Source organism: Vibrio sp. B1-2 (assembly GCF_963888445.1).
Lineage (GTDB): Bacteria > Pseudomonadota > Gammaproteobacteria > Enterobacterales > Vibrionaceae > Vibrio > Vibrio anguillarum.
The window spans coordinates 288,358-346,028 of record NZ_CAWPJH010000022.1 but is presented as its reverse complement, the minus strand read 5'-3'; the positions used below and the strand labels follow the sequence as shown (position 1 = coordinate 346,028).

General features: G+C 45.8%; 42 protein-coding genes and 1 pseudogene (2 of these 43 only partly in view). 32 read left to right on the top strand and 11 right to left on the bottom strand.

The genetic code is table 11. The features are described 5' to 3' along the window. From AACQ75_RS09790 to AACQ75_RS09740, 11 genes are all read left to right on the top strand, one after another. On the top strand, positions 1-761 hold the end of the coding sequence (locus tag AACQ75_RS09790; protein ID WP_064626411.1) for a type I restriction-modification system subunit M. 817 nt of this gene lie to the left of the window's left edge; 761 of the gene's 1,578 nt are visible here — the last part of the coding sequence; its start codon lies beyond the left edge, outside the window; the stop codon is at positions 759-761. Further along, the gene (locus tag AACQ75_RS09785) at positions 758-1,954 is read left to right on the top strand and encodes a restriction endonuclease subunit S (RefSeq protein WP_064626409.1); all 1,197 of its coding nucleotides are present in this window, start codon (positions 758-760) and stop codon (positions 1,952-1,954) included. Before AACQ75_RS09790 ends, AACQ75_RS09785 begins: the two co-directional genes overlap by 4 nt. Before the next feature lie 362 nt (positions 1,955-2,316). Continuing rightward, positions 2,317-5,625: an STY4851/ECs_5259 family protein gene (locus AACQ75_RS09780; protein WP_064626407.1), complete on the top strand. Its 3,309-nt coding sequence runs from the start codon at positions 2,317-2,319 to the stop codon at positions 5,623-5,625. Beyond that, a complete protein-coding gene (locus AACQ75_RS09775; RefSeq protein ID WP_064626405.1) occupies positions 5,626-11,955 on the top strand; it encodes a DEAD/DEAH box helicase in 6,330 nt (2,109 codons plus the stop codon). It begins immediately after the preceding gene. Next, the gene (locus AACQ75_RS09770; RefSeq protein WP_339605553.1) at positions 11,915-13,423 is read left to right on the top strand and encodes an AAA family ATPase; all 1,509 of its coding nucleotides are present in this window, start codon (positions 11,915-11,917) and stop codon (positions 13,421-13,423) included. Before AACQ75_RS09775 ends, AACQ75_RS09770 begins: the two co-directional genes overlap by 41 nt. Before the next feature lie 2 nt (positions 13,424-13,425). Beyond that, positions 13,426-14,319 (top strand): hypothetical protein, encoded by an 894-nt coding sequence (locus AACQ75_RS09765; RefSeq protein WP_064626401.1) that lies wholly within the window; start codon positions 13,426-13,428, stop codon positions 14,317-14,319. A 69-nt stretch (positions 14,320-14,388) separates the two neighbouring features. Next, positions 14,389-15,045: a hypothetical protein gene (locus AACQ75_RS09760; protein ID WP_064626399.1), complete on the top strand. Its 657-nt coding sequence runs from the start codon at positions 14,389-14,391 to the stop codon at positions 15,043-15,045. Positions 15,046-15,209: 164 nt separating this feature from the next. Further along, positions 15,210-16,301 (top strand): ComEC/Rec2 family competence protein, encoded by a 1,092-nt coding sequence (locus AACQ75_RS09755; protein ID WP_064626397.1) that lies wholly within the window; start codon positions 15,210-15,212, stop codon positions 16,299-16,301. Positions 16,302-16,315: 14 nt separating this feature from the next. Next, a complete protein-coding gene (locus AACQ75_RS09750) occupies positions 16,316-16,924 on the top strand; it encodes a hypothetical protein (protein ID WP_232471694.1) in 609 nt (202 codons plus the stop codon). Positions 16,925-16,964: 40 nt separating this feature from the next. Beyond that, the gene (locus AACQ75_RS09745) at positions 16,965-17,159 is read left to right on the top strand and encodes an ATP-binding protein (RefSeq protein ID WP_232471693.1); all 195 of its coding nucleotides are present in this window, start codon (positions 16,965-16,967) and stop codon (positions 17,157-17,159) included. Next, positions 17,156-17,419: a hypothetical protein gene (locus AACQ75_RS09740; protein WP_064626392.1), complete on the top strand. Its 264-nt coding sequence runs from the start codon at positions 17,156-17,158 to the stop codon at positions 17,417-17,419. The genes AACQ75_RS09745 and AACQ75_RS09740 overlap by 4 nt, the downstream gene beginning before the upstream one ends. A 463-nt stretch (positions 17,420-17,882) precedes the next feature. Here AACQ75_RS09740 and AACQ75_RS09735 read toward each other — a convergent pair. After that, positions 17,883-18,922, bottom strand: a pseudogene (locus AACQ75_RS09735) (IS481-like element ISVvu4 family transposase). A gap of 632 nt (positions 18,923-19,554) precedes the next feature. On the opposite strand from AACQ75_RS09735, the gene AACQ75_RS09730 reads away from it, so the two are divergent. Continuing rightward, positions 19,555-20,586: a trypsin-like serine protease gene (locus tag AACQ75_RS09730; RefSeq protein WP_064625778.1), complete on the top strand. Its 1,032-nt coding sequence runs from the start codon at positions 19,555-19,557 to the stop codon at positions 20,584-20,586. Positions 20,587-21,072: 486 nt separating this feature from the next. Beyond that, positions 21,073-23,043, top strand: coding sequence for a hypothetical protein (locus AACQ75_RS09725; RefSeq protein WP_064625779.1), 1,971 nt, complete (start codon positions 21,073-21,075; stop codon positions 23,041-23,043). 628 nt (positions 23,044-23,671) lie between these two features. Here AACQ75_RS09725 and AACQ75_RS09720 read toward each other — a convergent pair. Next, positions 23,672-24,577 (bottom strand): LysR family transcriptional regulator, encoded by a 906-nt coding sequence (locus AACQ75_RS09720; RefSeq protein WP_064625780.1) that lies wholly within the window; start codon positions 24,575-24,577, stop codon positions 23,672-23,674. Between the two features lie 106 nt (positions 24,578-24,683). On the opposite strand from AACQ75_RS09720, the gene AACQ75_RS09715 reads away from it, so the two are divergent. The 8 genes from AACQ75_RS09715 to AACQ75_RS09680 all read left to right on the top strand — a co-directional run bounded on the left by AACQ75_RS09715 (position 24,684) and on the right by AACQ75_RS09680 (position 32,924). After that, positions 24,684-25,847, top strand: a complete 1,164-nt coding sequence (locus AACQ75_RS09715) for an alanine racemase (protein WP_064625781.1) — start codon at positions 24,684-24,686, stop codon at positions 25,845-25,847. Further along, complete coding sequence (locus AACQ75_RS09710; protein ID WP_064625782.1) at positions 25,848-26,768, top strand: ornithine cyclodeaminase family protein; 921 nt, start codon at positions 25,848-25,850, stop codon at positions 26,766-26,768. 264 nt (positions 26,769-27,032) lie between these two features. After that, positions 27,033-28,061 carry an IS630 family transposase gene (locus AACQ75_RS09705; protein ID WP_054645368.1) on the top strand — a complete coding sequence of 343 codons (1,029 nt, stop codon included), beginning with the start codon at positions 27,033-27,035 and terminating at the stop codon, positions 28,059-28,061. 469 nt (positions 28,062-28,530) lie between these two features. After that, positions 28,531-29,349 (top strand): phosphonate ABC transporter ATP-binding protein, encoded by an 819-nt coding sequence (gene phnC / locus AACQ75_RS09700; RefSeq protein WP_052481507.1) that lies wholly within the window; start codon positions 28,531-28,533, stop codon positions 29,347-29,349. Continuing rightward, the gene (gene phnD / locus AACQ75_RS09695) at positions 29,346-30,209 is read left to right on the top strand and encodes a phosphate/phosphite/phosphonate ABC transporter substrate-binding protein (RefSeq protein WP_041154771.1); all 864 of its coding nucleotides are present in this window, start codon (positions 29,346-29,348) and stop codon (positions 30,207-30,209) included. Before phnC ends, phnD begins: the two co-directional genes overlap by 4 nt. 10 nt (positions 30,210-30,219) lie before the next feature. After that, complete coding sequence (phnE, locus tag AACQ75_RS09690; protein WP_170888559.1) at positions 30,220-31,050, top strand: phosphonate ABC transporter, permease protein PhnE; 831 nt, start codon at positions 30,220-30,222, stop codon at positions 31,048-31,050. A gap of 9 nt (positions 31,051-31,059) precedes the next feature. Beyond that, complete coding sequence (locus AACQ75_RS09685) at positions 31,060-32,070, top strand: phosphonate dehydrogenase (protein ID WP_041154770.1); 1,011 nt, start codon at positions 31,060-31,062, stop codon at positions 32,068-32,070. Then, a complete protein-coding gene (locus AACQ75_RS09680) occupies positions 32,064-32,924 on the top strand; it encodes a LysR family transcriptional regulator (protein ID WP_011783503.1) in 861 nt (286 codons plus the stop codon). Before AACQ75_RS09685 ends, AACQ75_RS09680 begins: the two co-directional genes overlap by 7 nt. Here the strand turns inward: AACQ75_RS09680 and ltrA are convergent. The 5 genes from ltrA to AACQ75_RS09655 form a co-directional block, all read right to left on the bottom strand. Then, on the bottom strand, positions 32,839-33,675 hold the full coding sequence (ltrA, locus tag AACQ75_RS09675; protein ID WP_199453126.1) for a group II intron reverse transcriptase/maturase: 837 nt from the start codon (positions 33,673-33,675) through the stop codon (positions 32,839-32,841). The two genes, AACQ75_RS09680 and ltrA, sit on opposite strands and share 86 nt — an antisense overlap. 227 nt (positions 33,676-33,902) lie before the next feature. Continuing rightward, a complete protein-coding gene (locus AACQ75_RS09670; protein WP_041154769.1) occupies positions 33,903-34,493 on the bottom strand; it encodes a DUF6448 family protein in 591 nt (196 codons plus the stop codon). A gap of 204 nt (positions 34,494-34,697) precedes the next feature. After that, positions 34,698-35,849, bottom strand: coding sequence for a helix-turn-helix domain-containing protein (locus AACQ75_RS09665; RefSeq protein ID WP_041154768.1), 1,152 nt, complete (start codon positions 35,847-35,849; stop codon positions 34,698-34,700). Continuing rightward, positions 35,840-37,165: an ATP-binding protein gene (locus AACQ75_RS09660; RefSeq protein WP_064626390.1), complete on the bottom strand. Its 1,326-nt coding sequence runs from the start codon at positions 37,163-37,165 to the stop codon at positions 35,840-35,842. Before AACQ75_RS09660 ends, AACQ75_RS09665 begins: the two co-directional genes overlap by 10 nt. Further along, positions 37,155-37,820: a response regulator gene (locus tag AACQ75_RS09655; protein WP_019677802.1), complete on the bottom strand. Its 666-nt coding sequence runs from the start codon at positions 37,818-37,820 to the stop codon at positions 37,155-37,157. The genes AACQ75_RS09660 and AACQ75_RS09655 overlap by 11 nt, the downstream gene beginning before the upstream one ends. A 179-nt stretch (positions 37,821-37,999) precedes the next feature. Between AACQ75_RS09655 and AACQ75_RS09650 the strand changes: the two genes are divergently transcribed. From AACQ75_RS09650 to AACQ75_RS09600, 10 genes are all read left to right on the top strand, one after another. Beyond that, the gene (locus tag AACQ75_RS09650) at positions 38,000-39,316 is read left to right on the top strand and encodes a ferredoxin reductase family protein (protein ID WP_064626388.1); all 1,317 of its coding nucleotides are present in this window, start codon (positions 38,000-38,002) and stop codon (positions 39,314-39,316) included. 76 nt (positions 39,317-39,392) lie between these two features. Next, the gene (locus AACQ75_RS09645; protein WP_064626386.1) at positions 39,393-39,773 is read left to right on the top strand and encodes a PepSY domain-containing protein; all 381 of its coding nucleotides are present in this window, start codon (positions 39,393-39,395) and stop codon (positions 39,771-39,773) included. Positions 39,774-39,827: 54 nt separating this feature from the next. Further along, positions 39,828-40,301, top strand: a complete 474-nt coding sequence (locus tag AACQ75_RS09640) for a DUF2271 domain-containing protein (protein ID WP_011784788.1) — start codon at positions 39,828-39,830, stop codon at positions 40,299-40,301. A 22-nt stretch (positions 40,302-40,323) separates the two neighbouring features. Then, positions 40,324-42,543 carry a PepSY domain-containing protein gene (locus AACQ75_RS09635; protein ID WP_041154766.1) on the top strand — a complete coding sequence of 740 codons (2,220 nt, stop codon included), beginning with the start codon at positions 40,324-40,326 and terminating at the stop codon, positions 42,541-42,543. Positions 42,544-42,618: 75 nt separating this feature from the next. Then, positions 42,619-43,371 (top strand): VIT1/CCC1 transporter family protein, encoded by a 753-nt coding sequence (locus AACQ75_RS09630; RefSeq protein WP_011784790.1) that lies wholly within the window; start codon positions 42,619-42,621, stop codon positions 43,369-43,371. A 364-nt stretch (positions 43,372-43,735) separates the two neighbouring features. After that, positions 43,736-45,736, top strand: coding sequence for a type I restriction endonuclease subunit R (locus AACQ75_RS09625; RefSeq protein ID WP_198300698.1), 2,001 nt, complete (start codon positions 43,736-43,738; stop codon positions 45,734-45,736). Further along, complete coding sequence (locus AACQ75_RS09620; RefSeq protein WP_041154765.1) at positions 45,736-46,464, top strand: M48 family metallopeptidase; 729 nt, start codon at positions 45,736-45,738, stop codon at positions 46,462-46,464. Before AACQ75_RS09625 ends, AACQ75_RS09620 begins: the two co-directional genes overlap by 1 nt. Before the next feature lie 1,183 nt (positions 46,465-47,647). Continuing rightward, positions 47,648-48,718, top strand: coding sequence for a DUF6765 family protein (locus AACQ75_RS09610; RefSeq protein WP_170888558.1), 1,071 nt, complete (start codon positions 47,648-47,650; stop codon positions 48,716-48,718). Between the two features lie 34 nt (positions 48,719-48,752). Further along, positions 48,753-49,691, top strand: coding sequence for a hypothetical protein (locus tag AACQ75_RS09605; protein ID WP_094124122.1), 939 nt, complete (start codon positions 48,753-48,755; stop codon positions 49,689-49,691). A gap of 3 nt (positions 49,692-49,694) precedes the next feature. After that, positions 49,695-50,027 carry a hypothetical protein gene (locus AACQ75_RS09600; RefSeq protein ID WP_170888557.1) on the top strand — a complete coding sequence of 111 codons (333 nt, stop codon included), beginning with the start codon at positions 49,695-49,697 and terminating at the stop codon, positions 50,025-50,027. Between the two features lie 876 nt (positions 50,028-50,903). Here the strand turns inward: AACQ75_RS09600 and luxN are convergent. The 4 genes from luxN to AACQ75_RS09580 form a co-directional block, all read right to left on the bottom strand. Then, positions 50,904-53,483: a quorum-sensing autoinducer 1 sensor kinase/phosphatase LuxN gene (luxN, locus tag AACQ75_RS09595; RefSeq protein ID WP_170888556.1), complete on the bottom strand. Its 2,580-nt coding sequence runs from the start codon at positions 53,481-53,483 to the stop codon at positions 50,904-50,906. Further along, positions 53,476-54,681, bottom strand: a complete 1,206-nt coding sequence (vanM, locus tag AACQ75_RS09590) for an acyl-homoserine-lactone synthase VanM (RefSeq protein WP_170888555.1) — start codon at positions 54,679-54,681, stop codon at positions 53,476-53,478. The genes luxN and vanM overlap by 8 nt, the downstream gene beginning before the upstream one ends. 262 nt (positions 54,682-54,943) lie before the next feature. Then, positions 54,944-55,792: a universal stress protein gene (locus AACQ75_RS09585; protein ID WP_170888554.1), complete on the bottom strand. Its 849-nt coding sequence runs from the start codon at positions 55,790-55,792 to the stop codon at positions 54,944-54,946. Positions 55,793-55,802: 10 nt separating this feature from the next. Then, entirely contained in the window at positions 55,803-57,293 is a 1,491-nt protein-coding gene (locus AACQ75_RS09580) for a SulP family inorganic anion transporter (RefSeq protein ID WP_013868030.1), read from the bottom strand. Between the two features lie 294 nt (positions 57,294-57,587). Between AACQ75_RS09580 and AACQ75_RS09575 the strand changes: the two genes are divergently transcribed. Next, positions 57,588-57,671 carry the start of a metalloregulator ArsR/SmtB family transcription factor gene (locus AACQ75_RS09575; protein ID WP_017046037.1) on the top strand. It continues 246 nt past the right edge of the window, so 84 of the gene's 330 nt are visible here — the first part of the coding sequence; it begins with the start codon at positions 57,588-57,590; its stop codon lies off the right edge, out of view.

Genomic DNA, 57,671 nt, shown 5'->3' with positions numbered 1-57,671 from the left:
ACGGTGTAAAACAACCTGGGATTCATTACCAAGACACCCTAAGCCAGAGTTTTATTGAACGCTTCCCATCAGAGGCCAAAAACGGCTTTGATATTATCCTCGCCAACCCACCATTTAAAGGCAGCTTGGATGAGGAAGACGTCGATCCTGCTTTGCTTAAAGTAGTCAAAACCAAAAAAACCGAGCTGTTGTTTGTCGCGTTAATTCAGCGCATGCTTAAAGTGGGTGGCCGCAGTGCTACCATCGTGCCTGATGGCGTATTATTTGGCAGCTCCAACGCCCACCAGATGCTGCGTGAACACCTTATCGAAGATAACCAGCTAGAAGCGGTGATCTCACTCCCTAGTGGCGTGTTTAAACCTTACGCAGGTGTTTCAACCGCGATCCTAATTTTCACCAAAGGTGGCAGCACAAACAAGGTTTGGTTCTACGACGTGCAAGCCGATGGCCGTTCGTTAGACGATAAGCGTACCCCAATCAAAGATAACGACTTGCCAGACTTGGTTAAGCAGTACAAAGCGTATCAAGCTGCGGTAATGGCAGGTGAGTCAACCGAACAATGGGCAGACAAAACTCAAAAAGCCTTCTTGGTTGATAAAGAGGATATTAAGTCGAACAAATATGACCTGTCGATCAACCGTTATAAAGAAGTGGTGTACGAGCAAGAAAGCTATGAAGAACCTAAAGTGATTCTGAGCAAACTCAAAGCCCTCGAGAATGACATTCTAGCTGACCTAAATGAGTTGGAGTCGATGCTATGAGTTGGCCCGTCGTAAGCTTTGGAGACGTAGCCCAGTTTATTAATGGTGATAGAGGGAAAAACTACCCATCAAAAGGCTCTTTTGTTGATGAGGGTATCCCATTTATTAATGCTGGTAATCTAAGCCTTGTTCATACTATTTATGCAGATGCGCTCAATTACATAACTGAGGATAAGTTCAATTCATTGAACAGCGGGAAAATCGAAAAAGGGGATATCCTTTTTTGTTTGCGAGGCTCTCTAGGTAAGTTCGCATTGGTTGACTCAGATATGAAAGGGGCAATAGCTTCATCTCTTGTGATCATTCGCGTGAATGAGAAAATAAACATCGATTATTTGAAGCACTACTTAGGTAGCTTTCTTTGCGAAAGAGAGATTCAATTATATGAAAATGGCGCTGCTCAACCGAATCTATCAGCAACTGATTTGAAAACTTTTCAGATCCCACTTCCTCCACTAGAAGAACAAAAACGCATCGCTGCCATTTTGGATAAAGCCGATGCCATTCGCCAGAAACGCAAGCAAGCCATTAACCTTGCCGATGAGTTCTTACGCAGCGTGTTTTTGGATATGTTTGGTGATCCAGTAACGAACCCGAAGGGGTGGGAGGTTAAAAAGCTTAAAGACCTAACATCAAAACTTGGTAGTGGTTCAACCCCACGAGGAGGCAAGGAAGCTTATCTGAGTGAAGGCATCTCACTTATAAGAAGCCTTAATGTGCATGACAATAGCTTTGTTTATAAAGAACTTGCTTTTATTTCAGATGAACAGGCTGAAAAACTAAGAAATGTTGTAGTTAAAGAGCGAGATATTTTACTGAATATTACAGGGGCATCTGTTTGTCGATGTGCAATGGTTCCGAGTAATGTATTGCCCGCCAGAGTAAATCAGCACGTTTGTATAGTTAGAACTGATAGAAAACAGCTTTTACCTGAGTTTGCAACGAGACTTCTCACTTCAACGAGTTTTAAGCAGATGATGATGAGTATCGCGACTTCTGGAGGCGCAACACGCGAGGCTTTGACCAAGCAGCAAGTCGAAAATTTATCTATGATTGTGCCGCCAATGGAGCTGCAAAAGAAATTCTGTGCATTAGACAGAAAACTCGTTGGTTTTGAGACTAAATCTAAGCAGCAAGTTTCCATGCCTATATTTGATGCACTTTCCCAAAAAGCTTTTTCAGGCCAACTATAAATTTCAGAGGTATCTTCGGATGCCTCTTTTTTGCTCAAAGGTTAGGCCCTTTCTATTTTAAACAACGGAAAATAACATCGCTTACCGTTGGAAGATTTAAAGGGTCCACGACTCCACTGGCACCTATCACATCAGTAACTATTCAATAACTTCTCTCTTTTAAACTTAATCGTAAAAATAATTACACCTTGGTAATTTAACTTCCCAATTTAAAGTGTGATTAGCGACTTACTCCCCGATAAATCAACTTGTTACTGACGGGAATGTTTGTTGCAATGCATTTACTTGTATACGGAGGCTGCTAAGTACGAATTATCTAGCGCAACGAAATTTAAGGTTAGGCAACTAAGGTGAGGTCATCAATGGATACTACGTCCCCAAGCGTACTTGAACCTGCAAGTGCGATACTCGGCTCTACTTCAGTTTATGGTTGCCTACGAGCCATTTTAACGAAGCGAGAATTATCTCATCCCACTGGCCAGCCGCTATTTACCTATCAATTAACAGAACCAGAATATCATCACTTACGAACCAGCTTAAAAAACCAAAAATTGCCAACAAGGTTGCACGGAGATAGTAGCTGGTGCGCGGCTTTTTGTCTTTTCAGCGCTGAGTGGTATCGACGTCAGTATCAAGGTGGTTGGAGCTGGAGTGGCATATCAAGCAGCTTAGGATTTGAGTTAGATGCTAACCAACGTAGTAAGGTAATAAAAACAGGTTTTAAGTATTGGCAGCGTACGGTTAGCCAATATAACGATGATAGACATAGCTTTCTTGGGTCAGTGTTTAGAGAGGGGGGGCTACCTTATGGCTTACTAGCGAGCGAAGGTGGCCGATTCCAAGCAATCTTTAAGCGTATTCTTAGGGTTTTTGATGACGCACAGGCATACGGTCAGTCTCCCTTTCAGTTGGTGTCGGAGGGGCTTGAACATTTACCTGAAGCATTTAGACAAGAAACGACGGTTGATCTTATCACTAATATGGCGGAGCTATTGCTGCGTTTAACTGATGAATACAATCTGCAACAACAAGAGCAACCTGCCAATCATTTAGATAACCAATTGCCCAATTGGAGAGATCTATTTCCAATCCCACTTGATACAGACACTGGCAGCGAATTTCTCACTGGCTTGCTTACTTCTGCGTCCGTTCAGCGAAAAAGCAAATCACAACAAACAAAACGAATTATTTGCTGGCAAAGGCTTTCAAACAATGAAGATTTGGGTTTTGTTACTCAAATTAAATTGATGAAGACGATACCTATGCCTTTTAAACGCGAAACATTGATTAACAGTCGAGTTGAGTTATTTATACAAGAAGGCAATCGAGTCATTGCTGAGTTGGGTGTTGGGCATGCAACCTTTGAAGGAGAGGCCACCAAGGTTATTTTACGAACTCCTGCTTGTGAGTTTCGTCGACACGCCATAGAGCAGGATCTGTATTTGGTGGTATTACAAGCGGGCGTTGAGCTTCATCGAGAAGAAATTCCTAACTCTGACCTCGCTATTAATGAAATGCCGATTGTACTTAGGTCAGACGGTGAGCATGATTGGGTCGTAGGGCAAGGAAGCGTGAGTACCAAAGCTGACCAACTCAAAGCTATCTTACTAAAAGATGCGGCTTACACGGCCGAGTTTCCAGAACTGTGCTCGACGGTAACAACTGATCACTATCAGCTTGTTGAGTTCAGTGGAGAAATTAAGGTTGATTATAGTACTGAAGAAGATGAGCACGATACCTATGTAATATCGACACGTCAGTCGGCAGTATTAGCCGATCAAGTCAGTGTTCGAGGGACTAAATTACAGTATTACTCTAGCACTGGACAACCTATCTATTTGGGCTTACCGACTATTACTAGTCAAGAACCAAATACAGAATTGTGGTTAGGTAATAAACGGCTAGGAGACGCCCATCAAGCGGGCTTGTTTGGTATTCAATCGGTACGTTTAAAGGCGAGTGGTAATCGCACAATGCTTCGTAAACGACTCGCTATTCTTCCGCAGTCATTCCACCTTGAGCTGAAGCCGTCTAAGCAGGCTAATAGTGGTTTTGTCGATCTTCATTGTGAAAGGAACTTATTTGTATCCATAGAAGGCGAACAGGTCTCCTATAAACAAACCAATATAGACGGTGGCAAAAGAATCAAGGTGATAGCCGAAGGGTCACCACCAGCGGATATTATTCTCTCTATCAGCGCAAACCTGATGGCTGACCCGATAAAAGTACGGGTACCTTTTCCTGCCTCAGGAGCGTTAACCTTTGACAAACATGGTAACGGTTTAGCTAAGAGAATCACTATCGATGATTTATTAGGTGCGCGTATTCAGTTTTTCCCGCGTGTAGATGTAGCGGCGAGTTATTATATTGAATTGAAAGGGCCGATGAGGTCTCGTGATGCGTCTTATTATTGGGAGTACAAGGTTACCGATAAGGTCCTAGAGGTCAGTCTATATGAGTTTCGTCATCGCATTCGAGAACTACTGGCGGCATCTGGTGAGCTGGATGATGAAGTTCGAATGATCATTGGAGGAGCGGGCTGTAGAGAGCAGCAAACGATCATTGGACGATATGCCACAGAAGCTCAACAGTTCAATGAGACAGTAAGCTTTAATGTAAAACTGGAAAATGACCTAGTTATTAAGCCAGAATTAATTAATTTGGCTGACCCTGCAGAAAAACCGCATGCCCTTCAACAAAGATATTCAAATGGCGTTGCGACAGGTGTATTCGAGCTAAATACAAAGTTATCTCAGCCAGCGTTAATCGTTCCTTCAAACAATACTCAGCTTGCTTTTCGTGCGAAGTTTATTCCGAGTAGTGAACCTATTGAACGTTCTAATGATGTAAAAACCTTAAATAAGGCTGTGGCGCTATTTCATCCAGTAACTAACCCAAACGCGATAGCCGATGTTCTTCCAATGTTAGCTAATGATTTTAACCACAGTAGTTGGCGATTTATTAACGACTTGTTTGCTAATTACTCACACTTGCCAATGGCGACCTTTGAAGTGTGGAAAGCATTAGTGAAACATACTGCTTGCTTATCTGCACTAGCGTTTAAAGCAGATAACCCCGTTCAATTAATGGAACGCTTGAAAGTTGAATTCAATGTTATTTGGGAGCTTATACCGCTGAGTATTTGGCGGTCACATATTGTTAAGTTTCGCCAGATGTTACTAGATATAGGGCTACCTGAAAAAGTGGTAGATAACAAAGTTAAGAGCAAGCTAGAAACTCTTTCTGAGTTTTCGCCACTGTTTGAAAAGCAGTGCTGTTCACTAATTGACGATCAATTTATACAACAAGAAGCGAATTTGCCAGCTGTCTTTCAATATTGTCTGCCTGAATGGAGCCAAGATTTGGTGCGAGTTCATTTGTCTGACCGTGAGTGGCCGACAGCATTTAGTTTTGAGTTAGAAACATGGTGCAAAAAACACTGTGAATCGCTTATTCATTTCGAAGTCATTCGTGGGTTTCACAAGAGCGTCCTTTATTTTCCGGTCTTTGCAGCTGCAGTGGCGTGTGGAAAAGTTCATTTGGAAGAGCTGACACCGACACTTTATCCCTTAGATTATTTCCATTTACGACAGATTGTTGAGTTTGACCGCCATTGGTTTAACCCGGTATTTCAAAGTGCATTATGCGTATTTGCCCAAGAGGAAGCTTAAATGAAGCAATATTTTGCCACCCTAAAACAACAAGCTAATAGCCGAGCAAAAGAGTCGACTTTAAGTATTTTGGGTATTAAGAATCCGGCTCTTAGAAACCATTTAAGTGAGCGAATGGAAACGGATGAAAAGTTTGTTCACGGTCCTGTGTTTGAGCAAATGTTCGCTTGGGAAGCAGACGAGATAACGATAGAAGACCTCTCTACCTCCGCTCATAACAACTTACTCAGCCCTGAGTTACTAAATGCATTAGATGTTTCACCACATAAAGAAGGATGTAAAAAAGACAGTAGCTGCAAGTGTAAATATGTATTGAATAGAGAAATAAAACCCTACAAACATCAATTGAAAGCATGGAAAGGGTTACTTGATCCTCGCCCTCAATCTCAAATTATCACCAGTGGAACTGGATCAGGCAAGACTGAATGTTTCATGGTACCTATACTCGAAGATTTGTACCGAGAGACACAGCAGACAAGCCGTTCGCTAACAGGGGTGAGAGCGTTATTTCTATATCCTTTGAATGCGTTAATAAACTCGCAGAAAGAACGATTGAATGCTTGGACGACGCACTTTAATGGTGATATTCGATTTTGTCTGTATAACGGAAATACACCTAATGACCTTAAAGCCCAAGATAGGCAAAGGCAAAGAAAGCAGCCTCAGGAAGTACTTTCTAGAAAGTTGATGCGAGAAAACCCAGCTCCTATTTTGGTAACCAATGGAACCATGTTGGAGTATATGTTGGTGAGGCAAGCCGACGCACCCATCATCCAAAAGTCACAGGGTAAGTTGCGTTGGATCGTACTAGATGAAGCACATACGTATATTGGTTCGCAAGCCGCTGAACTTGCTTTGCAGCTAAGACGTGTTATGCAAGCTTTTGATGTTAAGCCTGAGGATATTCGATTTATTGCGACATCTGCAACAATTGCGGGTGCTGAAGCTGAAACACAACTTAAAGAATACCTCGCTAGGCTAGCTAATGTAGGCGTAGAGCAGGTAGCTGTCATTGGGGGGAGACGTGTAGTTCCTGGCTTACCCAAAGTAACGCCAGCAGATTTAACTCTTAGTGAAATAGAAGCGATAGAGCCAGAGGGTGAACAACCTAAAGATAAGAAGCGGAGTCAAAATTCGGAAGTATCAGAGCGTCGATACTCTGCTTTAGCGAGTTCTGCACTAGCCGTTAAAATACGAGAGTTGTTAGCTGGCGACAATGTAGGCCCGGTACATTACGCTGAATTACTCGATAAATTAAAACCTTATGATTTAAACGAAGCAGAGTTATGCCGATGGCTGGATATCTGTACCGGAACCAAACATTCTCATAGCAGTGAGGCGTTTTTAAAACTCAGAGCTCATTATTTTCAGCGAACGTTGCATGGTTTGTGGTGCTGTATTGACCCAAACTGCCCGAATAAACAGCAGTCTAAATTGAATGGCGCGTGGCCATTTGGGTTTGTTTATAGTGAGCATCGTCAGAAATGTCATTGTGGGGCAGCAGTGCTTGAATTAGCGTTTTGCAATGATTGTAACGAACCACATTTATTGGCAACTGATCACAATGGTCACTTGCAACAATGGACCGGAAAAATTAATGATGAGTTTTCATTGCTTGATGAAGAAGAAAAAGAGGTAGACGAGGAGCGCTCAGATCAGTTTTCTAAAAACAGAACCGCAAGTGATACTCAAGTTGTTATTGGAGCAAAACAGAGCGATGAATATAAATACCAATTAAAAGGATTTGATACTGCTGGGCGCGAAGAATCTTTGGAAAACAGTTCAATTCACTTAGCTGAGTTGATGAGTGAATCGCAACAGTGCTGCGAATGTGGTTACTCAGGTAGAGGTCAGTACAGTAAAGCGTTACGAAGAGGGTTACTGGGGGCGCCATTCTATACAGCGATTGCTGTACCAACAGTATTGGAATACTGCCCAGATATTGAGGTGGATAAAGAATCCAAGATAGGCCCTAACTCTGTTCCTGGTCGAGGACGTCGGTTAATTACCTTTACCGATAGTCGACAAGGAACGGCAAAAATGTCAATTCGTATGCAGCAAGAAGCAGAACGGTCGCGATTGCGAGGTTTGGTATTTAAGGAGCTTCGTAGGCATGTGGAAGAGAAAGTCATTATAGATGAGGCGTTACTCGACAGCGTAAAAGACTACTTGAGTATGCCTATCGAAAAATTACGAGTTATGCTGCCATCCATCGAAAAATCCATGCCTGAAGATGCTAAGGCACTAAAAGAATATATTGATATTGCCAGTAGTTCGGTTGCTATACCTTTGCCTCAAACAATCACTTGGTCTGATCTTGCAGCTGTTATTAAACAAGATAATGATTTAAAAGAGTCGATGTTAAAAGAGAACAAGCGGTTATCGCCAGAAATTTTCGATGATTCGACAGGACCTCTACGACTGACTCAAATGCTACTGACGAGAGAGTTTGCAAGACGACCAAAAAATAGAAACAATCTAGAGACTCAGGGGTTAGTTAAAATAGTCTACCCGGCATTGGACAAAATCGAGGCTGTCCCGGAGCTTTGGGGGAATTATGGTCTAACGGTAAAAGATTGGCGTGATTACCTTAAAGTTTGTTTGGATTTTTTTGTACGTGAAAACTCTTATATAACCATTGATCGTGAATGGATTCGTTGGATCGGTATGCACTTTTCACCTAAAACTTTGTTAGGGCCTGACGCGAGTGATGTCGATGAAAACAGAGCCAAGAGTTGGCCGTTAGTACGAAAAGGCAGTAAACGTCAACAACGTATAATTACTTTGCTCACTGTCGCCACTGGCATTGATATTACGAGTACGGCAGGGGAGGACACGGTTAATGGCTGGTTGGTTTCTGCTTGGAATGCGTTAACCGGTTCGAAAATCTTGCAAGATTCAACAGCAGATAAACAATATAGTTTGAACCTGACTAATGTCAGTTTTTCATTGATGAATTCGGCTTATATATGTCCGATTACGAACAAACTGCTAGACACTACGTTTAAAGGAATTACTCCTTATATTCCGTTTAAAGGCCAGTTAGATGGCAACCTATGTGAAAAAGTGAAACTTCCCGCCGTATGGGCTTTCGAAGGAAGTGATGACTTCTTGCTTTCACTTATCTTAATGCGCAAAGATATTGCGAATTCACCGGAAGTAAGATCACTTAGAGAGCAGAATTTGTGGACGGATATTAATGATCGAACGGTAGAGGGTGGTTTTTACTATGCTTCAGCAGAACACTCTGCACAACAATCCGCTGAGCGACTTAAAATCTATGAGGATGAGTTTAAAGTTGGTAGGAAAAATGTCCTCAACTGCTCTACAACAATGGAAATGGGCGTTGATATCGGTGGTATTACTGCGGTAGTGATGAATAATGTACCACCACACCCAGCGAACTATCTTCAGCGAGCAGGCCGAGCTGGTCGATCTAAAGAATCTAGAGCGATAAGTTACACACTATGTAAAAGTAATCCCCATGATATGTTGGTTTTTAATAACCCGAAATGGCCATTTACTACTGTTATATCAGCCCCTCATGTTGCATTTTCGTCTGAGAAATTGGTGCAGAGACATGTAAACTCATTTTTGATGGGACGCTTTTTAATCGAAGAAGTTGGTTTAACAAGTAAAGAAAAATTTAACTTAGATCTTGAGTGGTTTAACACAAAGGTGAATGACGAAAAATCTATCGCAGAACGTTATATCAACTGGGTCAAAACGTGTGATAAGAGGTTTCAATCAGCCTTAGCTACTTTAGTTAAAGGTACAGCGTTGAGAAATGCTCCTTTAGCACACATCTGTAAACACTCAGCAAAGAAAATAGAGGAAATCACCACTCGGTGGGTAAATGAATATCAATACATAGAAAATGAATTGGTTGGCGTTGATCCTGATGGCCCTTATGCTTATAAGCTAAATAGTGAGAAGTCTCGTTTATGTCGAGAGTACTTACTACGGGATTTAGCAACAAGAGCGTTCCTTCCTGGATATGGATTCCCTACTGATGTCGTAAACTTGGATACCGATAATATCGTTGATTTTAGAAGGCGGCTTCAATTTAGGAATGTTAGTAAACTCGATCGAGAGGATAATGTTTCTATCAATCGAGGATTGCCAAGTCGAAACCTAGCTGTTGCAATTCGAGAGTATGCTCCCGGTTCAGAAATAGTACTTGATGGCAGAGTACATAGAGCGGCAGGTATCTCGCTGAATTGGCAGAAAATTCACGTTGATGGTGCGAAAGATTCTCAGAAATTTGACTTAGCTTGGCGTTGCCCAAGTTGTGGTCAGACAGGCTACGAAACGGATCTAGAAATACAATCTGATTCAAATAACCTTATATGCACTAATATAGCTTGTGGCCAAAATGTCCCAGACAATACTGATTGTCGAAAAAAAGTGATTCAACCTACAGGCTTTGTTACTGATTATTATCGAGAACCAACAAATAATATTTCTAATAATAATTATGTTCCCGTTCAACCTTCTTGGGTTATTGCATCAGGTACAGCAACGCCATTACCAATGCCTGCACTTGGTTATATGGTGGCGGATGCCAATGGCAAGGTCTTCCATCATAGTTCTGGATTGTCGGGCAAAGGGTATGCGTTATGTATGGCTTGCGGCCGCGCAGAGTCAATGACAGCGAAAGGTGAGTTGCCAAAAGCACTTAACTTTGAAAAAACACATAAACCACCGCGTCCTAGTAAATTCGATAAAGATGAAGTAGGTCGACACGCTGATTGTAACGGGTCTGCCAAGATAATGTCTTCGATTCATTTAGGTATTAACTCCCGAACCGATGTATTTGAATTGGTGATTAAGAACCCTAAAACAGGTGAATACATACCTGATAATGAGCAGGGTCGAAAAATAGCGACCACATTAGCTGTGGCACTACGAAAGTGCTTAGTAGAGCAGCTCGGTGTCTCTACAAACGAAATCCAGTATAGCGTTAGGCCAACAGTTATTGGTCATAATCAACACGCATTAGTGCTTCAGTTGTTCGACAGCGTGGGCGGTGGTGCCGGATTTTCGACATCCGCGCCATTTCATATTTCCGAGATATTGAATGGATTAGTTGGAAAACTTGATTGTAGGAAGCAATGTGACGCGTTTTGTCCTGAATGCCTTTTAGAGTCGGATTCGAAACACGATACCGATAAGCTCGATCGCATGTTAGCGATAGAATGGTTAGGTGATAATTTTAAACATTACGTATTACTCTCGACTAAGCACCAAAACCTTATCAAGGATGGAAAATACTGCCCTCAAACTATCGAGGCGCAGTTGACCGATTTGCTCAATGAAAAGGTGTCGGAATGTTTATTTGTTCTTTCTTCTGAAGTCGAAGGGTGGGATACATCTCTTGTCTTGATGAAATCGAAATTGCATGAACTATTAGCGAAGAATATCGCTGTTTCAATAGTTGTCCCTAAAGTTGAATTCACAGATGAAATTGTGAGTTTCTTAAGGGAAATACAAAAAATTGGCGTTCAGCTTAAATATGGAAAAGAGTGTGGAGCTATTGTTTTTCAAGGCTTAACAGGTAGCGGTTGGTCTACACTAGCGAACCTTGATATTAAAGCAACCACCCCTGGAGAGCATTGGCTTACAGCGGAAGATATTTCCATTGTTTCTTATAGTGAACCAGAAATAGCGACAACCCCTTTCAAATTAGACTCCATGGAGCCAACCCACTTGTTAGGAGCCGTCCATGTTGATCTTACGACTGAATTAAATGGATCGTTATCAAATTTCGGCAGAGGTTTTGTTAACTTATTAAAGAGTAAAGATGAGCGATTAACAAAGCTCTTCAAAGATGGTGAATTGAAGAGCATTTCGTACTCAGATAGGTATCTCCAAAGTCCGGTTTCTTTATTGTTGCTAGCTGAAGTACTCAAAGCGCTAGGAAAAACATCGGATTGCCAAATAGAAGTAAGTAGCTGTTTTGATGAACACAATCGAAGCCCATTAGCTGTTAATCATGATTGGAACAATCGCTACGATTACGATGCAATATTTAATGCTTGGTTGACTCATATGGCTGGCAAAAGAGTCGATATAAATATAATTGATAACAAACGCGAAGTACCGCACCGAAGAGCAATACAGTTGCATTTTTCTACTGGTGATATCGTTGAGATCACCCTAGATCAAGGCTTTGGATATTGGCGATTAGATCTTGCTAGTGGGATGCATCGATTTGATTTCATGAGAGATACACAAGATCAGATAAAGCGGCTAATTGAGATTTATAAATTGGCTAAGGTGTCTAATAGTGCCAGCTGGTCTACTTGGATTGCAATTAATGTGTTGTAAGTATTTGAATATAATTAGGTTAAAAATGAAAATAACATCACTTACCGTTGGTGGATTCAAAGGTATTAAGAATAAAGCCACGATTCCACTCGCACCTATCACGTTGTTCTTTGGGGCAAACAGTACAGGTAAAAGCACTGTATTACATGCATTACTGTATCTGTATGAAGTGATCGCTAAACGTAATTTTGATGCACAGTACAGCTCAATCGCTGGGGAGTCGCTCTACTTTGGTGGTTTTCACAATATTGTTCATGGTAAGGATTTAAATGGAGTTATCACCTTAGGTGCAACACTAGATTTTAGAGATGGAGTGGCGGATATTTGGGATGATTATTTGTCCAGCTCTGAACAATGGTTACTAGAATCCCATTTAGGCTTTACACCAGATTCAGACGCTGATGTTGTATCATTTGAGTTAGACATTAAATGGGACCATACCAAAAGTCGTGCGTTTATCAGCCGATATGTATGTAAAAGCCACGGCATTGAGTATTTCAAAACAACAGCTCAAGTCGGTCGACCAGATTGCCAAATTGCTCACTATCAACCACTGCCACATTGGGAAGTAGATGAATCATTTAAAATCGAAAACCTCTTTGATTCTGGCCAGTGGGAAGATGTCTCAATAAATGGCCAAGATGCGTTGCCGAATATCCATAAAAGGCTTGATCTATCCAACGCACCTTTCGATTGGTCTGATGTTTTCGAAAGTCATCCGTTAGCCGCCCAGTTGTTTGCCGAAGCCTCACTCTCTCAAGCAGCGCTTGCGCCACTAAAGCTATTAGTGAATAAACTTGAAGATTTGCTTCATATTGGGCCGTTACGCATTATGCCAACACGCGCAACCGTCTTGAACAAAAAGACTAGTTCGCAGCGCTGGTATGACGGAACAGCTGGCTGGGAGACCTTCGCCTTTGCCAATGAAAGAGTAAAAGCCAAAACTAATGAAAAGTTCGTTAGTAGCCAGTTCTTTGGCACTAATTACTGCTTTGAGTCTCCAGCTTACGGCGAAGCAAGTTTGAGTGAAAAATCGGTCATCCTTAAAGACTCTCATACTAACATTCCTTTATTGCCATCAAGCGTCGGTGTTGGTGTATCACAAGTCTTCCCATTTGTAGTTGCAACGTCACTTGAACAAGATCTTATCGTGTCGTGCGAGCAGCCTGAATTGCATATTCACCCCAAGTGGCAGTTGGCTTTGGGGGATATGATGATTGAAGCAGTTAAGAATAACCCAGATAGAATGTTTCTCATCGAAACGCATAGTGAGCACTTGATGTTACGCCTTCTAAGAAGAACGGTTGATGAAGGGGCGCTTTCAATAACGCCTGATGAGATTAGAGTTATCAATGTGTTTAAACACGACGAAGAAATCCATTATCAACGCCAGCGTATTACAGACAGTGGGGATTTCGAACTTGATTGGCCAGAAGGTTTTTTTGAAGAGCGATATGGAGAGGTGTAAGAATGATCAGAGAATATGCCGTTGATCCTGATGCCTACACAAGAAATCGTGACTCCCTACAACGCTTCTTCACGGACTTTCGGGCTGAGCAGGGCCGAGTTGTGTCGGCAATCCCAAAAAACTGGGAAAGGGCACAACAAGCAAGTATACGCGCTATGGATTTGCAACCAGTAGAACGCAGGAAGTGCTTTGATGAGCTCAGAAAACTTTGTAATACATCTTTGATCCCAGGTATTACAGTGCCTGAGCATATTGATGAATGGTTAGCTCAAGCTAGACATGCGAAGGAGAGCTTCGTTATTCAAGCAATAATTACATCTATCTTTAATCAAGCAAATAGTGAATACGATTACGCAAGTATGATGTTTACTCAGCCAAAAGATTGGATAATAAATCAAACCAATAGCGTACCTAGAAATGCCGAATCGTTAGCTGATGCTATTTCCGTGTCACTTGCGCTAGCTGATGTTGCTATGTTTATTGATCCTTACTTTCACCCTTCTGATGATAGATATAGAAGACCTTTTATCGAGTTTATTAATCGACTTGCAGGTGGCCGTCGGCAATGCCGAAGAGCGTTAGTGTTTACTGCAATCCAAGGGGATAAAACCAGGGCAGAATTGCAAAGAGGGCTAGTAGAACATGTTAAACCGTTATTACCAGCCAGATTTGAAGTAGAAATGTCTATTTGGCCATCAAATCAAATGCACGACCGCTTTGTATTAACCAAACAAGTGGGGTATTCATTTGGGCATGGCTTAGATGAAGCAACCTATCAAGACGCGATCGAAGTCAATATACACAGGTTAGCTGAAACGGCTAGGCATGCTGAGTATCGTAAGTTTTCGAACACAGCTATTCGTCAAGGAGAGCCAATTGTCATCGTTGGCACGTAGAAAACTACACAAATATTAATGTCATTGGTATCTTCGGGTGCCTCTTTTTTGGTCAAAGGTTAGGTTTTTATGCGTCTTCAACTCAGTGCCACTAACGCACTAAACAAATGGCTTAAAGCCGATCTCCCTCGTTTGCCAGTGGAAGAAGGTAAACAAGCCGGAGTAAACAAACTGAGTTCAGATGCCAGCACCCTAAGCTGGCAGGTGCACATTATCGAAAACCGCTATCAATCTATTGAGAAAACCCTCATCGTCTGTGAAGCCAATAGCCGCTTCACTTATTTTATTCCCCTTGAACGTCTGTGTTATACCACTGAAGAGTTAGCTGAACGGCTAAAAATCGAGTGGCAATTTGCCTTTGTTGAAGCATTGGAAAACGGCGGTTTAGTCCATCGTTACGATATTGCCACACTGCTATCTAATCTCAATGCCATTGAGTTCACGCACCGCTGGATAAAAAACACCGATCTCAGTATTAACGGCCATATAGCCGACGCAGCACAATGGGTCACGCAAACCTTAGAGGATAGAAATCTCGAGCGCTTAAGCCAGCCGCTAGCATTTGAGATTTCTAACTATATCAACTCTCAAACCAAAAGCATTAAGGTGAACAACAAGAAGCAGCGCTTCATCCCAATCGAGCGATTGCTTGACTATGTCCAACAAATCACTAAAGAAAACTCACCTTCTGATGACATGAGCAATGTAGTTCCGTTTAGGCACTAGTTAATTTTCTTGATTTATCTGAAGGTAATAAAATTTACCACAGGTAAATATGGTTACGGGTTGTGTCGTTACGCTCTGACTTAATTTTAATAAAAACAAAAGGTTATAATTTGGCATGCTAGTTGATTAGTAACTCATAGCTTTCATAGAAAAAGGAAAAAGTTATGGGTTACGAAATAGATTTTTTAGGTGTTGGTGAAGAGTCTAAGAGTGGCGATGCGATAGCACTTCGCTACGGGAATCTACACGGTCCACGTGACGAGCAAACTGTTGTTGTGATTGACGGTGGCTTTCAAAGCACAGGTTCAAAGATTATTGATCACATCACCACTTGTTTTGGCACTTCTAAAGTGGACTTGGTCATTAATACTCACGCTGATCAAGACCATATTAACGGTTTGGAAACCGTCCTCAATGAACTCGAAGTAAAAGAACTTTGGATTCATCAGCCTTGGCTACATAACCAAGGACTTGCTGATAACTTCAAAGATGGACGCGTAACGGACAACAGCTTAGGGGAACGTCTTAAGCAAAACCTCGAAAAAGCGTGGTCGCTGGTTAAGTTAGCTGAGTCGAAAGGGATCAGTGTACGTGAACCTTTTACTGGTTTAACGGATACAGGCGGTGGTATCAAGGTTCTCGGTCCTTCTGTCGAATACTACGAATCCCTCATTCCTGATTTCGATGGCATGCCTGAAAAAGCCATTGCAACAAATGCATTAGAAAGCTTTTTTGAAAAAGCGGCTGCATCTATTCGTCGTTTTTTTGCTACTTGGGGCGAAGACCAGATTGATGATGAAGGGGTAACATCGGCGAAGAACAACTCAAGCGTTATCACTCAATTGGTCGTCGATGGCCGACGCTCCCTATTTACTGGTGATGCGGGCATTCAGGCTTTGGAACACGCGGCAGATCAAATTGAGCAGTGTATGAGCGGAGCAGACCTTCGATTTATGCAGATCCCGCATCATGGAAGTAAGCGTAATATTGGGACGACCGTTCTAAATCGTTTAGTTGGAGAGCCCATCAGACAAGGCTCATCTCGGAACATTACGGCGATTGCCTCTACGGCGAAAAATGGCGAGCCTAAGCACCCACGGAAAGCGGTGATGAATGCTTTCACTCACCGAGGTGTCAAAGCACTAGCGACGAGAGGTTCCAGTATTTGTCACCATTACAATGCACCTGGCCGTGATGGGTGGAATAGTATGAACCCTGAGCCATATCACTTCGACTATGAAGAAGAGGTGGCATAATGGCGGGAATCTCTATGAAAACTAATAACATTATCCCGCTCTCAGTACTGATGGTTCTTCAGCTAACAGTGATATCACTTGTAAATCAAAGTGCTTTTGATATCAGTTATGTAGATATACTAAAAGACACGAGTGGTGCGATGTTAGCAATAGGTGCGGTTTCGGGGTGGCTTAGCCACCTCATGCCTCCTGACCTCAAGAGCGTCTTGGTATTTTGGCGATGGAACAATGTGTTACCAGGGCATCGCTTTATACAGTTATCAGAGAAAGATCGACGTATTGACACTGCGCTCCTTAAGGCCCGCGTGTCCGAGTTTGAATTGTTGAAGCAAAATAATAGAGAGCAGAACAGTTATTGGTACAAAGAGTTTTATCGTCCTTCCAATAAGCAGGACGAAGTGGCTTCAACTCACAGAGCTTACTTATTATATCGGGATGCAGCTGCTGTATCTTTTGTCAGTGCCTTTGCGTTACTGGCCGCGAAGCAATTCTTGGGCGAGTATTTTTCAGAGGTAAGTTATCAGTCTTTGTGGGTATTTACCTTTGCAATCATAGGTTTTTCAATCGCAGCAAAAAATGCGGGGAACAGACTCGTAACAACGGCAATTGCCGTGAGTTTATGACGTGTTTCACTTGGCAACAAAATTAGAAAAGGAATTTATTGTGACAACAACAGTATGTGCAACAACGATGAATAGAAAAGGCAAGTTCCAAGCACTAATGGCTCAGATGAGCGATGGCTTATTGGAAAGTGAGCAGCAAGTCCGACTAATGATGTTAGCAGCACTTTCTGGTGAACATGTATTACTTGTAGGACCACCAGGAACCGCTAAAAGTGAATTGGCAAAGCGATTGTGAGCGGGGTCACTATCATAGAAAACATTGATGACCACCTAGATGTCGATGTTCAGTGTTTTGGCGAAGAGTTTGTTGAATTCTTATTTGATCATGTAGAAGGCTTAAAAGAGCAGATTCACGAACATGTTGAAAGAATAGAATATTTTGATAAATACATTGTGAGTCCAATCAGCGCTCATCTTATTGTCAGTTTAATGGCCAGCTTAAAACGTGCGATTGGTGGTTTTTCCGCTGAAATTATGTGTTGTAAGACAATATAGTTTGTTATGCATCCTTGAAAGTGTAACGTCTGTCTTAATGGTTAATATCTACGGTTGTAAGGGTGAACTGAACTAAAGCATAGTTCTTATAGAGGTAGTGCTTTCTGTGCTGATTGGAATCTAACAGAGGCGACAAACAGAGGCGATGTTGCCAAACTCATTTCTGCCCCAAACCTTGTTACGGTCGCTTTACTGCACTATGAGAAAACCTAATACAGAAAAACTCTACCGATAAGGCAGAGCTTTTTGAGGTGTTTTTTAAATACCAGTAACGAATAGCAGCGTTTCTTGAGCGTACGATTGAACGGTTTGTAGATCTAAGCTTTGAATCTTAGTATCAAAACCATCAGCGTGATGAAACGCCTTAGAAAGTTCATTAATTTTAGTGATTTGGCTTATCTGATTTGTACTAATTCAGACCTGATCTGACAGTTACCCACTTTTCGACTTGGTGCCTGTCAGATTATATCTGGGCTAGATTCTTTTCAGCCCAGATTGATTTCCCATCCTCTAATGTTTCTATCGGCGTTCTGCCACAGCACATTTTTCCTTGATGAGTACGGTGATTGTTATAGTAGTCCATCCATTCGTCCAGATCTTTCTGCAACTCTTCGATAGAACCATACAGTTTCTTTCTGAATGTCACTTGGTAGAACTCATTCAATACGGTCTTGTGGAAGCGCTCGCAGATACCATTTGTTTGTGGTGACATCGCTTTAGTTTTCGTGTGGTCGATATCATTAATGGCTAGGTAGAGCTGGTAATCGTGCTGCTCAACACGACCACAGTATTCAGTTCCTCGGTCAGTCAAGATTCGCAGCATTGGCAGTTCATGCGTCTCAAAGAACGGTAGAACCTTATCATTCAATATATCCGCTGCGGTGATTGGTGTTTTCGTTGTGTAGAGCTTGGCAAAGGCGACTTTACTGTAGGTATCAACGAAGGTTTGTTGATAGATGCGCCCAACACCTTTCAAGTTGCCAACATAGAATGTGTCTTGAGAGCCGAGATAACCTGGATGCGCTGTTTCTATCTCACCACAAGCTTCATCATCGTGCTTCTTACGCTCAAGAGCCGCAACTTGCTCGTCTGTTAGGATAATACCGTTCTCTGCGACCTGTTTCTCCAGTGCGATAAGACGTTTCTTGAAGTTCTCTAGGTCATTGCGAAGCCAGATTGAGCGTACGCCACTTGGAGAGATAAACACTCCCAATTTACGTAATTCATTACTCGTTCTAACTTGTCCATGAGCTGGGAAGTCGATGGCGTATTTGATAACGGCTTGCTCAGTTTCACTATCAACACGGTTCTTCAAATTCGGTGCTCTTCGGCTACGGTTAATCAGAGCATGAATACCCCCGTCTCAACCAACTCTTGATAACGGTAGAAAGTATCTCTTGATACCCCCATAGCCTTACAGGCTCTAGATACATTACCGAGTTCTTCTGCAAGATTGAGAAGGCCCGCTTTGTGTTTGATAATTGGATTGCTAGTATGAAGCATGAGAGTTACCTCTTTTTGTCTTTGATTAGTGATTAAGCACCTTTAATCAAAGTGGGTAACTCTCTTCTTTTCAAATTGAAGTGTCAGATCTAGTCGGAACTAATACAGGTCAAGTGCTCCTAGTTACGTTCCAGTGATGTTCACGCTCAGTGGTGTTCTTGTCAGCTATCACTTCTTTAAAACTAAATCGTAGGGAAATTGGACATGCAAAACATCCGTGGTTGGAGCCTGGCTCCAAAATCTCGCAAGATTCTAACAACAATTATGGTGGTATGTTTTTTAATCATAATGGGCAATCTAAATGTGCCTTATTATTCAGCAGTTCAATACTTTTCATTATGTACTTTGATGGTTGTGTGTGGGGTAAGGCTCTCCATTTTTCTTAGAATATGGTCAAAGCAGGAGTAATCATCATGTCTACCATTCAATAAAAAATGTATTAATAAATGAAACTTAAAGCTTAAAATATACACAACAAAAAAATAATTAATAATCTCTACTTGTGATTTTCATTCATACTATTGTAATCAATACAATCCTTATTATTGTCTTTTACTTGATTTATATTAAAATTATCCAGTCATATCCATCATCTATGACTTTGCACTAACAACTTAATAAAAGAAATTACTATGAAAAAAAAGCAAATTCTACCTTGTTTTATTCCAATCGCGACTATTGTATCGATGTCTTCTTTTCAAGCTCACGCCGTTTATAATGGTATTGAAATCGTTCCTCAAGATGCGCCTTATATGGTTTATTTAGAGCGTCGAGGGATCGTATGTAGTGGCGCTCTCATTGCTCCAAACACTGTCCTAACCGCTCAACATTGTGCCTTCGATAATTTGAATGCTCACTTCTTTTATTCTAAAAATAAAAATGGCACGATTAATGGTGAAATAAAAAAAGTGGTGAAATCTTACGCCATTGATCACCTTAACGACTATGATATTGCTATTTTAGAACTTGAGAGCACACCAGAGGGCATCGAATTTCTTCCTGTTGCATCAGACGATATCCCGCTAGGTGCTGAAGTCTACCCACTAGGGTATTCTTCTGGTCAATTAAAAAAAATGCCAATACCGGCAAAAGTTGCGGCCAAAGAGAACTCTAAAGCTTATTATACTGAGGTGCATTTCTCAGGATGCCCTACCTCCCCTTATTATTCCAATATCTATTATAACCAACCAAGCATAGAACATGATGAAGCAAGGTGTCGTTATTTCGAGTGGGCATTCAAAAAAACACAATCCCGAAATTTAGCACACGCAACACCATACACGATTAGTGTTGAAAACCCACCTCTACCGCCTTCTCACCCAGATTATGAATTAGATGAAAGTAGTGGCTACGTAACAAAATACAGTAGCACAAAAGGTGATAGCGGAGGTCCTCTCATTTTTGATGGTAAAATTTATGGTGTAGCAAGCTTTGTTGCCAATGTTTATTCCGCACCTTATAACGCAGCCACTTATTATGAAGGTTTAGGCCGTGAGGGAGCCTATGAATGGATTATGGAAACGGTGGCAAATATCCAGAGCCGAATAGAAGATAAAGACTCATCGCCAAAAGAACCATCAGAATCTAAGCCTATAATCTTCCTTGAAGATCTTGATGACACTGAACAACCTAAATATAGAACCATTATCTTTCCAGATAACTAAGCCTAATGCCCATAACCAACCAGAAAAAATGGTTATGGGCAAAACCTTTCCTAGGATATCCGAACACATCAAAGCCTGATAAACTGACCTTCTGAGATAACTTTCTTGAGTTGTTTGAACAGTTTTTTGACAAAAATGGTTTCAAAGAAATTTGCATCGCGAAAGTATTTTTTGAATCTCTTCCTCTGAGTAACTTCTCAATCATTGGGCTAAAACGACATTTATCTGCCTCGCTTCTTCGGTTCCTCTGTGATGCTGGTTCAAGGGAGCGTTGACGGTAGAGATATTTTATCGGTTTGTAGTCTGGAAACAAGCTCAGTGGTTCGCCTCGGACATTTGCTTCATAACAATTCACAACAGATCACAATATTAAAATTGTTTTATATATCCAGCAGATAATTCATGTCTAAACCATTGACTTTGTGTGGTTAATTAATGTACGACTACTTTATCCGCAGTTAATCCACCACAAGAGGTACCTAAAGTATGACTGAATATAAACAATTCAATTTTAGGCTGGGACGGCGCCTTTTCGCCACCTCGGTACTGTTAACCGCACTGGTTGCTATGCCTTCCGTCATTAGTGCCCAACCGCTCAGATTCATGGATTCTATCCAGACCGCCAATGATGGAGGGACCATCGAGCAGATTGCTAATACGATGGTTTTTCCTGCATTCCAGGGTGAACTCAAGCCTTCGGACAGTCTGGCTGTTGCGGCCATACTGAACGCTGAATCTGTCAGGTCGATCAAAGTGTTGGTTCCCTACGACGCCCCGGGGGCTCCACTCTTTACGCTAAGAGCTGGCGATCTCACCATTTCGGCTACTGTATTTGACCTTTACATGTCTGTTATCCTAGGCAGCGGTACGCCGCCGTTGATTGCAGAAAGTACTTTGTCTAAGCCGTTGTGGCGACCGATTCCAGAGGATGTTAAATATCTATTGTTCACGGCTTATATCGTACCTTGGATCACCCCGCAATCGGAATGGTCCGACAAACTGATTATTACGATGAATGAAGCCGCTGTGCATGATTCAAGAATCGTCACTGGCTGGGAAATGGCAAATCCGATTGTCTTGGATCTGTCCAATGAAGGGCTGGATGAGCTAATTCAAAGCTCGATTAGTGTTACCTCCAGCACGCTCGACAATCGTGGCATAGCATTCTTCGAACAACGTTCCGTGCCGTTTTCCGACTCATTCAGCTCGCACCATCGAAGTAAGCGTTGTTTCGAGGATTTTATCCAGGGGGTTTCATCGGCGACCTTGTGGTGGTGGGACAGGCTGTTTGGTGCGCCGAGCATGTGCTCGAGCATGACGCAACCAGGACTGCCGGCTCCGCAGATCGATCTCGTTCCTGCTCGGAATCAGCCCACCAACGTCGATCTGACCGTGTATGAAGCCGATGAGATTCAAGGGGGAGATGTACCTGACTTCGAGGTTGCGATGGGGGTGCAGTTCTGCAACGATCGTCCGCCCACACGCCGCACAGGCAACCCCGAAGACTGCACGCTGGCGGATCGTGATGCGATTCGTTTGATCGGCAATTTGTCACCACGCTCTGTGCGTGAGTTGATCCAGAACATCAACGATTACCATGCCGACAGCGAGGCTGGCGCAGCTGCACCGCTACATTTGAGGACTGGCAATGTGCAGCTTGATGCATGGATGGCGGCCGATCCGGAGCGCGCAGCCAATGCGCTGAGTAGTGCTGCGAGCATAGCTGAGGTCTCGGACAGTCGTGCCAATCCGGATAAGCCGAGCAACATGCGGCAGCGTAAGAAGAAAGTCGTCAAAGCCAGCTGTGCTGAAAACAACGTCAAGCGAGAAGCCAGCGAGCAAGGTTGGGAGTGTGTGAGGAAGGCCAAACGTAAACTCAATCGGCAGGGCGATGCGATCGCGGTACAACCTCAGTTGCAGACGGGCGGACGCTATTACTTAGCCGGAAGCAACGAGTTTCGTGTGTTGGTGCAGACATTCTTGCGACCTGGTCCGGAGTTACCAGCTGGCATCCGAACTAATGAGTTTGCTGAGCTAACTGCGGCGATCGCACACGACGGCGCGTCAACTGGTGACAATCTTGGCATCGTGTACCTGAATAATCCTGTAAACCGCGGCCGGCAGCGTTTTCCATTCGGACTCAACCATATCTGGGCTCCTGGCGGAGGTGGCGGCGAACAAGGCCACCGTGAGGATTGGCGAGCGCTCTCGGTCAATTCTATCTCTGACCTTACTCGCGTTATAATGGCCGCTCTGACCGACGTCCACGCGCAGTACACGCAAACTCGTACTGCTGATGGAAAGGTTGTTCGCACCTATAGACGCTTCAGTTTTATGAATGCTGGACGTCAGACTGTGTATCAGAACGTCCGTATCGTGCTGCGGCAAAACGGTATGGTTGTCACGGCGTTCCCGCTCAAGAATGCTAAACATGATGTTGTGCAGCTCAACATGTAAGCGTAAGCATCGCCGACATCCTATGACTAACATGGCGAGGACTTTTCTGAGTCAGCCTGCGGGCTGGCTGTAGAGAAGCTATCAGTAACAGAACAGCATGAGGGTATGTCTGCAAGCCAATATTGTGTGAGGTCAGCAAGATTGCATAAATGATCTTGATTGGCTCAGCAGAAAACAAAAAACACCGTAAAGGCTGTCTCTTATACATAAAACCCCAAGCTTGCAGCTTGGGTTTTTTTTTGAACTCTTTCACGAGTGTGATCTGAATACTTAATAATCCTTACTGAAACACTAAGATGACACACTCAGACGCTGAACTTTGGGCACAAGAGCAATTTGGACAAGCACAACTTAAAGCCCCTCGAAGAACACAACACTCAGTTTTCCGCATCAAAGTATAAAAGAGGAGCTCGGGCACACGAATCAAGGCGACAGAACTCAAGCTATCCACGCATATTCAACTTTACTTTTTGAACTGGCGGCATAGCCGCCTGAGCGAGCTACGCTCGAAAGCAAAGAGACTTAACCTTCACAGTGTGCTGACAATTCTGCATTACCCTAGTGGTCATGCACTTGCGATCACTCAGACAACTTTTCTCTCGTAATGGTACCTGGGGTACCAACTATCTTATTTCCATGGCATTGGTGTAATCCGATCTTTCAGTAATGACATAAAACCTGAAATTCTAGCTGAACGTTCTTTAGATGGACTGCTTAACAATGCAACGATATCAGCATTGGGTAACGAATAAGTCGATAATAGACGTATTAAATCACCACTATTAATTTGAGGCTGAACATCCCATTCCGATCTCATGATAATGCCAAGTCCTGCTATCGCCCAATCTTTGATGACCCTACCTTCATTGCTCGCAAGAGTTGGGGTAATTCGAATAATATCCGGTTGCCCTTTTTCATCTGTAAATTGCCATAACGTTACGTCTTCATTATTTTCTCGAAGGGCAATACATTCATGTCTGATTAGTTCATTTGGTGTTTGGGGAATACCTTTTCTTTCAATGTATTTTGGGGATGCACAAATAAAGCGTTGATTTTTAGCAAGTGTGATCATTTTGAGAGATGAATCATTTAATTCGCCGATATAGATAATAATGTCCCACTTATGATGCTTGGCCCAATTAGGATTATCAGAGAGTTCAAGTTCAACATCTAATTGTGGATGCATGGCTTTATACTCACCAAGTAAAGGGGCTATGTAGTCGTTACCAAACCCTAGTGGAGCCAGAACTCTTAGCTTGCCACAAACTTGTTCTTTTCTTTCGTTAATCAGCTCTTGTAAGTCGTCTAAGCCTTGGAGGATCAAACGTCCTTTGTTGAGTAAAAGTTGACCTTCTTCGGTCAGGGTAGCAATTCTGGATGGTCGCTGAATTAATTTTACCGCCAGCTTCTTTTCAATATGCTGAAGCCGAAGTGTGACTGATGGAGGTGTGATATTCAGTGCTCTGGCTGCTTCAGCCAGTGTACGGTTTTCGGCAATTGTCACAATAAACTTCAAATCTTCAGTAGTAACCATTTAGTTTAAACCTAATCTATAAGTTAATAGTTGTTAATGTACGATGAAATTTAATTGGTGGATACTAGAACGTGATACTTGGATCTAATCGCTGAGGTAAGAAAACATGTCTAACTTGAATCAAGCTTCTACGTTGATAGCTCAATATGAAAAAATTGACACGCCATTTATGTATGTTGATAAGTGTACATTTCTCAAAAACCTGACCCGAATGAGAAGCAACATAGAATCACAAGGGGCAAGCTTGAGACCGCATTTCAAAACACTTCGTTCACTTGAAGCGGCTCAATATTTATTACCCGATCACACTGCTCCAGTTACCGTTTCGACGGTGAAAGAAGCGGAAGAACTCGCTGCTATCGGGTATAAAAACATCGTTTATGCGGTCGGAATTTCAGCTCAAAAGTTACACAGAATATCTGAACTCATTTCGAAAGGAATTGATATTACAGTACTGCTGGATAGTGTGGAGCAAGCTATCGAACTCAATACGTTTTGTATAGAAAAGCAGTGTTCTATTGCTGCTTTGATCGAGGTGGACTGTGACGGGCATAGAGGTGGCGTTTCTCCTGAAGACCCTAAGTTATTAGATATTGCCCAGTTGTTGTGTGGTGGAAAGGCCCAGTTTGCGGGAGTACTTTGTCACGCAGGGGAGTCATATCACTGTTTTGATCCCCTCTCATTACAAAACAGTGCTGCGAATGAGGTTAAGGCTGCATTAGAAGCTGTTGATATTTTGAAACAGCATGACATCACCTGTGAGATTGTCAGTATAGGCTCAACACCAACGGCACACCACTATCAAGACCTTACGGGTATTACAGAGGTAAGAGCGGGAGTTTATTCCTTTTTTGACTTGGTTATGGCGGGAATCGGTGTTTGTCAGTATAGCGATATTGTTGGCAGCGTGGTTGCAACCGTCATTGGGCATAACAAAGTAAAAGGTTGGGTATTAATTGATGCTGGATGGATGGCGTTATCAGCAGATCGTGGCACGGCTAACCAGCCAACTGATTGCGGATATGGCTTAGTGACAAAAAATAACGGTGCCCCAGTTTCTAATGTGCAAGTGACAAATGTCAATCAGGAACACGGTATTATTGAAGCCGTAAATGGTGAAATCATCGACTTTTCTGATTTTCCAATTGGTAGTCGTATACATGTGTTGCCTAACCACGCCTGCGCCATGGCATCAATGCACAAGCAATACCATGTGTTTGATATTAAAAATGAAACTTATGAAATTTGGAATCGAGTTCAGGGGTGGTAAATGATTTATCTGAATGAGCAACAAACATCACAGCTTATTTCTCATCAACTTGCTTATGATGCGGTAAAAGAAGCATTTATAGCAGCAGTGAGTGATGAAGCAACACTGTTTCCTGTCGTTAATGCTGCTGGTTCGCAAGAAGGCTCCATGTTTTCTTTAAAGTCAGCTTGTACATCCAACTTAGTCGGTTGGAAAACAGGGACATATTGGCCCAATAATCGGGCATTAGATATGCCATGCCATGGAACGACTGTTTTTTTGCTAAAGCCAGACACAGGTGAATTGCAGGCAGCAATTGCAGCAAGTAAGGTAAATGCTTATCGAACTGCGGCTGCTGATGCTGTCGCTGTCGACTACCTAGCCCGAAAAGATTCAAAGGTTCTGACTGTATTTGGCACTGGACACCAAGCTGAATTCGAGGTTTTAGCAATTTGTGACATTCGTAAGATTGAAAAAGTTTTGGTCGTAGGCCGAAGCAACACAGAGGTATTTGTTGAAAAATTAAAGCAACAGGGTATTAATGCGGAAAGTGCCAGTGCACAAACTGCTTGTGAGCAAGCTGATATTATTGTAACCGCGACAACAGCCCAATCGCCTTTATTTAATGCCCAATGGGTGAAGAGTGGAACCCATATTTCTGCTATGGGGGCGGATAAATTTGGTAAGCAAGAGCTACCACCAGAACTTTATAATACGGCAAGGCTATTTTGCGACTATAGGATACAATCGGTTGCTATAGGGGAGTTTCAACATACGGTAAATTTACCCGTTACTGAGATTGGTCAGGTCATAACGGGAAATGCTCAAGGGAGAAAAACGGATAAAGAAATCACCGTTTTTGATAGCTCTGGCATTGCCATTCAGGATCTATTTGTCGCAGCAAAACTATTAGATTTGGTCGATAGAAAGGCTGCTGAATAATTTAGTCTGTCCAGTTGTGTTCACATACTAAAAGTGACTTTGCCATACCTAAAGTAATTCATGAAAAACTACATTAGCAAAGTCACTAGCAAACTTTTGTCCAAAAACGATTCTGAGATTAAATATCCTTTATAAGGGGGTGTGACGCCCAATGGAACGAAAACGCTAACAAAAAATAAAGCCATTTACTAATGGGTTCGAAAGTAAGCGAACATCATTTATAATGTAGGCTCCGTTCGCCAAGCTTATCGGATATTTACACACATGCGCCACGATGACGGTCGTAAACTTGATCACAAAACATTAGAAGCCATTCGCGTTCGCGCCGTTCAACGGGTCATGGATGGCGAGAGTCCAGAAGTCGTCATCAAAGCGCTGGGGATGAGCCGAGCACGAATCTATGAATGGCTGGCTGCCTACCGCGAGGGTGGCTTTGACGCGCTCAAGGCCAAGCAGATTTCCGGTCGTCCCAAGAAACTGAGCGGTGCTCAGATCCGGGAGCTGTATATCTGGATAACGACCTTTACGCCGGACCAGTTGAAGTTTGATTTTGCCCTGTGGACTCGGGGCCGAGTGCGTGAGCTCATCCGGCAAAAGTTCAACGTCCGGTTAAGCGATGTCTCGGTCGGTCGTCTGCTTCGAAACCTGGGGCTGACGCCTCAGAAACCCCTGCATCGGGCCTACCAGCAAAAGCCAGAGGCCGTGAAACAATGGAAAGAAGAGACCTACCCGGAAATTCGCAAGGAAGCAAAAAAAGTCGGCGCCACCATCTATTTCGGCGATGAAGCCAGCATTCGGTCTGATTATCACAGTGGCACCACCTGGGCACCCAGGGGTGAAACTCCGATCATCCGTAATACGGGCAGTCGCTTCAGCATCAATCTGATCTCGGCCATCTCGCCTCGCGGCGAGCTTCGCTTTAAGACCATTCAGGGCAACATGAACACCGATGCGTTTCTTGGTTTCCTCAAGGCTCTGGTGCAAGACGTTGACAAGCCGGTTTTCCTGATCCTCGATAACCACCCGGTTCATCATGCTCGTCGGGTTCGAGACTATGTTGAGAGTCTCGACGGCAAGCTCAGGTTGTTCTTCCTGCCGCCGTACTCGCCGGAGCTGAATCCTGACGAGTCTGTTTGGGGCTATATCAAATACCATCACGTCGGTAAAAAGATCATTAACAGCAAAGAACAACTTCGGAGCACTGTTTACCGGCAGCTTCGACGTTTGCAAAAATTGCCACGACTATTGAAATCGTTTTTTGGCCATCCGGATTTGGCTTATATCTCCGGGTAATGTTCGCTTACTTTATTTCGAATTAGTAAGTGCAAGGCTGTCCTTGCCCACCCTTAAGGCCACACCTTGAATTGCTGCCCGTTTCCAGATCCACCCCACCATAGTCAGCACCTGGAAGCGCGACCTATTGGAGAGCGCGTCCGACCTCCTCGAAGGCAAGAGTATAGTCGGTAAGCAATTCGATGAACTCAGCACGGACGAACTGTACCGTGAGATTCGCCGACTGACGGTGGAACGCAATTTTTGTTGCTTAAGCTCCTGGGTGGCTCGTTCCACTTTGGCTGAGCTCCATGTATTTCACAGAGCCCTTCGGAAAATCCTTGCGAACCAAAAGCACTTCATCAAACTGTCACATCAGTGACACGACGTTGTCATCTCTCAGCTTTATCGTTCAATTGTAACTCGCAATACGGCGAGCTTATTTATTGCAAAAGGTGATACTGTGGCCCCAACTCAATCAACCAATGTGATGCTTCGAGTCGAGAGTATGGGCGTAACCTACCCGGGAAACGTCCTCGCGCTCAAACCCACCAACGTTCACTTTCACAAGGGCGAATTCACCGTGCTACTGGGACTTTCAGGCGCGGGTAAATCCACTCTGCTTCGTTCACTGAATCACCTGGTTAAGCCCACAACCGGGAAGGTTGTGTCTGGCGAGTTTGGTGAACTGACCAACCGTAGAATCCTGCGACAGCACCGCAGCCGCACCGCCATGGTGTTCCAGCATCACCAGCTGATCGAACGATACACCGTGTTACAGAATGTGCTGACAGGCAGACTTGCGTATCACGGTACTTGGCGAAGCCTGCTTCCCCTGCCCCGGCAGGACCTGGAGTTGGCTCTGCAATGCCTCGACCGCGTAGGTCTGGCTGACAAAGCGCTTTCCCGAGTAGATCAGTTGTCCGGCGGCCAGCAGCAGCGGGTTGGAATCGCCAGAGCATTGGTGCAGCAACCATCCATGATTCTTGCCGATGAGCCCGTTGCCAGCCTGGATCCGGCCACTTCTGAAAAGGTACTCGGCCTACTGCGCGATATTTGTCAGGAAGATGGAATCACCGCGGTTATTTCCTTGCACCAATTGGAATACGCCCAGCGTTTTGCAGACCGGATCATCGGCCTTTCGAACGCTCATATCGTTTTTGACGATGCTCCTGAAAACCTGAAATCGAAACACCTGGACGAGATTTACCACCGTTCACCCAGCGTGGTAGCTGCGGAAGGCAAACCAGCCATCCATAAACCTAAGACCACCCCGATAACGACAGACGTACTGGAGATAGCACAATGAAGACAATGATTCACTCTTTGCTGGCTCTGATAATGATGCTCGGCATCCATTGGTCAGCCCATGCCGCAGATACAGACCCTGATCTTTTGAAAGTTGCCTTGCTGCCGGATGAGAACGCGTCAGAACTGATCAAGCGAAACCAACCTTTGAAGGATTACCTGGAAACCACTCTTGGTAAGGAAGTAGAACTGATTGTTACCACCGATTACTCCTCCATGATCGAAGCCATGCGTTTTGGCCGAATTGACCTGGCTTACTTTGGTCCGTTGTCCTATGTGATGGCCAAGAGTAAGAGTGACATTGAACCCTTTGCCGCCATGGTGGTAGACGGGAAGCCGACTTATCGCTCCATCATTATTGCCAATGCGGACTCTGGCGTTGGCTCCTTCGCGGATATCAAAGGCAAGAAAATGGCCTACGGTGACCGCGCATCCACTTCCAGCCACCTGATCCCCAAGACCGTACTCCTTGAGAAGGCAGAGCTCGAAGCCGGAAAGGACTATGAGGCTCATTTCGTCGGTAGCCATGACGCTGTTGCGGTTAACGTCGCCAATGGCAATGCCGACGCCGGAGGGTTGTCCGAAGTTATCTTCGAGCATGTGATGGACAGCGGTTTGATTGATCGGAGCAAGGTCAAAGTGCTGGGCTACAGCGGTGACTTTCCTCAATACCCCTGGGCCATGCGTTCGAACCTGGCCCCTGAGCTGAAGAGCAACATTCAGAAAGCCTTTCTGCAGATCGATGACCCGGAGATTCTCGACAACCTGAAGGCTGAGGGATTCGCGGCAATTACCGACGAAGATTACGATGTCATCCGCGCTATGGGTGGCCTGCTCAATCTTGATTTCGCAAAAATGTGAGGAGTGCCCCATGAACTATACAACGAAGGAACCGGCGACTCTGTCGCCGGCCCCGTCGGCCTCCGTGCTGGATGAGCACGCGAAAGGCTGGCGGAAAAAACTCGGACAGTCGCTGTTAGTGCTGCTCATCATTTTTGTCGCAAGTTGGCACGTAGGGCTGCTCAATTTCAATACACTTGCCAATGGCGTGCCAGCCATAGGCACACTCATTGGCGAATCTCTTCCACCTGACTTCACCAATGTGGCCAGCTGGGTGTCGCCGTTAATCGACACGCTTGCGATGAGCATTGCCGGTACTGCCATTGCAGTAACCTTGTCTGTGCCACTGGCATTCCTGGCTGCGCGCAACACCTCTCCACATCCGGTGGTGTTCCAAGTAACTCGAACCCTTTTAAACGGTTTGCGTTCAGTCCCGGAACTAATCATGGGCATCATCTTCGTGGCTGCTGTTGGTTTTGGGGCGTTGCCTGGCGTACTGGCGCTCGGTCTTCACTCCATTGGCATGGTTGGAAAGTTTTTTGCCGAAGCGATTGAGCATGTAGATGAGGCGCCAGTGGAAGCGGCCGATGCTGCCGACGCTACTCGCTTGCAGGTGCTCTATCACGCCGTGCTGCCACAAGTACTTCCTCAATTCGCGGACGTGTCCATTTATCGCTGGGAATACAATTTCCGTGCCTCGACCGTAATGGGCATGGTGGGTGCCGGTGGTATTGGCTTCGAATTGATGGGCTCGCTGAGAATCATGCAGTATCAGGAAGTCAGCGCCATTCTCATTGTCATCTTGTTGATGGTCACCGTCGTGGACAGTCTCAGTGGCCGCCTTCGTAAGAAATTCAAATAAGGACCGTCTATGAAACCCAAGATTGTGATAACCCATAAGATCCATGACAGTGTTCTGGATGAACTTGCCCAAGATTGCGAGCTGGTCACCAACCAATCCGGCGCCACGTTGCCCCAGGAGGAAGTGGCTGCGCGCGTTGCAGACGCTGATGCGATGATGGCGTTCATGCCAGACCGAGTTGGAGTGGAGTTCCTACAGGGGTGTCCGCGCTTGAAGGTGATTGGTGCAGCCCTGAAAGGCTATGACAACTTTGATGTGGATGCCTGCACGCGTCATGGGGTTTGGCTGACATTTGTACCGGATTTGCTAACCGTGCCTACTGCAGAGCTAGCGGTCGGGCTGACGATCAGTCTCACCCGACAAGTCAAGGCGGCGGACCACTTCGTTCGATCCGGTGAATTTACTGGCTGGACACCACGCTTCTATGGGCAGGGGATCGAAGGCTCACGGATTGGTATTGTGGGTATGGGGGCCATCGGCCAAGCGGTGGCGCAGCGCCTGAACGGATGGGGAGCGGATTTAATCTATTCCCAGCCGGAACGTTTACCCGTGCAGCATGAGCAGGCACTGGGTTTGTCCCATACTCCCCTCAAGATGCTGCTGGCCCAGTCAGATATTGTGATCCTGGCACTGGCGCTCAATGAGCAAACCCTCCACACCATTAATCGCGAAACGCTAACAGGAATGAAACCGGGCGCATTCCTTATCAATCCCTGCCGTGGATCTGTGGTGGATGAGGGTAGTGTTCTGCAAGCGCTTCAATCCGGTCAGTTGGGGGGGTACGCCGCTGATGTGTTTGAGATGGAAGATTGGGCGAGAGAAGATCGTCCGAGGGAGATCGCCCAGGGGCTCAGGGCCCACCCCAACACGCTGTTTACTGCTCACATCGGATCGGCAGTCAGCCAGGTGCGTCTGGCTATCGAGCAACGCGCTGCTCGGAACATTCTGCAAGTGCTTCGGGGTGAGCGGCCGGGTGATGCGATCAATGATCCCAGTGGCCGCGAGAGCGGCCCATGCTGAATCTTGTCTGGCTGAAGAGTTTCGTGGCGGTGCTGGACCACAACGGGTTTCAGGCCGCAGCCCGCCAGTTGGACATCGCACAACCCACACTGTCCCAGCACCTTCAAAAACTCGAAAACCAACTTGGCGTTTTATTGGTCCACAGGGGGCGCTCTGGCTGTGAGCCAACCCGGGCTGCCTTAACCTTGTTGCCTTTTGCCCGAAGTCTGCTCCGGCTGGAGGAGCAGGCGAGATCTTCCATTATGGAGGCTCGACTTCGCGTTGGGGCGAGCTCCAATATTGGGATTTATATGCTCCAGCCCTACATCCGTCGTTACAAGGAGCTGGGCGTAGGGCCCGAGGTGGATGTGGTAATAGATTCCAATCCGACTATTGCACGGCATTTATCGGACGGTGAGCTGGACGTGGCGATTATGGAGTGGTGGCATGATCTACCCGGATTCCATGCTCAGGCGTGGCGTAACGAGCCCGTTGTTCTAATCGTTCCGCCTGGTCACCCGTTAGCCCGTCGAACCGATATCGACCGCGATACGCTGTCTAACATGGCTCTGATCGGCGGCGAACCCGGCACCGGCACTGGCCGGCTTTTGGCGACCTACTTCGGTGAGCATGGGCCATTTCCGACGGTATCTATGCAGCTGGGTAGCACCGAAGCCGTCAAGCAAGCGGTTAAGGTCGGACTTGGCGCATCGTTGGTGCTTGAAAGTTCTGTACGGGAGGAGGTCCAAAATGGAAGTCTGGTGGCTATTCCCGTGAGTGAGCCTGGCCTTAGCAAGGAGCTGATGGTGATTTATCCGAGCAGCCTGGACAAACACAGGCCAGTATACTCGTTTGTTGGGCATCTCTGTGAATAGCTATTGGGTCCACCTCACGCATATCTAGCTGGGAATGCAGATACTGAGCCTCACGCTCACTTCGACAACGCAGTATTCCGTCATCTGCATATCGGCAGAATGGGATATCCGGATGACGAACGGTCAGCCAACGATCCAATGCATAATGCAGAAACAGGTTTGCCAGAACTGGCGATAACGGGCCACCTTGTGGTGTGCCAACGTTCCGTCGTTCCTGCTTACCATCTTTCGTCTGCATCGGTGCCGTTAGCCAGCGCCTCACATACAGCAGCACCCAGGATTCAGAGCAATGGTGGTCAAGGGCCTTGAGCAATAGCTCATGATCAATATGATCAAACAAGCCACGGATGTCATACTCCAGCACCCAGTCCCTTTCCCAGCACCGCTTTCGCGTGATCGCAAGCGCATCATGCGGGGATTTCCCGCGCCGATACCCGTACGAGTCCACATGAAAGACAGGTTCCAGGATAGGTTCCAGCGTCATAGTAACCACAGTTTGCGCTATACGATCGCTAACCGTGGGTACCCCGAGCAATCTTTCTCCTCCACTTTTCTTCGGAATTGGAACTGCTTTGACGGACGGTGGGAAATAGCTGCCGGACGACATCCGATTCCAAATTAGATAGAGGTTCTTACTTAAGTCTCGATCAAAGTCCTGAATCGTCTGGCCATCTACACCGGCCGCACCTCGATTTGATTTAACGCGCTGATACGCCTTCCATACCTGGCGCTTGGAATTTTTTTCTCTAATTGCGGAAATACCGAAATTAGATAAAACACAGCACGCCCCTCAGTTAGTAATATGGCTGCCCGATATCCCGGAATGATTATGAAGCGGAGATTGGTGTTGGCTTCATTTATGTTTTTTGATGCGCCTTAATAGAATGATGGTACCAATTCAGCCGAAGGCGAAACTGGAAATGAATACAACGGCAAAGCAGGCCGTCAGCCTGCTTTGCGTCTGCGTGAAGATAGGAATTAGTGCCCCTGGTGCCCCTGCCCTCCAGCAGCGCCATGCACGCCCTCTATATAGTGCATGTAATTGACGTAGTCAGCGACAAAGGCACGCCCCTTATCGCCGCTTTGATCAGCCATGGCCCTTGCACGCTGAGCCTCATGATAACGCTCACGAATACCGTTCTCGATCTTGCGGGTTATATTTGCCACGAGGCGATCAATTTGCCCGTTTTCCAACGCCGCATCCGCCGCCATTAAACCCGGATCAATCTGTCCGGAAGGCTTGATGCCGGTAAAGGGTGCGCCTTCGGAGGCACGATGCACCTCAACGAGCGTCGAGAACAGATGCTGATCGGCAATGTTTTTCGCAGTTTCGCTTTGCCCGCGGACTTGGCGCACATCGGCGAATACCCTTTTGATTTCGGCCTCATCCTTTGCCGGCACCCATTTGAGCAAGGGCTTAACATTGCCTGACTCCAGTGCCGCACGGGCTTCGGTAATCACGGGACCGTCCAGAGCATCACAATGAGCTTGGGCGCTACCGGCAAACATCAGGCTGAAGATTGCTGCGGCCACTGCGGGAACAGCAGTTTTGCGTAATTTGGTTTTCATACATGACCTCTTCATATTGCGTTGAGCTTCACGAGCACCGGGTTTGGTGACGCTTGGCAATCAGAGTACGGAAGGCAGGCCAAAGAAGCGTTCGCAAGTACGAAACCGAACCGATTCCATGGTTTAGAAATAAAAATAAACAATTCAGTTAGTTAGAGATTTCAGTATCGGGTGGGAGCGTACTCGAACGTCTGATTGCCAGGTTCAGGATGGAGGCTCGGGGCGAATATCGCCCTGCAGGGTTCGTCGGCGATATTCACTGGGGGTAAATCCTGTCTCTTTCTTGAAAGCAGTATTGAATACGGACTTCGAGTTGAAGCCAGAGTCATACATGATCTGCAGAATATTTGCCTGATTGGCTGCATCGGCCAGGCGCGATTTCGCCTCGTCGATGCGATAGCGACTGACGAACTCAAAGAAATTGCAGCCAAAGCCTTGGTTAATGGCCCGTGAAACCTCTCTTGAAGGGGCGCCCAATTTCCGTGAAAGTTGTTCCAGGGTCAGGTTGGGGTGCAAGTGGGGCTTTTCCTGGTGCATTAACTGTTGGAGCCTGACCTTTAAAGTTTGATCAAACTGCGGCGTGGGCTCTTCTTCCAGCAAGGCGGCCTGGTCTGCTGCCAATCCAGAGAAAACAACGGGTTGGCGAAGAGAGTTTATCATCAGAAAATTGATGAAAATGAAGCCCGTTACAGCGCCAGCGCCGGCCACCCACTCGGTTCCGGGCACGCTTCTAAACACATGCGCTGTAAGGCAGTACATCATGCTCACGGTCCAAGCCACTGCATAGCCGATCAGAAGCGTCCGTAACCACGCAAGTTGTTTGTTTTCAATACTCGAGAAAATCTGTCGAATACCAAGGCCGAAACGGTTAATCGCACGAATAGTCGCGTACAGGTAGCCCAGAAAGACCGCGTGAATAGCGACTGCAAGAAGGGGAGAGGTAAGTACGCCCGGGTGGTCCCGTTCAAGCAGAATCTGAACTTTGGTCTCGCTTGGCTGTAAATAATATTCAATCAGAAAAATTGCGCCGACCACCCAGAAGAGCAACGTGTGCACGAGATGCTTCCCGCGTAACTGGAAATTCTGATACATCAGCGATTGCGCATATAGATAGAGCGTGCCGGCTTGTAGAAGTCCGATGAGTGTTCCGAGGTAGGCGAAGTTTGGGTACTGGAGCGCAAGCCCGCTGCCATAGAGGAAGATCTCTCCCAGCCCGGCGGCGAAGAACACCAGAGTGGCAACCAGGAGTCGGTTAGATATGAGCCCACTGTTGGATGGAAGTAGGAGAAAAACGGCAAGAGCCAGCGATTGAATGATGCTCGTCAGCAGCACAATGTCGGTGAGTGTCAGATACATGCCAGATTCAGCTCCGCTTCAAAACCATCCTGCCGTCCTGTTGCCGGCGATCTGAGATGCAGGGTCATGCCGGCACCTTTAGCAATCGCATCGGCAATCGCGAGGCCCAGGCCAGAACCTGCAGCGTCCGTTTTGGCGCGTGCAAACCGGTTTCTTAAAAGAGCGAGCTGTTCCGGTGGCACTCTTGCACCGCCATTGCAGACCCTTAAAACCCCATTATCGTTCAGGTTGATCTTCACCGGCTCGCTACGGGAACCATGCTTAAGGGCATTCTCGATCAGGTTACGCACCAGGATGGCGAAGGCATCGGGATCAAGAAAGGAGTTCACTTCGCGCTCCGGCAGGGATAAAACAACTCGCCCGGGTGCCTGGGCCTCAAAATCCCGGGCAATCATCGCGAGGATGGGCACAAGATCCTGCTGGCTTTGTGAGAGTGCACCGCCACTTTCTGCTTTTGCCAACTCGAGCAGTTTTCCGGACAGCACCGAGAGACTGCGTAACGCTTCTTCAATTTCTGCAACATCATTCTTGAGATAATCATCGGGCATTCTGGTTTTCAGTCGCTGCACTTTGGCAAGCGCTGTTGCCAGGGGAGTTCGCAGTTCATGGGCACTGTTGGCGGTAAAGCTGCGTTCTGATTCGAGAGCACGATGCAAACGCTCAAGCAGCCGGTTGATGGCACCGGCGATTGGTTCAAATTCACGGGGTAACTGCTCTTCTACAACAGGGGACAGATCTCCCGCGCCGCGGGATTCAATGTCTTGCTGAAAATCGACCACCTTACGAAGGGAAAGCCGGACAATCCACCAGACACCCAACAGGCTGACCGGAATCAGCACCAGTAAAGGCAACAGTAAGGCTAATCCCGCCTCCAGAGCGGATTCACGCCGGTGCGCCAAGGGTTCGGCCACTTCAAGATAGATGGTATTGCTGACTGCAGATACGCCATATAGCCGGTGGGTCAGAGTATCTGAAAACCCTTCCGCGGGGGTCCTGCTAAACACGCCAGGGTCGGCATCGTGGGACTGGAGCAGAATATTTCCAGCTTCGTCCCGTACCAGATAGGTCAGGTATTCGTCATGGTCTTTCAGGGCTGGGGCCTTTTGATTGCCCGCGCCGTTCTCACGGTTCAGGATGTCGATGACCGCCAGTGGCAGTATGCGCTGGGCGGTTTCTTCCAGGGCACTGTCGAAGACCTCGTTCATTTCATGCTGTGCCACCAGTCCCGAAGCGGTCACGCCCAACAGCCAGAGTAGGGTGACACCGAGTGTCAGGCCGATACCGAGTGTTTTTTGCAGGCTGGTTCTAGTGGTCATGTGTTTCCAGGCGATAGCCCATTCCCCTGACGGTTACGATAGCGTCCCGCCCGAGCTTTTTACGCAGACGGCTGACATAAACTTCGATGGTGTTACTTTCGATTTCGGCCCCGAAAGCGTATAGACGATCCTCCAGTTGCGATCGCGATAACAGCATTCCGGGTCGCTGGATAAAGCCCTCAAACAATGCCCACTCCCGTGCCGTAAGTTCTACCGGCAGGCCGTTGCGACTGATGCGGTGATCGCCAAGATCAATCATCAGCTCGCCCACTTGTATGATCGGGCTTGGATTGCCGCGATATCGGCGAGCCACCGCGGCCACGCGGGCCGACAGCTCCGAAAGATCAAAGGGTTTGACCAGGTAGTCGTCAGCACCGGCATTTAATCCTTCAATCCGGTCAGACACCTGATCCCTGGCAGTAAGAATGATCACCGGTGTTGTTTTTCCGGTAGCCCGGAGTGTTCGCAAAAAGCCCAAGCCATGACCGTCGGGGAGCATCAGGTCCAGCAGAATCAGGTCGTAGGGTGTGGTCCTGACACTCGCCTCGGCAAAGCCCAGCGTTTGCACCCAGTCCACAGCGTGGCCGTCGTCCGCAATCTGATCCCGGACCGCCTCGCCCAATCCCACCGTATCCTCCACCAAAAGTACCCGCATCGTTCACCTCTGACCCAGCCCTGGAATCAAGATACTACAGCTCAAACTACAACTCAAACCTGACAACAGCCTGAATGGTCAATAACGCTTCGATCTCTCTTCACCGACCTTCAGCTGGCTGTCAGGTTTGGGCGCTAGCCTTCGGGGGAATATTCCAGGTACAGATCGCAGGAGATGTGATGATGCGGATGATTTTTCCTTTCGTTGTGTTGGTTTTGGGCCTATGGGCCTGGAACCTCTTTGCAGGTCCTGGGGCCGGTTCTCCCTGGGCAGTCTATGACCAGAGCCTGCTGCTCAGTGGGCTGTTATCCATTGCTCTGATGACACTGACCATGATGCTGGCTCTGCGCCCAGCCTGGTTGGAGAGACCGCTGGGCGGGTTGGATCAGATCTATCGCACCCACAAATGGGCGGGCATTCTGGCAGTGGTATTCGCGGCAGCTCATTGGCTGATTGAAATGGGTGACGATGTTATAGAGTCGATTTTCGGAAAGGCCGGCAGGCTGCACGATCAGGATTATTCCGGGTTCATCGACACCATGCGCGATGCTGCGGAAGAGGTAGGGGAGTTCGCCGTCTATCTGCTGTTCGCCATGCTGTTGATCACTTTGTGGCGCAAGTTTCCCTACAAATACTGGCGTTATTTGCATCGCGGCATGCCGGTGCTTTATCTGTTGCTCGCTTTCCACGCGGCGTGGCTGACTCCGCTGCAATGGTGGCAGCAGCCAATCGGACTACTGATGGCCATTTTGCTCTTTGGCGGGAGCATCGCCAGCGGGCTATCTCTGACCGGCAGAGTTGGTCGTCGTCGCCAGGTTCGCGGCATGGTCACCGCGATCAAAACACCAGACCGGGACGTCACCGAAGTTACCTGCCACATGGGGCCGGCATGGCCCGGTCACCGTGCGGGGCAATTCGCCTTTGTGACCTTCGACCGGATTGAGGGTGCGCACCCGTTCACCATCGCCAGTGCGGATCGGGAAAATGGCACTGTTACCTTCCTCATCAAATCCCTCGGAGACTTTACCCGCAATCTGAGCCAGAAAATCAGCGTGGGGCAAACCGTAAATATAGAAGGCCCTTACGGCTGTTTTAACTTCGATCGCCGCAACCGCAAATCCCACCAGATCTGGATAGCCGGTGGCATCGGGATCACGCCGTTTCTGGCCTGGCTCGAAGCTCTAAGCAGCGCCACCGACGCCACCGTGCCTGAAGCCGATCTGCATTACTGCACGCGCAACGCCGGCCAGGATTCCATGGTGGATCGACTTCGGGCGCTTTGCGATGGCTTTCCCGGGATACACCTCGAGATTCATGACAGCAGCAAGGGGCAGAGGTTGTCTGCCGAGACGTTGTCTACCAACGGACGCTCGGCAGCAGGCGCAGAGGTCTGGTTCTGCGGCCCGGCAGGGCTGGGGGAAGCCATTAGAAACGGCTTGCGGGCAGCACCCTTCCGCCTGACTCGCTTCCATAAAGAAGCCTTCCAGTTCCGCTGATAATGTCTGGTTTGTTCAGGGCATTGTCAGGTTAGCGTCTTAAAGTGGATTTAACACAACCAGCAGGAGAGACACCATGAAGACCAAACCCATTCTTTTGAGCCTGTCTTTGTTGCTTCTCAGTGGCACCGCACTTGCCGATGACGACTGCAATGATCCGGTGGCGAATTGGCAGCCCCGTGAAAATCTGCGGGAAAAACTGGAAGCCGAAGGCTGGACAGTTCACCGAATAAAGGTTGACGACGGTTGTTATGAAGTCAGGGGCCTCGATGCCGATGGGGTCAGGGCAGAAGCCTCTTTCGCGCCCGCTTCACTGATCATGATGAAATGGGAGCGTGAAGACAGTGACTATGAGGAGAGGGACCACGGCAACAGGAAAAATGGACAGGACAATCCCAAAAGTCAGGCGCAACGCAACGGCATCGTCAAGGGTCGTCCCACGGTTATCGTTGAGTAACTGATTGAATTTGGCCTGTTCATTTAACGCTCATCAGGTTTTCGGAGACCATTTATGAAAACGTTTGTTCTCACTTGCAGCCTTTTCGCCGCCTTGGCTTTACCGGTATTCGCCCAGGCCCGTGACGTGACCTTCACTACGGAACTACAGAATTACGGTGGCGATGGAGCCTATCTGGCTCTGTATCTTACCGATGCCGCCGGAGAGTATCAGGGTACCCTTTGGGTTTCCGGGAAGAAATCTAAATACTACAAACACCTGGGAGGCTGGGCCCGGGGCAGTGGGCTTGATCCTGCAGAGTATGACGGCTTGACTGGCGCCAGTGTTACCAGTGGCCGCACGCTGAAAGTGACTCTGAACCTCGATGATTCGCTGATCGACAACGGCTATGAGGTTCGAGTCGACTCTGCTGTTGAAGATATGCGCGATATCAGAGCCGATGTGATAGCCCCCCTGACCACCGAAGGGTCCGGAAAGCCGGTTTCAGGACGTGGTTACGTGCGCGCTCTGACCTACGAGCTTCAATAATTCACCAGGAGCATCGACTATTATGTTGCGCAAGTTCCACAGTTTACCGGGTTTGCTTGCAGGCGTGTTCCTGATCGTTCTCTCGGTCACGGGAGCTGTGTTGGCTTTGGCTCCGACGCTGGATAGAGTGTCAGCGGTCATTCCGGCTTCCGGTGAAGTCAGTATTGCCGAGCTGGCAGACCGGGTCGTTGCTCACTATCCCGGGACTGAGCAGATCGTGCGAGAGCCTTCTGGCAAGGTCATTGTCTATTACAGCCGTGACGGCCAGGCCGGTGCGGATCTGGTGAATCCGGTAACAGGTGAGGGCACCGCACCCTACGAACCTTCCGCATTTTTTGGCTGGGTCAAGGACCTGCACCGTGCGTTTATGCTGGATGATGCCGGTAGAGCGCTGGCCGGCGTATTAGCTGCTTTGATGGTACTTCTGTGTCTTTCGGGAATATTGTTGATAGCCCGGCGTACCGGGGGTTGGAAGAATATACTAAGACCGCTTTCCGGCTCAGGCGGGAAACGAATCCATGCCGAGCTGGCCCGGTTTGCCGTGCTCGGCCTACTGTTATCCGCACTGACCGGTAGCTATATGTCGGCACAGCGCTTTGGTTTGCTGCCGGAAGCGCCTGACACAGGGCCAGGGTTTCCGGCTGAGGTCTCGGGCGGGCAACCATCGCCTGTGGGCACCTTAAAAGCGCTAGGCAATTTCGATCTTGGCGAACTCCGGGAACTGGTGTTTCCCTATCCCGGTGATCCGCAGGACGTCTATTCGCTGTCAACCGCCGGCGGCTCCGGATTCGTGGACCAGGCTACGGGCGAGTTGCTGCAGTTCCAGCCGCGCTCTGACAGCGGCGTATTGCAGGACTGGATTGTACGTTTGCACACCGGTGAAGGCCTATGGTGGCTTGGCCTGATTCTTGGCGCTGCGGCACTGACTGTGCCAGCTCTCTCGATAACAGGTGCAACCATCTGGTGGCAGCGTCGCCGGTCTTCAGGGCAGCTTCCTGACAACGCCGATGCCGCTCAGGCGGATACAATTATTCTGGTCGGCTCCGAAGGTAATGCCACCTGGGGATTTGCCCAGGAACTCCATAGCAGCCTGAATAAGGCCGGTTTCCGCGTGCATTGCAGCGAGATGAATGCCCTGGCTAAGCAGTATCCGCAGGCTTCCAGGCTGTTCGTGCTGACTTCGACATACGGTGATGGTGATGCACCCGCATCGGCCCGGCAGTTTATGGCCAGGCTCAAAGAATTCCGGGCTGAGAAGAACCTGCGATACACGGTACTGGGTTTTGGTGACCGGCAGTTTCCGAACTTCTGTCAGTTTGCCTTGTCGGTGGATGCTGCGCTCGCCGGTAAAGGCGTCAGCCGTTTGCACGCCATTGAACTGATTGATCGGTGTTCTGCCTCGCAATTCAGTGAGTGGGGAAACCGGGTTGGTGAGGTTATCGGTACTCCGCTTTTCTTGAACTACTGTGCATTGCAGCCAGCAACGGTCAAACTGGAACTGGTAGAAAGGGCGGATTACGGGATTGCGGTTCAGGCGCCCACCAGTATCTTCCGGTTCAAACCGGCGGAGCAGGGCGGATGGCTAACGGCTTCTCCAAGAAGATTTAAAGCGCTGCCACCGTTCGAGGCGGGAGACCTTTTGGGGGTTATTCCCCCACACGGTCAACCCCCGCGGTTCTACTCGCTCGCGTCCTCGGCAAATGACGAAATTGTTGAGATATGCGTCCGTAAGCAGGCCGGCGGTCTTTGCTCCGGTTATTTGCATGACCTCAAGCCGGGTGATTGTATCGATGGCTTCATCCGCCCCAATCCAGGCTTTCGGCCAGCTACCGGTAACCGACCAGTGATTCTTGTCGGTGCAGGTGCCGGGATTGGTCCGTTAACCGGTTTCATCAGAAACAATACCAGTTGCAACCCTATGTATCTGTACTGGGGCGGTCGCGATGCCAGGTCAGATTTTCTCTACCAACCTGAGCTTGGGCGCTATCTTGAGGATCATCGACTGAGCGGGCTGAACACAGCCTTCTCAAGAACAGACGAGCGCGCCTACGTGCAGGATAAGCTCAAACAGGATGAATTAGCCGTGCGACAGATGGTTAACACCGGTGCGCAGATACTGGTCTGTGGTGGCCGGGATATGGCGGCGGCTGTGCGGCAGGTTATAGAAGACATTCTCAAACCCTTGCACATCGATATTGAAACTCTGAGAGGCCAGGGACGTTATCTTGAAGATGTATATTGACAGATAAAGTGACAAGGTCGAACTGAGCCTATAATCCCAAAGCACCAAATCGCGTCCTGAACAGGAAGCTGAAAGATGCCATCCACAGAAAATGAAAGACTGCTCAGCGAGCACCAGCCTAATGCCGTTCGTGCACGGCTTGCTGGTCCCGTTAAGGCCTCGACGCTACCAGATGCTGTGCTTGGCGGCATCGATGGCTGCGTTACAACGTTTGCGGTTGTATCGGGTGCGTTCGGCGCAGGTTTCTCGCCACAGGTTGCGTTGGTACTCGGCTTTGCAAACCTGATTGCAGACGGCTTCAGCATGGCGGTAAGTAATTACGAAGCGGGCCAGGCGCAGTTGAATCAGATCAAATTTGCTGAACGCACAGAACGTGAACATATCCGTGCTGTGCCAGAAGGTGAACGTGAGGAAATTCGCCAGCTGTTTCAGGCGAAGGGATTCGACGGCGAATTGCTGGAGCAAGTAGTGGAGGCTATCAGTCGTAATCCCGATGTGTGGGTAGCAACCATGTTGCGAGAAGAGTACGGACTCTCGGGTGCCGGACTCAGCCCACGCCGAGCCGCGTTGACTACCTTCGCCGCATTTTTGTCGGTTGGTGCTTTACCTTTACTGCCTTATGCCATCCCGGGTATGGAGAGTCAGATTCAGTTCCTGACGAGTCTTGGTTTGGCAGGCGTCGTCTTCTTGGGTATCGGAATGCTTAAAAGTATCGTCTATGGCTTACCAGCAATGCGATCAGGACTCCGGACTTTGATCATGGGTACGGCCGCAGCGGGGCTGGCGTTTGCTACTGGGCATTTTGCGCAGGGGTTATTGGGGGGTTAGTTCTTCAGCGGTGAATAGACAATTTAACATAATATTCCCCTAAGAGCTGATATTCATTCGCGTACCCGCTATTGGAATTAACTGCGGATTTCTCGCTCTGTTCGCCCAATGAGTGTAGTTGCAGAATTGAATTTTTAAAGCACAACTCATGCTGAAATGAAAATTATTTAGCAAGGGCCAGTCGTCGACTAATTACTGCGCAACTTTATGAATTGTGGAAAAAATGGTGTCGATATCATTGATGCCAAAGGCTTAGCGTACAATTTTTTCCGTTTCGTGAACTGACCCCCGAAACGGTGAAGAGCCAACTGAAAGCGAAAAAAACGAGACTACTGATGAGTTTCTCAAGGACTTAAAAGGTGCTTTGCCAGATGATTTTAGTGCAAAGGGTAACTTGTTTGTGTTGGTGGATGAGTGTCATCGAACCCAGTCTGGAAAGCTTCATGAGGCGATGAAAGCAATTTTACCTGAGGCCATGTTTATTGGTTTTACAGGTACGCCACTGATGAAAAAGGACAAGAAAAAGTCTCTAGAGGTATTTGGTCCTTATATTCATACCTACAAATTTGATGAGGCGGTGAGCGATGGTGTGGTGCTAGATTTACGTTATGAAGCCCGCGATATTGATCAGCACTTAACATCGAATAAAGGGGTGGATACTTGGTTTGATACCAACACTCAGGGGCTCTCGAACCTCGCTAAGATACAACTCAAAGAGAAATGGGGCACGATGCAGAAGGTCCTCTCGAGCAAATCGAGGCTTGAACGTATTGTGATGGATATTTGGCTGGATATGAAGCGAAAGCCTGCACTGCTCTCTGGTCGAGGCAATGCTATGTTGGTTTGTGCCAGTGTTCATCAAGCTTGTGTTGTATTCGATCTATTTAGCAAAACTGATCTTGCGGGTAAATGTGCGATTGTCACCAGTTACCAACCGACGGCAAGCTCGAGCAAAGGCGAAGAGTCTGGCGAGGGTCAAACAGAAAAGCTGTTTAAATATGAAACCTACCGCAAAATGCTTGCAGATTACTTTGAGCAAAGTGAAGAGGAAGCGGCAAAACGGGTTGAAGAGTTTGAGCTGAAAGTGAAAGAGCGCTTTATTAAAGAGCCTGGTCAAATGCGTTTGTTGATCGTCGTTGACAAACTATTAACAGGGTTTGACGCACCATCGGCTACCTACCTTTACATCGATAAAAAAATGGCCGACCACAATTTATTTCAGGCAATCTGTCGTGTAAATAGGCTGGATGGGGACGATAAAGACTATGGCTATATTGTTGATTATAAAGATCTGTTCCGTTCTCTGGATAAAGCGATTAAAGACTATACCGCCGAGGCTTTTGACGGCTATGACGATGAAGATGTAGCGGGTCTTTTAAAAGACCGACTCAAGGAAGCAAGAACTGACTTAGATAATGCACTAGAAGTGGCGCGAGCCCTCTGTGAGCCAGTGAAAGCCCCTAGGGATACTCAAGCCTTCATGCACTATTTTGTTGGTGAGTCGGGTGCTGAATCAACCAATGAAGATGAGCGAAGTGAAAAGGAAGCACTGCGATTAACCCTATACCAAGCGGTCGCAAAGCTTATCCGCTCCTATACCAATCTAGCCAACGAAATGGCGCAAGCGGGCTATACCGCTGAGGAAGCACAAAGTATCAAACAAGAAGTCGCCTATTTTGAAAAAGTTAGGGATGAAGTGAAGTTGAGTAGCGGCGACTTACTGGAAATGAAGCGCTTTGAGCCCGCGATGCGTCAATTGCTCGACATGTATATTCGTGCAGATGACAGTGAAACTCTGATGGACTTTGAAGAGTTTGGGTTGATCGATTTAGTGGTAAATAATGGCGGTAAGGGGTTGGATTCATTGCCTGAAGACATTCGTAAAAACGAAGAGGCAATGGCAGAAGCTATAGAGAACAACGTTCGCAAGACGATTGTCGATGAAAACCCAGTAAACCCTAAATACTTTGAAAGTATGGCGACGCTGCTTGATGAGCTGATTAAGCAGAGACGTGAACAAGTCATTAGCTATCAAGAGTATTTAGAGAAAATACGAGCATTAGCCAAAAAAGTCGTCAACCCGACAAGTAACACAGCCTACAATTATCCAGATTCCGTTGATACTCTTGCAAAACAAGCGCTATATGACAATTTTGGTAATGATGAGGTGCTCACTACACAAGTCGATACAGCTGTTCGGTTGAACAAAGAGGCTGATTGGCTTGGTGATACTTTCAAAGAGCGCAAAATTGAAAATGCCATTCTAGAGGCCACTAAAGATTTTGGGATGGACGATGATGATGCAATTGATGAACAGTTGGACCGTATGATGGATATCATCAAGGCGCAAAGAGAATACCATTGATGGCTACGACCGACAGTTTTGAGGTAACCATTGCTGGTATTGAGCTCACCGTTAACCGTAAAGCGATAACCAACATTCACTTAAGCGTATTGCCACCCAATGGCGCGGTGAGACTGTCCGTGCCTGTCGCAACAAGTGATCAAGCCATTCGCTTAGCTGTGATTAATAAGCTTGCATGGATCAAGCAGCAACAAGCGGATTTTGCAAGTCAGCGTCGTCAATCCGTTAGGGAAATGATCAGTGGTGAGAGTCACTACCTTTGGGGGCAACGTTATTTGCTGAGAGTTGTAGAAGCACCAGGTAAACATCACGTTGCGGTAAAAAGTAATCGTATTGAGCTTGGTGTTGCGAGTAAAACTACAACAGAGAATCGTTTAAAGTTGCTTAATGAGTTTTATCGGTCTGAAATCAAAGCCTCATTGTCTACGCTTTTACCTTTGTGGCAAGAAAAATTGGGGGTTGAAGCCAATGATGTGGGCATCAAGAAAATGAAAACCAAGTGGGGTAGCTGTAATAGCACAGACAAACGTATCTGGCTGAACCTTGAGCTAGCTAAAAAGCCGCCAGAGTGCTTGGAGTTCATTCTAGTTCATGAGCTTACCCATCTATTAGAACGTCACCACAACGACCGTTTCCGAGCGCTGATGGATGAGCATTTACAAGATTGGCGCGAACGGAGAAGTTTGCTCAATAGCTTACCGCTGGCGTATGAAGACTGGAGTTATTAGGCAAAACATAATTTCTAAGCTCTCAAAATTGACTACTTGTGCATAAGTAATCAATTTTTGTAGGTAGTTAGATTTTAATAGAGTGATAACTCTAACCAATAATTGTCCAGAAACGTGTTTCAGCGGATGGTCAAGACTTTGTGATCATCGAGCGATTCTGTCGTACCTTAATTACCAAGCAACTTTGTCATATGTTAACTAGCGGCTGAATTTGTCGGTGAGATGAGGGGATGTGGGGGTATTTCTCTGTAAGAAAGTTTCCTACATAAAAATTTGGTCTCGATACTGCGTGTCACAAAAATATCAACTTATGGTTGTTTTGGGTGATATCAATATATGGTTGTTTTGTGGTTAAGTTACTGATTATAAATAATTATGAAATATCACTTTATGGTTGCATCAACAACCATAATTGTTGAAACAACCATAAATTGATATTTACAACCATATATTGATATTTGGTACAACCATAATTTGATATTGCCTCTTCATAGTCTAGACTTATGTAAGTTTACGACAAAATCGTGAAGAGGCAATTTCATGACAAGCTTACCTGTGCCCTCAGCAATTACGACTTCTGCTTTAGAGTATGCATTCCATACTCCCGCTCGTAACCTAACGAAATCTCGTGGAAAAAATATTCATCGTTATGTCAGTGTAAAGATGGGTAAGAGGATTACGGTAGAATCTACTCTAGAGTGTGACGCCTGCTATCATTTTGATTTTAAACTGACAGAAATGCTATAGAGCAATCAGTTCTAAAACATTTTTGTCCAATTTCGAGTCAGTTAATAATGTGTGATTGGCGAAAAGCTCCTGTATTGCCTCTGTTGATATTATCGAATGATATTGTTTCCTATATTCCAGAACGTTACTTGTTAAACATTTCCCCATCACGGTTACGTTCTAGGAAAATTATTTTTCTAGCGCTAGCCTACTTCGATCAAACATTTGATTAAAGTACATAACTATTTGTGACCCACCTCGTTTACATATTTATTTCTCATATGAATTCGACTTCAGTATTGTTATATTTCCAGAGTTTCATATTCAGTATGCAGTGACAAACAGACCGTTCAAAAAACGCAAGTAAGCCGAGATTGATACTGTTTAGCCATTCGGCGGTTGTGACTCTATTCGCTGCAGCATGCTTAATGTAATAGTCATGCCAATGGAGGCCCGAATGCAAATAGATGGACATCATACTCTAACTTACGTTATCGCTCGGTATGCGGGGATTGAGCATACCGACGCTGAAAAAGTAGCGTATTCGGCTCAATATGTAGATGAGGCCACAAATGATAAGCCAATCCATTTTGATAATGGTGCGATGTACGACCGTATTGTATCTGCTCACAAAATGCTCGACTATCGAAACACGCAAGAGCTTGCAAATCATAAGGTATGGATACCATTTCACTTTCTTCCAGGCAACCAAGGCTTTCCTTCAAACGTTAAACCAGATGGAAGGTTTATACATCGGCTAGTTTGCAAACCAGACAGCGCTGTTGCAAGAGATATGCTGAGAATGGTGGCAACACATTGGTATAAGCCCTACGGCGTTCATCTGATGGGGATTGCCATGCATGTTTATGCAGATACTTTCGCCCATCAAGGTTTTGCTGGGGTGATCCACGACTACAACAAAGTAGATAACCTCGAATCGTCCTCCAGCTCTCTGTTACAACGAATTAAAGATGATTTGTTTAGTGGTGGGGTATCTGCTGCTTCTCCTCTTGGCCATGGTGCGGCCCTATCTTTTCCTGATAGACCTTACACTTCTTGGAATTATCTAAATGGAGAAGGGGAACACGTAGTAAGAGACAATACCTTGATATTTCTACAAGCCGCGGATGCGATGTGCAAAGTATTGCAATGTTGGAAACATGGTGACGCCGAGATCAATATCGATAATCAACCAGGTTTGACCACGCAGCAGCGCTCTTTAATAGAACACGCTTTAACAACCATAGATGATGAAGATGGTGAAGCTCGCCATACCAAGTGGCTTGAGTGGCTGCGAGAAGGAAAATTTGGCTTTGCTGCAGTCGATTTGTCGTTTGACAAGGATGGAGAGAACAGTTGGAAGCAACAGGCGAGGGGGCAAGGTTTTACACAAGACGGTAAATTTGTTTATCGCTACTCGTCATCCTTTTTAAATTCAGACTGGAAACTCTTTCATGATGCGCTCAAAACCTATCGCATAGAAGTGATCAGAGATGTCCTACCTAAGTACGGGATTTGTATCGCTTAGTGCGTCCACTCCTTAATAGTAAAAGGGAAAATACATGACTAAATGGTTTAAAGTCTCCGCTGTTACAAGGTTGAGGTTTATCACAACGGCTTCGCTGGTAGTGATAGGCCTTAGTGGCTGTGCATCGAATGAATCGATTACAATGGTGGGAGAGTACGCCAAGCAATCTACAGAAGTTCAAGACGCGCTAATCGCTGTATATGAATCTGCCGATGACGCGCGCATTAACGCTGAACTGATGAAAGCAACACGGGATGGTGTCACTGGCTCAGACCTAAATATTTCTACCATCAACAATGCCGGTCAAGAGGCTCTACTCAAAAACTTGAATACATTTTCCCAGAGTATTTATCTGCTTGCGACCGACGATAGAAGCGAAGCTCTGGATAAATACTCGGAGAAGCTAAATTCGTCGTTGGTATCTCTATCCCGGATGCCCCAAGTCGGAGAGATTGATGTAAACGACGTTGAATTACTCTCAACTAGCGTGAATGCAATCGCGCGTGCTTATACGGAGAAAAAGCGTTATGACCTATTAAAGAAAATCGTCATTGATTCAGAGAATATAGTTCAAAGCGCATTTAAATCATTAGAGGGTGAATTGGACTCTTGGAAGAAAGCGACAAGGATTTCTTTGGAAAAAGAACTGCGTATTCGCCTGTATCTACTCAACAACCCCAATCGCTGTGAAACCAGTGACAACATACGCTGTGTGACGTTCTATCATTCACTTGAAGAGCGAGCTGATGCTTACAAGAAAGCTTATGAGATCAGAGTACGTATAAACGAGCTAGATGCGAAGTTTGCAAAACTTGAACGTGCCTTAGTGGATATTCAAAAGTTGAACCAATCGATAGTCATATCTTTAAAAAATGATGACGACTTAACGAAGGACGCGGCCAAGAAAGCGCTCAAATCTACTAAGACACAGATCGATGCGATCAAAGAGTTTCGCGATAGCCTAGAGGACTAACTAATGGACCATAGCCACAACACTGTATACGCTGAATTGGAAAGTATGTATGACGAACTTCAAAGCTACCTTGACTCCGTCATGTTAGATCCAGAAGATGAGCCGTTGTTACTACAATGCGAACAACTGGGTGACCAAATTTATGCCTACAATGTGGTCATACTAGAAAACAATTCGGTCACACTCGCTAAAGGACAAGGAAGTCTTAAGGAGCTTATCAATCAAGCGAAAGGAGGGAAGGAAGCTTTAAAGAGCGCGGAAGACAAGGTTAAAGTGCTAGCTCAGGTAGCTAATGCAATCGATAAGGTATTAGTACAGTTGGCTAAATTCTTATAAGCGTTTTCGTTTTTTGCATCTTAACACCTATGTAGTGGATGAATTTAATTAGCCACTCAATTAGAGGTTTTGCAATACTTTGTGTATTTAATTAAATGCTAATTTAGTCAAATCGCTGAGAAAGTTCTGTCCAGAAACGTGTTTCAGCGGATGGTCAAGACTTTGTGATCATCGAGCGATTCTGTCGTACCTTAATTACCAAGCAACTTTGTCATATGTTAACTAGCGGCTGAATTTGTCGGTGAGATGAGGGGATGTGGGGGTATTTCTCTGTAAGAAAGTTTCCTACATAAAAATTTGGTCTCGATACTGCGTGTCACAAAAATATCAACTTATGGTTGTTTTGGGTGAGATCAATATATGGTTGCTTTGTGGTTAAGTTACTGATTGTAAAGTATTATGAAATATCACATTATGGTTGCATCAACAAACTATAATTAATCAGAGCCGCTTTTGCGGCTCTGATTAATTATGCCCCTCACTACGAAGAGTGTATTGCGCTGTTAAAAAGGAAATAATTGCCTAGTAAGAAAAAAGCCGCCAAAAATAGGCGGCTAAAAGTGTGCAAGCAAAGGTGTTGTTTAAGTCGAACCTGTCTTTCGCTACAAACAATAGACTGAAAAGGTGAGGTGCTCAACCCTGTCGTTCATGAAATGAGACTTGAAACAAGGTGCATATGTAATTATTGCATGTATAACTTGCATGGGTTCACTAGATATTCAGCTAGAACCACTTGGGGTCGCTGAGGTCAAGGCTTGGCGAGTGTAGGTAGTAGACGGTTTATAATAGATTATGCGGTTTTAAAATGTCAGCCAGCACCGAAATGGTTTTGGTACTGGCTGAGTTTTTCTTTGGATGTTGGTGTCTTCAATTACGTCAAATAACCGTTCCACTCTTTGCTGTATGAGCATTGGGTACAACGTCTTTATTTAACCAATGGCTGATTACTTGCTGTAACGCATTTAATGACGTCGGTTTCTCTAAACGACCGTCCATCAGCTTGCTAATCATTTCTAGCTCACGTTCGCCAGATTCACCTGACAGCGCAATGATCGGAACCTGCGGAGAATGCGCCTTAATGATTTGGCTGGCTTCAAAACCATTCATAACTGGCATTTGAATATCCATCAAGATCAAATCGATGGAATTCGCTTTAAAGATTTCTACTGCATTTTCACCGTTGTTTGCCTGCAAGTTGTTAACACCAAGTTGGTTCAGATACATTTGAACTAGTGAGCGTTGTACTTCTTTATCGTCAACGATGAGCACCGTGGGGGCTTTGTTATTGATTAGAAATGGCTTATCGATTGGTTGTATATTGTCAACGGTTCTTTGCTCGGTATTAGGTTTAGGTTGTTGCCAACTTTTGAAATCAGGAGTACGAAGCGAGTCGGCTTGGGGGGCATTGGGTACCATAGGAAAGTATAAGTGGAATTCTGTAAACTCCCCCAGTTTCGATTTGCATTCAACTCGGCCGCCAAAAGAGCGCATGACACGCTGGCAATAGCCGAGCCCCAGACCGCTGCCTCCGCTTTTTTGATAAGAGAAAAAGTCATCGAAAATCTTATAAGAAATGGCGTCGTCAATCCCCGGGCCTGTATCTCTGAAGATTAAAATATTTTCATAAGTACCGATTTGAGTTGTGATCTCAATTTGGCTATTTGGGTAGGAATCAAAATAATAAATTGCGTTACGAATCAAGTTGAAAATAACAAAGTTGAATAAGGTTTCATTAAGTTTTGCTACGAAGTCATCTTGTTGTGGTAAGTGAATTCGCTCAATTACTTTCTCGTTCTCAAAGCCATATTGACTGACCGCCTGATCAACGGCTTTGTGGATCGACGTCATCGTAATCGGTTCGTGTTCAGGTGAACTATCGCTGACCTCGCGCAAGATAATATCAATCAACTGCCGCCCACGTTGAATAGCCGCTTGGCCGTTCTCAATATCCTGTTTAATTTGTTGTGCGGGCGCTTGACTATCAATATGTTGCTTTAAAATTTCAAAATGTAATTGTACTTGAGCGAGCGGGTTACGCATTTCATGCGCAATTGAATTCGCTAATGCGCGACTTTGGCAGACACGTCTATCCGCTTCAATAATACTTTGTATTCGGGTTAGCAAGGTTTGAAGTGCAGCGATTTCTTCATTAGAAAACATCTGATTATTGATTTTGTGTGGCGAGATCAATAAATGTGTGACCAATTTGCTGTGGCCAAACAGTGGCATAACCAAGGCCGTATTGTTTGAGCTCATTTTGTCATAAAGGGCTTTGATCGAGTTTTTTGCTGCGGTTTTGTTGTCTAATTTTTCAAACAATTCATCAAACACTAGTGCGGTTTGTTTGGATGAAAGGTAACGTTCGTAGACGGTTTCGTTATAGTTACTATTAACGAACTGCAGCTTATCATCGGCGATGTATAATAACTGGCCTAAACGGCGCATCGCATCATCAATTGACCGCTTGAAATCGTCTTCTAAAGCGAGAATTTGCTCTACAGGAGTCTGCTGATTGCCGTAAATGAGTAAAGAGGCGTAACGGCTCAAGCGTTTGTAGAGTGGATTCCAAGTAATACCAATAAGTGCACAGAGTGGTATTGCAATCAGCCATTGGTTGCTGTCGGTGAGAGGGATGAAGATCGCGCCGATCGGTATGAATAAAACCCCACATACTAACGCAGTATTGAGACACAGGTAAGCAAGGTATTTCACACTGTAGAAGCGTGAAGTGATAAGAGCATAGCCAACAAACATCATTTCGCTGATGGAGAGTGCCGGAGGTAGCCAAGAGAGTGAGAAATCTTGAAAGAAAAAGGTGATTCCTATGTGGATAACTAGTGTTGAAAGCATGTATACCAATATACCTGCAATAATATAATTGGTTTTGGCCAGTGCTAACTTACTACTATTGGTTCGCATCACGACCAAGTTGAATAACGTCAGTATCACTGAACATAGCATGGCATTAAAGAAGTAAGGCGTATGGGGCCCAAATTCAATGACAAACTCGCTCGGTCCGACAATATCAACATGTTTCACCGTGAGGTTAGATTGCAAGTTAATAAGTACGGAGTAGGCCGCTATAGTAATAAATATCAGCCGTTGCCAAAGGTGTACTTTGCCTTTTCTTTGTTCGGCAGAGAGCTGACATGAGAAATAGTAGGCAAAAACAAATGCAAGGGATGCAGAAATATTGGCAATTTCTGCCATAAAGATTGCTCTATTTACACCAAGCTCAACTAGCCAATCAGTATGGAAATATGCATTACTTCCTATCCAAGCGATGATACACGAGGAATAAGCGATGTAGGAGGCGTGGTGTGTGCCAAAAATTACTTCATTTTTTTGTTTAAGACGATAGCAATAGTAAGTTAACCAAACGAGCACCATGGCTACTGCTGCGATAAGCGTTATCGCTTTGGGATAGAGAATTGGATCTAAGTTGAGGTTAAGCATACTCTTTTTTCTCTTTCCTTTTGGTTAAATCGTACTTCCTACGCTGAGAAACTGCATGTCGATAGTCACGAAAATTGGTATCACTGAAAACCTTATCCATCCTTTCAATAATCCAGAATCCACGATAACTTTGTTTTCCGTTATTATTTAAGTCGTTATATCCAGAACGGAAATACGATTTTGGTTCGATAGTTTGATAAAAATTGAGTATGAAAGGTTGTTCGATAATGGTGAAACCAATTTTATACCCCATTTGATTTAGTATTTGGATGAGCTTTTTTTGAGCAAGGTAGAGAAAATAGAGCTTTTGTTGAGCGTTACCACTGACGGTTAAACGCAGCACTTCACAGACCGCTTGCGTACCAGTCAATTGTCGCCGAAATTGATGATCGAATTCTGGGAGAGAGTCGCATTTCGACAATGCTGGTTTGAAAAGCTGTAATTCCATCAAAACATCGTAACTATGATCGGGTAAACAGAATTGCCACTGTTCGTTACTGAATTGCTGTGCGTAACTAAGCCAAGTCTGATTTACTGACCAATCTTGTACCAACATTGAAGCGACCAGTGTGGGAGATGCTTCGTTATTAGGATGCTTGAGTAAAACAAAGTGCTTCCCTTTTTGTGATAAGGACAATAAAGGCAGCATCTCGTACCACTTTTCGCCTTTAATAAATAGCTCAAGATTGCTCAAGGTGATCGCATCTTTGATAGGCATTTTTTGCGGGTGACTGGGCATTGTGACCCAAAGTTCAGAATCCTCTATCTGGTCGATCAAAAAACCACGGTAAGCACAGTCTTTAAGTGGCAGTTCGATACGAGGAGGAGTATCCGCTTCGATAGGGAATAGTGTTTTTATAGCCGCAATTTCGCATTCACACCAGAAATCTAGCCAATGCGAATAACACTCGCTGACGGCTTGCTCAAGATGTGCTATCTCTTCATCTAATGTATTCGGATAGCGCCGGATGAGCTCTCGGTAGTCCATCAATTCAAACAGTACTGAGAAGCTTTTATTGTGATGTTCAGGAAATAGGTTGAGTAATTGGTTTTTGCGGTGATCTGTAACGGCGCGGAAAAGATCAGCCCGTTGCTGTGGTTGATAAGTATTGATGACGAACTCTACCAGAGCCCGCTGTTTTTTTTCAATAGGCAGACTGCTTGTCAGCCGTGAGCCTAAAGATGATATTATTTTCATAGAGTTAACCTAGCCTAGGTTTATTTAATTATTTTTTATTAGTTTTATTAGATAGGCTCCAGTAAATGAGACTTTGATTTAGGAGGGTATTTGGCGTCACGTCAGTTAGTAGCAGTAACCGTGATTTTATTTGTACCTAACATCCTAAGTACCAGTTGCATATCCGCAGCAAGTTTACTACTTGCACTTACCCTCCACAACAGAGTTTTATAATAAAAGCCTTCCGAAGAAGGCTTTATCTATATGGTTAATTTATCAATTATTATCGTATCAATAGCATCGGTACGCTTGATTCGGCTAAGAGCCGAGTGGTGTTACTGCCAACAAAAAACTGACGAAGTTTAGAGTGTCCAAACGCGCCCATGACGATCATGCCAAGTTGGTTTTGTTGTTGGTACTGAAGAATCGCCTTATGAACTTCGCCAGATAAGCACGCTTCCACAACGTGAATACCGTTCGCACATAATTTCTCGGCGGCAGCTTTAAACGCGCTCGCTTTATCGTGGTTATCTTCCACCATCACCAAATGGCACTCCAGCCCTTTTAGCAGCGGTGTTTTAATCGTTTTATCCACTAATTTCTGGCTAATTTCACTGCCATCAAAGGCTAATAGATAGCTTTGTGGTGGCGTAAAATCACCCGTTGCCACTAAGGTGTGCGACTTCATTGTACGCACGATACTCTCTAATTGAGATCCAACAGCCATGGCGTCGTTTTGGTGCACTTCACCTGATTTACCGACCACCAATACACGAATTTCGTTTTCAAGATCAAGCAAAGTTTCTAACAGGTTGCCGTGCTTTTGCAGTTTATGCACATCTTGTAAACCTTGTTCATGAGCTTTAGTTTCTAGCTCATTGAGTAACGCTTTACCGTGCCTTAAGGCTAGTTTAGAACGCTTTTCGTCTAGTTCAATAAGCTCTTTCAACAGCTGTTCTCGGCTGCCTAAACCGATATTACCAGATAACTCACTTTCGGTTTGATTGGCCGCTTTATCAAGTACGTGCAGTAAGGTTAACGGTGCGTGTAAGCTTTTGGCGGCCCACACGCTTAAATTGGCGACCGACTGTGAATAAATCGATCCATCGATGCAAGCAATAATATTGGTCATAATCTGTTCCTTAATGTCCGCCCATCAGCTTTTCAACTTCTTCTGGCTTACCATGCACGCCGAATTTATCGACAATCGTTGCTGTTGCTTCATTCATACCGATGATGTTTACATCGGTCCCTTCGCGTCGGAATTTGATAACAGCACGATCTAGCGAAGAAACCGAAGTAATATCCCAAAAGTGCGCTGCAGAGAGGTCGATAGTGACACGCTCTAAGACCTCTTTGAAGTCAAACGCGTTCATAAATTGATCTGACGAAGCAAAGAAGACTTGCCCAACAACACGATAGGTACGCTCTTCTCCATTTTCAGAGAGTTCACTTTTAACCACCATGAAGCGGCCAATTTTGTTAGCAAAGAAAAGAGAAGCAAGCAGCACGCCGACACCGACACCGATCGCTAAGTTATGGGTTGCAACCACAACAACAACGGTCGCGATCATCACGATGCTGGTAGAAAGTGGGTGAGTTTTGAGATCCTTTACCGAACTCCAAGAGAAGGTCCCAATGGAAACCATGATCATTACCGCCACTAAAGCCGCCATCGGGATGAGTTTGAGCCAATCACTTAAAAACACCACCATGATGATCAGTAGAATACCGGCGCAAAAAGTAGAGAGCCTGCCGCGTCCGCCGGATTTAATGTTGATGATCGATTGACCAATCATCGCACAACCGGCCATGCCGCCAAGAAAGCCGGTGGCAATGTTGGCGATACCTTGGCCTTTACATTCACGATTTTTATCACTGCTGGTATCGGTTAAATCGTCAACAATGGTTGCTGTCATCATTGATTCTAATAAACCGACAACGGCCAATCCGGCTGAATAAGGAAATATAATCCATAAGGTTTCAAGGTTGAGCGGAACATCTGGCCATAAAAATATCGGCAAAGTATCTGGTAATTCACCCATATCGCCCACAGTGCGAATATCAATGCCAAAGCTGATAGCAATCAGAGTTAAGGCGATAATGCACACTAATGGCGAAGGTAGCAATTTGCCAATCACAGGAACGTAGGGGAATAGATAGATAATCGCCAGCCCACCGAGTGTCATGGCGTAAACGTGCCATGTTACATTGGTCAGCTCTGGTAATTGCGCCATAAAAATCAGAATCGCCAGCGCGTTAACAAACCCCGTCACGACCGAACGTGATACAAAACGCATCAAATCGCCCAGTTTGAGGTAACCGGCCAGTATTTGTAGAACCCCGGTCAAAACAGTGGCTGCCAGTAGATATTGCAAGCCATGCTCTTTGACTAAAGTGACCATCAACAGCGCCATTGCTCCAGTGGCTGCTGAGATCATGCCGGGTCGTCCACCGACAATTGAAATGATCACGGCAATACTGAATGAAGCGTAAAGGCCGATTTTAGGGTCTACACCTGCGATGATAGAAAAGGCTATTGCCTCAGGAACTAATGCTAACGCAACGACAGTGCCAGCTAGAACATCCCCTCGCACATTGGAAAACCAATCGCGCTTAATATTTTGTAGCATACTTGATCTCTAAAAAATGAAATAAAAAGGTGAGTTGTGAGAGGTAAAGATCAATCTAGGGCGGCGTAAGCAGCATTCGCAACGTCTCTTAGTTGATTTTTAAAATGTGATCCTAATCATTGATGTGGTATAGGTCAACCAAACGATCGTTATTTGTATTGCAATAATCATTTCTCCCGTTATCACGCTGCTTTTCAAGCGTCGCCCGTCGTGCGCGAGGGTAGTTCTGGTGTTTGACTTCCACTCTTTTGCTCCTTACACTAAAACACATTCGATATTCCATATGTATTGTTTATGTGCCGCAGTTTATCTTTTTATAAATCCTTGTCTGAAGAAACGAGGCTCAAATCCTTGCTGTTGATGAAGCACAAAGGGCAG

What these genes read in the sequence shown, in the direction of transcription:
- AACQ75_RS09765 (WP_064626401.1), top strand. Translation starts at nt 13,426, where the DNA reads ATGATCAGAGAATATGCCGTTGATCCTGATGCCTACACAAGAAATCGT.
- vanM (WP_170888555.1), bottom strand. Translation starts at nt 54,681, where the DNA reads ATGAAAATAATATCATCTTTAGGCTCACGGCTGACAAGCAGTCTGCCT.
- AACQ75_RS09655 (WP_019677802.1), bottom strand. Translation starts at nt 37,820, where the DNA reads ATGCGGGTACTTTTGGTGGAGGATACGGTGGGATTGGGCGAGGCGGTC.
- phnC (WP_052481507.1), top strand. Translation starts at nt 28,531, where the DNA reads ATGCTTCGAGTCGAGAGTATGGGCGTAACCTACCCGGGAAACGTCCTC.
- AACQ75_RS09680 (WP_011783503.1), top strand. Translation starts at nt 32,064, where the DNA reads ATGCTGAATCTTGTCTGGCTGAAGAGTTTCGTGGCGGTGCTGGACCAC.
- AACQ75_RS09785 (WP_064626409.1), top strand. Translation starts at nt 758, where the DNA reads ATGAGTTGGCCCGTCGTAAGCTTTGGAGACGTAGCCCAGTTTATTAAT.
- AACQ75_RS09755 (WP_064626397.1), top strand. Translation starts at nt 15,210, where the DNA reads ATGGGTTACGAAATAGATTTTTTAGGTGTTGGTGAAGAGTCTAAGAGT.
- AACQ75_RS09710 (WP_064625782.1), top strand. Translation starts at nt 25,848, where the DNA reads ATGATTTATCTGAATGAGCAACAAACATCACAGCTTATTTCTCATCAA.
- AACQ75_RS09585 (WP_170888554.1), bottom strand. Translation starts at nt 55,792, where the DNA reads ATGACCAATATTATTGCTTGCATCGATGGATCGATTTATTCACAGTCG.
- AACQ75_RS09780 (WP_064626407.1), top strand. Translation starts at nt 2,317, where the DNA reads ATGGATACTACGTCCCCAAGCGTACTTGAACCTGCAAGTGCGATACTC.
- luxN (WP_170888556.1), bottom strand. Translation starts at nt 53,483, where the DNA reads ATGCTTAACCTCAACTTAGATCCAATTCTCTATCCCAAAGCGATAACG.
- AACQ75_RS09635 (WP_041154766.1), top strand. Translation starts at nt 40,324, where the DNA reads ATGTTGCGCAAGTTCCACAGTTTACCGGGTTTGCTTGCAGGCGTGTTC.
- AACQ75_RS09580 (WP_013868030.1), bottom strand. Translation starts at nt 57,293, where the DNA reads ATGCTACAAAATATTAAGCGCGATTGGTTTTCCAATGTGCGAGGGGAT.
- AACQ75_RS09760 (WP_064626399.1), top strand. Translation starts at nt 14,389, where the DNA reads ATGCGTCTTCAACTCAGTGCCACTAACGCACTAAACAAATGGCTTAAA.
- AACQ75_RS09660 (WP_064626390.1), bottom strand. Translation starts at nt 37,165, where the DNA reads ATGACCACTAGAACCAGCCTGCAAAAAACACTCGGTATCGGCCTGACA.
- phnD (WP_041154771.1), top strand. Translation starts at nt 29,346, where the DNA reads ATGAAGACAATGATTCACTCTTTGCTGGCTCTGATAATGATGCTCGGC.
- AACQ75_RS09665 (WP_041154768.1), bottom strand. Translation starts at nt 35,849, where the DNA reads ATGTATCTGACACTCACCGACATTGTGCTGCTGACGAGCATCATTCAA.
- AACQ75_RS09650 (WP_064626388.1), top strand. Translation starts at nt 38,000, where the DNA reads ATGATGCGGATGATTTTTCCTTTCGTTGTGTTGGTTTTGGGCCTATGG.
- AACQ75_RS09775 (WP_064626405.1), top strand. Translation starts at nt 5,626, where the DNA reads ATGAAGCAATATTTTGCCACCCTAAAACAACAAGCTAATAGCCGAGCA.
- AACQ75_RS09605 (WP_094124122.1), top strand. Translation starts at nt 48,753, where the DNA reads ATGACTAAATGGTTTAAAGTCTCCGCTGTTACAAGGTTGAGGTTTATC.
- AACQ75_RS09725 (WP_064625779.1), top strand. Translation starts at nt 21,073, where the DNA reads ATGACTGAATATAAACAATTCAATTTTAGGCTGGGACGGCGCCTTTTC.
- AACQ75_RS09750 (WP_232471694.1), top strand. Translation starts at nt 16,316, where the DNA reads ATGAAAACTAATAACATTATCCCGCTCTCAGTACTGATGGTTCTTCAG.
- AACQ75_RS09600 (WP_170888557.1), top strand. Translation starts at nt 49,695, where the DNA reads ATGGACCATAGCCACAACACTGTATACGCTGAATTGGAAAGTATGTAT.
- AACQ75_RS09685 (WP_041154770.1), top strand. Translation starts at nt 31,060, where the DNA reads ATGAAACCCAAGATTGTGATAACCCATAAGATCCATGACAGTGTTCTG.
- AACQ75_RS09640 (WP_011784788.1), top strand. Translation starts at nt 39,828, where the DNA reads ATGAAAACGTTTGTTCTCACTTGCAGCCTTTTCGCCGCCTTGGCTTTA.
- AACQ75_RS09715 (WP_064625781.1), top strand. Translation starts at nt 24,684, where the DNA reads ATGTCTAACTTGAATCAAGCTTCTACGTTGATAGCTCAATATGAAAAA.
- AACQ75_RS09645 (WP_064626386.1), top strand. Translation starts at nt 39,393, where the DNA reads ATGAAGACCAAACCCATTCTTTTGAGCCTGTCTTTGTTGCTTCTCAGT.
- AACQ75_RS09705 (WP_054645368.1), top strand. Translation starts at nt 27,033, where the DNA reads ATGCGCCACGATGACGGTCGTAAACTTGATCACAAAACATTAGAAGCC.
- AACQ75_RS09630 (WP_011784790.1), top strand. Translation starts at nt 42,619, where the DNA reads ATGCCATCCACAGAAAATGAAAGACTGCTCAGCGAGCACCAGCCTAAT.
- AACQ75_RS09720 (WP_064625780.1), bottom strand. Translation starts at nt 24,577, where the DNA reads ATGGTTACTACTGAAGATTTGAAGTTTATTGTGACAATTGCCGAAAAC.
- AACQ75_RS09730 (WP_064625778.1), top strand. Translation starts at nt 19,555, where the DNA reads ATGAAAAAAAAGCAAATTCTACCTTGTTTTATTCCAATCGCGACTATT.
- phnE (WP_170888559.1), top strand. Translation starts at nt 30,220, where the DNA reads ATGAACTATACAACGAAGGAACCGGCGACTCTGTCGCCGGCCCCGTCG.
- AACQ75_RS09620 (WP_041154765.1), top strand. Translation starts at nt 45,736, where the DNA reads ATGGCTACGACCGACAGTTTTGAGGTAACCATTGCTGGTATTGAGCTC.
- AACQ75_RS09610 (WP_170888558.1), top strand. Translation starts at nt 47,648, where the DNA reads ATGCAAATAGATGGACATCATACTCTAACTTACGTTATCGCTCGGTAT.
- AACQ75_RS09670 (WP_041154769.1), bottom strand. Translation starts at nt 34,493, where the DNA reads ATGAAAACCAAATTACGCAAAACTGCTGTTCCCGCAGTGGCCGCAGCA.